This is a genomic window from Rhizobium sp. R635 (assembly GCF_002211285.1).
Classification (GTDB): domain Bacteria; phylum Pseudomonadota; class Alphaproteobacteria; order Rhizobiales; family Rhizobiaceae; genus Rhizobium.
Genome location: NZ_LOKX01000002.1, coordinates 57188 through 112669, shown reverse-complemented (window position 1 = coordinate 112669; position 55482 = coordinate 57188). Strand labels below are relative to the sequence as shown.

Sequence of the window (55482 nt, the reverse complement as noted above, 5' to 3'; positions counted from 1 at the left end):
GACAAGGCGCCGTCGGTTTCGCCGCGCAAGGTCCGCACGATGATCGTCAAGCCGGACGGTACGTTGGTTGCCCGCGAGGAACTGGCGCCCGCCGATCAGCCGACGCAGCCCGCCCAGGCGACACCGCAGGCTCAGCCGGCCTTGGCCGCCCAGTCGACCCCGGCTGCGCCGTCGGTTCCGGCCGTGCCTCCGGTCGGCGGATCGGCCGCAAGCTTCCCGGCAAGCGCCGAGGTTGCTTCCGCCGATGCTCGTTCCGCGGCACCTGCCGAAGCCGCGCCGGCACAGCCGACGCCCGTAGCAACGGTCGACACGGCGGCGGCAAATGCTGCCCCGGCCGATGCGCCTGTCCGTCCGGTCAAGACCACTGAGATCACCGATACCGCTCCGGTTCCGATCGCCCGCCCGGCCGAACAGCCTGTCAACATCGTCGGCACCGTGACCGAGAAGGGCAACGTCCGCCCGTCCGCACAGCAGCCGAAGACGACTGAGGTCGCGGCCGCTACACCGGCTGCCGCAAAGCCGCAGCAGGCGGCGTCCGCCGGCGGCTACGGCATCCAGATCGCCTCGCTGCCATCGGAAGACGAAGCGAACAAATCCTATGCCAGCCTGTCGAAGAAGTTCGCCGGCGTGCTTGGTGGCCGCGCTCATGAGATCCGCAAGGCCGATATCGCCGGCAAGGGCACTTTCTACCGTGTCCGCATCCCGGCCGGCTCCAAGGATGAGGCCGCGGCACTCTGCGAACAATATCGCGCGGCTGGCGGAAGCTGCCTGATCTCCAAGTAACAGTAGATCATTGAACAAAAAAAGCGGCGGACCGGATTGGTCCGCCGCTCTTTTTTGTGCATCGCGCGTGACCTTGCTCGCATTTGGCGGGACCGGGTCTATGATTCTCACATGACCGAATCAAAAGCGATGATCCTTGGCTGCAGCGGCCTTGCCCTCACATCCGAAGAGAAAGCCCTTTACCGGGGCGAGCGCCCCTGGGGCTTCATCCTCTTCGGGCGCAACATCTCCGAAGCGGGGCAGATTTCCGATCTTGTCGCCGAACTGCGCGACAGCGTCGGCTGGCATGCACCGGTGCTGATCGACCAGGAGGGCGGTCGCGTCCAGCGCATCCGCCCGCCCATTCTCTCCCGTTATCCTTCCGGCCAGGCGCTCGGCGATCTCTATCGCCGCGATCCGGCGCTCGGGCTTCGCGCCGCCTGGTTGATGTCGCGCCTGCACGCTTTCGACCTTTTGAACCTCGGCATCAATGTCGATTGCCTGCCGGTGCTCGATGTGCCGGTCGAGGGCAGCAGTAACGTCATCGGCGACCGCGCCTATGGCGGCGATCCCGGGATTGTTATCGCCATGGGCCGCGCGGCCGCCGAAGGGCTGAAGGCAGGCGGCCTGCTGCCTGTGATGAAGCATATGCCCGGCCACGGTCGCGGCTTTGCGGATTCGCATCTGGAACTGCCCGTCGTCACGGTCTCGCGCGATGAGCTGGAGGCCCACGATTTTCCGCCCTTCATCGCGATGAAGGACGAGCTGATGGCGATGACCTGCCATCTCGTCTTTACCGCTATCGATCCGGATAATCCGGCGACGACCTCACGCAAGGTCGTCGACGGCGTCATCCGCGAGCATATCGGTTTCGACGGTCTGCTGCTTTCCGACGACAGTTCGATGAACGCACTTTCGGGCACGATCGGTCAACGTGCGGCGAATATTATTGCAGGCGGATGCGATATCGTGCTGCATTGCAATGGCAAGATGGACGAGATGCTGGAAGTCGTGGCAAATGTTCCGCCACTCGCTGGCCAGTCGCTTGCCCGCGCAAAGGCGGTGGAGGCAGGCTTCACGGCGCCGGATGGGACGGATGAAGCGGAAACGAGGGCGGAGTTCGAGGCGATGTTTGCGACGGTCTGATCGTAAGGGAGCAGTTGAGTGAACACGGTCAAGGGCACGGAACGTCCGCAGGCGGCAACGCCGATGGACAAGCTGTGGCAGGATAACGGCACCGAGCGCGCCAGCCACGAGCCGGCGCTGGTGATCGACGTCGCCGGCTTCGAAGGCCCGCTCGATCTGTTGCTCTATCTTGCCCGCAACCAGAAGGTCGACCTGTCGCGCATTTCGGTGCTGGCGCTCGCCGAGCAATATCTGCAGTTCGTCGAAAGCGCCCGGCGCATCCGCATCGAGCTTGCCGCCGATTATCTCGTCATGGCGGCCTGGCTTGCCTATCTCAAGTCGCGCCTGCTGATACCCCAGCAGATCAAGGACGACGGCCCTTCCGGCGAGGAAATGGCGGCAACGCTCGCCTTTCGCCTGAAACGCCTCGAAGCCATGCGCCAGGCGGCGGAAGGTCTCGTCAACCGCAACCGCCTCGGCCGCGATATCTTTGCCCGCGGCGCACCGGAGCATATTCCCGACCGGCAGCAATCCGCCTACGCGGCGAGCCTCTACGATCTCCTGACCGCCTATGCGGCGCTGCGCCAGCGTCACGCTGTCACCCAGGTGACGATCGAGCGGCGCAACGTCTGGTCGTTGACCGATGCCCGCGAATTGCTGACCCAGATGATCGGTGAGATCGGCGACTGGACGGCAATGGAGCATTATCTGCTGCGTTATCTCGCAGGGCCGGAGGAACGCGTCACGGCGATCGCCAGCGCCTTTGCCGCCTCGCTGGAGCTGGTGCGGGAGGGCAAGCTGGAAATCCGCCAGGATGGGGCGTTTCAGCCTATTTTCATGCGTCGCGGCCCCAAGCACGCCACGCTGCAGGTGGTTGAACAGGAGCGGCCGGCTTGATCGATCCGAAAAGCGAAGAGGATTTCGAAGGGGAATACCGCGACTTGCAGGCCGAGATCGAGGCCGAGCGCACGGCCGAGGCGCTGGTCTTCGCCTCTTCGCAGCCGGTTTCCGAAGCCTTCCTCGCCGAGCGCCTGCCAAGGGGCGCGGACGTGCGCGCGATCATGCTGCGCCTGAAGGAGCAATATGCCCCGCGTGGCGTCAATCTCGTCCAGGTCGAGGGCGCCTGGGCCTTCCGCACCGCCGCCGATCTTTCCTTCGTTATCCGCCGTGACGACAATGAAGTGAAGAAGCTTTCGCGCGCGGCATTGGAAGTGCTGGCGATCATCGCCTATCACCAGCCGGTGACGCGTGCCGAAATCGAGGACATCCGCGGCGTCCAGACCTCGCGGGGTACGCTCGACGTGCTGATGGAAGCCGGCTGGGTGCGTTTTCGCGGCCGCAGGCGCACGCCGGGCCGGCCGGTGACATTGGGCACGACGCGCGACTTTCTCGACCATTTCGGCCTCGAGGAGCTGCGCGATCTGCCCGGTCTCGAAGAGTTGAAGGGCGCGGGGCTGCTGTCCGGCCGCATTCCGGCGAATTTCAATATTCCCTCGCCATTGATGAACGACGAGCTGACCGAGGACGAGGACCCGATCACCCAGATGGATCTCGAAGAACTCGGGTTGCTCGCCCCGCGCTCTACCTCCGAAGATTGAAGGACTTCGTCTTGCTTTTGCCATGCATGGCGAAAACAATGGTGCTCACCATTTTTCGGCGGGTCTGTGGCTTGTCACAAAGGGCGATACCGTGACATTAAGCTCAGTTCAAAGGGCTTGATGTTGGAAACGGTGTGGGAAATTCTTACATTAGGGAACATCACAACAGGGAGTTAGCGTAATGGGTTCTTTTAGCATGTGGCACTGGCTGATCGTTCTGGTCATCGTGCTGTTGTTGTTCGGTCGCGGCAAGATCCCGGAACTGATGGGCGACGTCGCCAAGGGCATCAAGAGCTTCAAGAAGGGCATGACGGACGAAGATGCGCCTGATACGGCGAAGACCGTCGATCACAAGGCCGACGAAACGAAGTAACCAAGTCCGGGAAAAGCGCAGCCCCCGCGCTTCCCGTCCAGGAGCCTTGCATGTTCGATATTGGCTGGACCGAGCTTTTGGTCATCGCGGTCGTACTGATCGTGGTTGTCGGTCCCAAGGATTTGCCGCCGATGCTGCGCGCTTTCGGCAAGATGACGCAGCGTGCCCGCAAGGTGGCGGGTGAATTCCGTGCGCAGTTCGACGAAGCGCTGCGCGAGGCCGAACTTGACGATGTCCGCCAGACGATCAGTGACGCCCAGAGGCTCAATCCGGTCAACAGTCTGCGCGAGGCGATGAATCCCCTTCGCCAGATGGGCAACGAGATCAAGGCGGACCTGCAGAAGGCGAGTACGCCTCCTGACAACAAGACCGAAGTGCCGCCGTCCGCCGTTTCCGCTCCGACGCCGTCGATGAGCCTGCCGGAAACGCCGCCGCTGGTGCAGGCGCCGGAACCCGTCGCCGCAGCGGCCGTCCAGGCCGATACGGTTGCCGCCAAGCCGAAGGCGCAGCGCAAGCCGCGCGCCAAGGCTGCCGATAAGGCCGATGCCGCTGCCGCGGTTGCCGTGCCCGTGGAAAAGCCGAAACGCACGACGGCGGCCAGGAAGCCCGCAACGCCGAAGACGCCGGCGCAGACTGAGAAGAAGGACGAGGCATGAGCGGTGATATCGAAGACAAGCCGCAGCCGTTGATCGAGCACCTGATGGAGCTGCGCACGCGGCTGATGTGGTCGATCGGGGCGTTCTTCATCGCCTTTATCGTGTGCTTCTTTTTCGCCAAGCACATCTTCAATTACCTGGTCTATCCCTACAAGCTGGCCGTCAGCTGGGCCAATCTCGATGTCGAGAAGGCGCAGCTCATCTACACCGCGCCGCAGGAATTCTTCTTCACGCAGGTGAAGGTTGCGATGTTCGGCGGCCTTGTCATCGCTTTCCCGATCATCGCCGCGCAAATCTACAAGTTCGTCGCCCCAGGCCTCTATAAGAATGAACGGGCGGCCTTCCTGCCGTTCCTGATCGCTTCCCCGATTTTGTTCCTCCTGGGCGCGGCGCTCGTCTATTTCTTCTTCACGCCGATGGTCATGTGGTTCTTCCTGTCGATGCAGCAGGCGCCGGGCCATGATGAGGTAGCAATCTCGCTCCTGCCGAAGGTTTCGGAATATCTGAGCCTGATCATGACGCTGGTCTTTTCCTTCGGCCTCGTCTTCCAGCTTCCCGTGATCACCACGCTTCTTGCCCGCGTCGGGTTGCTCACGTCGCAATGGCTCGCCGAAAAGCGCAAATTCGCCATCGTGCTCGCCTTCGTCGTGGCCGCGGTCCTGACACCGCCCGATCCGATGTCCCAGATCGGCCTTGCGATACCGACGATCCTTCTCTACGAGATTTCCATCTACGCGGCACGACTCGTGGAGCGTCAGCGTTCCCAACAGGCACTTGACGAGGCTTCGGCTTCCTCCGACGTCGCCAAGACGGACAGTGTCTGATCGGTTCCGGACTTTCCCTGAGGTCTGCCGTTTCCTGTCCGGCCGGTTTCTCCGGCCGGTCATTTCTATTGCAACGAGTTGGAACGACGATGCTCGATATTAAATGGATCCGTGAGAATCCCGAAGCGCTCGATGCCGCCCTTGCCAAGCGCGGTGCGGAGCCTCTGGCCAAGAGTCTCGTCACCCTCGATGAAAAGCGCCGCTCCGCCGTGCAGAAGGCGCAGGATCTGCTCTCCCGCCGCAACGCCGCCTCCAAGGAGATCGGCGCGGCCATGGCGCAGAAGAACACCGAGCTTGCCGAAAAGCTGAAGGCCGAGGTCGCCGATATCAAGGAGACGCTGCCGGCCGCCGAGGAGGAGGAGCGCGCGCTCTCTGCCGAGCTCAACGACGCACTCTCGCGCATCCCGAACGTGCCCTTGGACGACGTTCCGGTCGGCAAGGACGAGCACGGCAATGTCGTTACCCGCATCGTCGGCGAAAAGCCGCGCTGGAACCATACGCCGAAAGAGCACTTCGAAATCGGCGAGGCGCTCGGCTACATGGATTTCGAGCGCGCCGCCAAGCTTTCCGGCTCGCGCTTCACGGTTCTGACCGCACAGATCGCCAGACTTGAGCGTGCTCTCGGCCAGTTCATGATCGATCTCCACACCAGCGAACACGGCTATACCGAAGTCAGTTCGCCGCTGATGGTGCGCGCCGAGGCGCTGTTTGGAACCGGTAATCTGCCGAAGTTCGAAGAGGATCTCTTCAAGACCACGGATGGCCGTTATCTCATTCCGACGGCCGAGGTGACGCTCACCAATCTGGTGCGCGAGGAAATCCTCGATCAGGAGAAACTGCCGCTGCGTTTCACGGCTTTGACGCCGTCCTTCCGCTCGGAAGCAGGTTCCGCCGGCCGCGACACCCGCGGCATGCTCCGCCAGCACCAGTTCTGGAAGTGCGAGCTCGTCTCGATTACCGATGCGGAAAGCGCCATTGCCGAGCATGAGCGCATGACCGCCTGCGCCGAGGAGGTGCTGAAGCGCCTCGGCCTGCATTTCCGCACCATGACCCTTTGCACCGGCGACATGGGCTTCGGCTCGCGCAAGACCTACGATCTCGAAGTCTGGCTGCCGGGACAGAACGCCTTCCGTGAAATCTCTTCCTGCTCGGTCTGCGGTGATTTCCAGGCCCGGCGGATGAATGCGCGCTACCGCGGCAAGGACGACAAGAACAATAAATTCGTCCACACGCTGAACGGTTCCGGCACCGCCGTCGGCCGCTGCCTGATCGCCGTCCTCGAAAATTATCTGAATGAGGATGGTTCCGTCACGATTCCGGACGTTTTGCTGCCTTATATGGGCGGATTGACCAGAATCGAACGGGCGGCCTGAGGTTATGCGCATCCTGCTTACGAATGACGACGGCATTCATGCCGAAGGCCTCGCCGCGCTGGAGCGGATCGCGCGCACACTGTCCGACGACGTCTGGATCGTTGCGCCCGAGACCGACCAGAGCGGCCTTGCTCATTCGCTGAGCCTTTCCGAGCCCCTTCGGCTGCGCAAGGTTTCCGACAAGCATTTCGCCTTGCGCGGTACGCCGACCGATTGCGTCATCATGGGCATCAAGCAGGTGATGGACATCAAGCCTGATCTCGTTCTCTCCGGCGTCAATTCCGGCTCGAACGTTGCCGACGACGTGACCTATTCCGGAACGATCGCCGGCGCCATCGAGGGCACGATGCAGGGCGTGCGCTCCTTCGCGCTGAGCCAGGCCTATCTCTACGAGGATGGTGCGCGCATCGTGCCGTGGGAGGTCTGCGAGACGCATGCGCCGGCCCTTTTGGAAAAGCTGATGGTGCTCGACCTGCCGGAGGGCACCTTCCTCAATCTGAACTTCCCGAACTGCCGTCCCGAGGACGTCGATGGCGCCGAAGTGACCATGCAGGGCAAGCTTGCCTTCAATCTGCAGGTCGACGCCCGCTCCGATGGCCGGGGTTTCCCTTACTACTGGCTGAAGTTCGGCGAACGCGCCGGCGCCTTTATCGAGGGCACCGATATTCACGCCTTGAAGCATAACAAGATTTCGGTAACGCCTTTGAAACTGGATCTGACCGATTATTCCGTGACGGACCGCGTGGCGCGGGCATTGGGATACGGAGCACAGGTTTGACGGCAAGACTGGCGGAGAAGGAGGGCTTTGCGGCGCTCGTCCTCAGATTGCGTGCCGAAGGCATCTCCGACCTCGACCTGCTGACGGCGGTCGAGCAGACGCAGCGCTCGCTCTTCGTGCCGGCGCAATTTTCCGACGATGCCTATTCGAGCCGGACGATACCGATCGAATGCGGCTCCTTCCTCGAAGGCATCGATTTTGCCGTCCGCATTCTGCATCACCTGAAACTCAAGCCGGGCCAGCGTGTCCTGGAAGTCGGCACCGGAAGCGGCTTCACCGCCGCCGTCATGGGCCGGCTCGCCGAGCGCGTCCTGTCCATCGACCGTTACAAGACGCTGACATCAGCCGCGCAACGGCGCATGGAATCGCTCAGCCTGCGCAACGTCGTCATCCGCCATGCCGACGGGAGCGCCGGCATGCAGGGGGAGGGCACCTTCGACCGCATTCTGGTGACGGCGGCCTTCAATTCTATGCCGCGCTTTTATACCGATCAGCTCGTTTCCGGCGGTTCGATGATCGCGCCGCTGATGATTTCCGAAAACGAGTGCCGCATGGTGCGGCTGACGAAAACCGGCAGCCGGTTCGAACGCGAGGAATTGTTCGAAGCCCCTTATCTGCCGATCGTTCCGCGCCTTGCCTCGCTGCTTTAGAGCCTTTCCGGGTTAGATTGCACCATTCTGTTGGCTCAAACGGAGTCGGATGGTCGACCGGCCGGCGCGCGTCGTCGCCCAGATCTACGGCCAAGCCGGCCGGCCGATCAGCCGACCCGTTTCAGCCAACCCTCCCGCAGATTTGCCTGGCAAATCTGCAAGACTCTAAAATCGCCGGACGCACTTATCGCTTCGCCACGGCGAAGCGGTGCGGCCGGTGGGCCGGGCATGTTTCCGCCAGGATCAAAGGCGATCGGCTCGGACGTACCAGGAGGTATGCCCTTCGCCAATCGCCTTTGCCCTGACGAAAACCTGCTCCGGCAGAATGGTGCAATCTAACCCGGAAAGGCTCTAAGCACTGCGATTTTTTACCCGTAAGCTATGGTTAGCAACTTCTCAAAAATATCGCACTGATTCCAGCATCTTAACTGCGTGGTAACACTAACGCGCTTTAATAGACTCACAAATGGTTGCGTTCTCAGTGGGTCGAGTCATGCGTTTCAGTCTTTCGCCGAAGTTCGGGAAGTCGGCCAGTAATCTTCTGGTTGTTGGCTTGCTTGCAAGTGCCGCAACAGGCTGCAGTTCCGATGTGACACGGTTTGGCGGCTTGTTTTCCTCCTCAGGGCAGGATCAGATCACCACCAGTTCCATTCCGCGCAGCGGCGGCTCGCAGGGCGATCCGGTGCCGCGCGCCGATCTCGGCGGCTCCGCCGTTGCGAGCCAGCCGGGCTATGGTGGCGGCAATGATGCGATGAGCCAGTCTTATCCATCACGTCCGAGCTACGATCCGATCCGTACGTCGAACTCAAGCGCACGGATGGCTTCCGCGCCGGTCTCGGTGCAGCGGTCCGAGCTTGCTGCCCCGACGGCTGTTGCGCCGTCCCGCCAGCGGGAGAAGGAAGTGGCGCTCGCCCAGCCTTTCCCGGCTTCTCCGCAGCCCGAAAAGCATCGCCTCGTGGCTCCGGCCGCTCCGAAAGGAACGCCTGATACTCTGACGACGGGCACGACGCCGAAGGTTTCCGGCTGGTCGGGGACAAACGCCCCGTCCGTGACGCTGCGTCCGGGTGAAAGCACAGCTACTCTCGCCAGACGCTACGGTGTTCCGGAAAAGGAAATCCTGCGCGTCAACGGCTTGAAGACGGCATCTGCCGCCCAGCCTGGTCAGGCGATCCTGATACCGACCCTCAACGGCGGCAATGCCGCCAAGGCGGCGTCGCAGGCAGCCGATCTTTCCAAGCCCGGCCAGATGCCGGAGCCTGCCAAGGCGCCGGAGCAGAAGGTCGCCGTCGTTCCCGGCGCCAATTCCGCCCGCGACAAGACCATGGCGAGCGCCGATCCGACCGGCAAGATTCCAGCCGGCGCCGGCAAGGATCCGAAGGCGCCTGCCGGCAGCTATGTCGTCAAGCAGGGGGATTCGCTGGCAAGGATCGCCAAGGCGACCGGCACCAATATCGATGATCTCAAGGCTGCCAACAATCTGTCGGCCAATTCGCTTCGCGTCGGCCAGGCTCTGAAGATTCCGACGGCCACAGCCGACAATATGAAGACCGCTTCGATCCCGGCTGGGAAGGTTGATGCGAAGCCGGCTCAGCCAACGCCTGCCCAGCAGGAGACGGCTTCCGTTCAGCCCGCGCCTTACAAGGCTCCGGCTGCCACCCAGACCGTCGACGATGTCGAGAAGAAGTCTGACGTGAGCTCCGCGGCCCCGGAATCGACCGGCATCGGCAAATACCGCTGGCCGGTCCGCGGCCAGGTGATTGCCGCCTATGGCGCCAACGTCAACGGCAACCGCAATGACGGCATCGATATCTCGGTGCCGCAGGGCACGCCGATCAAGGCCGCCGAAAACGGCGTCGTCATCTATGCCGGCAACGGCTTGAAGGAACTGGGCAATACGGTTCTCGTCCGCCACGACGACGGCACCGTCACCGTCTACGGCAATGCCGATACGCTGAGCGTTGCCCGCGGCCAGAAGATCCAGCGCGGCCAGACCGTCGCCGTCTCCGGCATGAGCGGCGACGTCAAGCAGCCACAGGTCCATTTCGAGGTGCGCAAGGACGCGTCCCCGGTCAATCCGATGACTTTCCTGGAGTAGGTATAGCGTACCAGGAAGCGCAAAAGCCCGGCCATCCGCCGGGCTTTTGTCATTTGGGGAAGTGCAATTTCGGTCGCATCCGCCCATTGCGGGCATTGGGAAGAGGCCGATGACGCATTCTGCCTGACGTTCGGCGCATATGATGTCTACATTCCCAAAAGTTCAATTCACTATGCCTAGACCTTTTTAAAAACGGATAGGCAGCCCATGACGAATATCGCCCAGATGCAGGAACAGCGTCTCGAAGCACTCCGACTGACGAATTCGGGTGCGCCTGAGCTGCCGTCCAACCCGTTTTTCGGCGTCGGCCCGATCACGGATGCGACCACTGACGAAGTGGACAGCCGGCTGCGGCGCCTCGCCTTCGATGCCTGGATCGAAAAGACCTATCGCAAGTTCGACGACAAGGGCAACGATATCGGCGGATTCACCACCGCCGAGATTTCCCGCAGCATGCATCGCGGCTATCCGGCGGATAAAATCCTGACCGACATGATGCGGGCGATCCACACTTACTTCCATTTCCCGAAGACGAACCGCATGGCGGTGGGGCTCGGCGGCGGCCACAGCGGCTATACGGTCTGCGTCCAGCATCTGATGAATGCCAACGACGCCAACCAGCGCGTCTATGTCGATACGCCGCGCCCGGAAAGCGATCCGTCCCGGGCGGCCGGCTTCTTCCGTCAGTCCTGGGCCACGCAGCTGATCGAGATGCAGCGCTTCGCCGAAAAAGGCTGCGAAAGCCGTATCCATTTTGCTGCCTCCGAAGGTGTGATCCCGACGGCGGCCGAGCTCTCCGATCTCGGCGTGTCGATCTTCGTCGGCGTCGGCCACGAGACCACCGGCGCCAATGCGTATACGAGCCGCGAAATCCACGAGCTGCTGAACTGGATCGACCGCGATCCGGCAAACCACCATGCGGTATTCGACGCCACGTCGATGCTCGGCGCCATGCCCTGGGAGCCCGAGCTGGTCGATGCGGTAATGGCAAAATGCTGCCTGTTCATGCCGTTCCAGAAGGCGATCGGTGGGATCTCCGGATATTTCGTCGCCTCCTTCACGCCGCATGCCCTGGCGCTTGTCGAGAAGAACCAGCAGGACCCAGCCTGGGCGATCCCGCGCCAGCTGAAGATCGCGCCGCCGATCGATGCGCGCCAGCCGCTTTCAGCCAAACGCTCCGTGGATGCCGGGCCGTTCTACGATGCCGGGGAAGACCGTATGCTCGGCGGCGTCATCAACACCTACAGCGCGCTCGCCTTTGCCGAGACCACGTTTGGCCTGCTGCAGTCAGAAGCGCGGGTCGGCTCGGTTGTCGAGCTCAACCGGCGCTCCGCCGCCAATCGGGCGGTGATCGACGAGTGGGTGAAGTCGCATCCGCTGCTGTCGCTGACCGTTACCGATGCCGAGCGGCGCGGTGCTGCGGTGACGCTTCTGAAGATCGAGGATGCCGACATCACCGATCCCGCCATCCACGCCCGCATCATTGCGCGCTCGAAGCAGTTGCTCGGCTACGAGGGCATCACCCATCCGAACGGCGAATTCGAGCCCGGTCTCGACGCGGCGCGCTACGTCAATGCGTTCCCGGGAACGCCTGGCGACTACCGTGCCTGGGTCGGCGGCATCCGCGAGCCGGCAGATGTCGTGGCGCTGTTGGAAAACCTGCAATATGCCTATCTCAGAGCCAAGATCGTCGTTCTCGAAGAGGAACTTGCGAAAGAGGGCGTCACGTTTGACGCACCCGGCAACGCCGGAACAGCGGTCCGCAAGGACGATGCGCAACGCGCCTACAAGGTGCTGATCGCCGATCTGGTCGGCCTGCGCCTCGGCGCGGACGGCAAGCCCGACCACAGCGAAATCCGGGCCTACATCGAGGAAAAGGGTGGTGTCTTCCATGTCGGCCCGATCGGCGACGGTTCGGCGCTGGAGAAGGGCCTCATCCATTTCTTCTATCAGCCCGATCTCAGCACCGAGGCGGAAATCCTGCCGCAGACGGACAAGGGCCAGTATGACGCCTTGATCGCGGCGGCGACCTTCATCCCGAAGGCTTCCGTCTTCTCGCTCGGCGGCGTGCGTATCGGCGCGGGAACCGGCAACATGGGTTCGGCCTCCTGGGGCGGAGGCAACGGCGAAGGCGGTGAGGCACCGCTGATGAACACCCCCGGCATCAACAGCCGGGCAACCGCCCAGATGGCTGTGAAGGCGATCCTCAAGGTCGTTCCCGACCTGCCGGTCGACAGGCTGCATCAGATGGTTGCCGGTGGCGATTTCGATACCGGTCGCCAGCTCAAGGATTTCCCGACCGCCAAGCTTGAGGGCCGGAAAATCGCCGTCCTCGGCTACGGCAATATCGGCCGCGAAGTCGCCAAGCTCGCCAAGGCCTTCGGCATGAAGGTGGCAATCTACGCCCGCCAGCATCACCAGCGCTGGATCCAGGCGGAAGGTTTTGACTATGCCGCAAGCCCCGTCGAAGCAGCGACCGGTGCCGATGTGCTCTCCGTTCATATCGGTCTCGGCCGGCTGGACGCATCGACCGGCATCTACTCCAATGCCGGCACCGTCGATGCGAAGGTTCTCGGCGCCATGAAGGACGGCGCCGTGCTGGTCAATTACGACCGCGGCGAAGTCGTCGATGCCGGTGCGCTCGACGCAGCGCTTTCTTCCGGCAAGATCGCCCATGCAGCGATCGACGCCGACCTCTTCAAGGATGCCGCGACGGGCAAGCTCAGCGGACCGATGCTGCCCTATCTGCCGCTCGAAGAGCGCCACAAGGGCAAGCTGGAACTGCTGCCGCACGCCGCCGCCGATACCGATCATCCCTCGCGTGTGACCGGCGCCAAGCAGGCGGTCGACCAGATCTTCGATGTCATCCGCTTCAAGTCCGTCACCAATCTCAAGGGCGATCTGCCCGAGGGGTACGTCTCGGTAGGCGGGCGCACGCCAGCCGGAATCGGCAAGGTGACGAAGCGAGTGGTGGGCGAGATCGGCGACAAGTCTGCACTGCTCGACGAATTGCGGCAGACATCTGAAAAGGTCGCGGCCATTATCGGCGCGCTCTCCGCCGTCTCCGACCCGAACCACCGCGACCGGATCGTCGACCGCTACACCGGTCTGCTGGTCGAAAGCGCTGGCCGGCAGCGAGTCCTTCTCGAGCGGCTTGCGCTCTACGGACCGGCGGGAGAGTAAAACATGGCGGCGTTGAATAAACGCTGATCATTCCGGCCTTCGGGTGTTGCTTGCAATGCCCGAGGCCTTGAGTACGGCTGAAGCGCGTCGCAGCGAACCTTGTTCATGCGGCGCGCTTCGGCTTTCAGGCCCTGTCGATATGGACGCGCATGCGCCCGGCCAGGTCCTGGATATACTGCCAGGCGACGCGGCCGGAGCGCGCGCCGCGCGTCGTCGCCCATTCCAGCGCCTCGGCATGCATCTTGTCGCGTTCGAGCCCGAGCTTGAAGTGATCGGCATAGCCGTCGATCATGCCAAGATAATCCTCCTGGCTGCATTTGTGGAAGCCGAGCCAGAGGCCGAAGCGGTCGGACAGCGAAACCTTCTCCTCCACGGCCTCCGACGGATTGATCGCCGTCGACTGCTCGTTTTCCATCATGTGGCGCGGCAGGAGATGGCGCCGGTTTGAAGTGGCGTAAAAGAGCACATTGTCCGGCCGTCCTTCGACGCCGCCGTCGAGCGCTGCCTTCAGCGACTTGTAAGCGGTGTCGTCGTGATCGAAGGAGAGGTCGTCGCAGAAGACGATGACGCGGTAGGGCGTGTCCTTCAGGAGATCGAGCAGGGTGGGGAGGCTCGCTATATCCTCGCGATGAACTTCCACCAACTTCAGCGCAACACCGCTTTCGCCCCTGACATCCTCATGCACGGCTTTGACAAGTGAGGATTTTCCCATGCCGCGCGCGCCCCAGAGCAGCACGTTGTTGGCGGCATAGCCTTCGGCGAAACGCACCGTATTCTCATGCAGGATATCGCGCACGTGATCGACGCCGCGGATGAGCTTCAGCGCCACCCGGTTGGGCCGCTTGACCGGCTGCAGATGCTGGCGCAGCGGCGCCCAGACGAAACAGTCGGCGGCATCCCAGTCGTTGACGGCTGGCGCCGGTCCGGCAAGACGCTCGACCGCGTCGGCCAGCCGTTTGATTTCGGCAAGCAGGACGGTGTTGATTTCCTCGGTCATCGCAAGCCTCCTGTTTTTCGCTGCGGCAATCCACTTTGGTCTTTCCGTGCGGCCTAGCATGGCGTTTTAAAGCCGGAAAGGTTATGAGGCAGCGGAATCGGTACGGTTTCCGGCTGTTTCTGTTGCATTCATCGAAGCCGTAACTATAGTCCGGCAACCTGAAAAGAGAGGCGGAGTTCCGCCGCCCAAGCCTGAGGAGTTTAGCATGTTCATCACCCCGGCATTCGCGCAGAGCGCGACCGACACCACATCGGCATTCGGCGGCTCCGGTTTCGAAATGATCATCCTGTTCGTGCCGCTGATGGTCGTCTGGTACTTCCTGCTGATCCGCCCGCAGCGCGCCCAGGCCAAGAAGCGTGAAGAAACCCTGAAGGCGATCCGTCGTGGCGATCAGGTCGTGACCGGCGGCGGCCTCGTCGGCAAGGTCACCAAGGTCGTCGACGACAAGGAACTGGAAGTCGAGATCGCAGAAGGCGTTCGCGTGCGCATCGTCCGCAGCGGCATTTCCGATGTTCGCGTCAAGGGTGAACCTGTTAAGGCCGACGCGGCATAATAAGCGATAACGGCAGGACCGCCGGATCGGAAGATCGTCGAGAGAATGTTGCATTTTTCCCGTTGGAAAACACTTCTGATCTGGCTGGTCGCGTTTGCGGCGATCATCGTTGCTGCGCCCAATCTGCTGACTGAGGCGCAGCGCGCCTCTATGCCGGCCCTGCTGCGGCATGACCGTATGACGCTCGGCCTCGACCTTCAGGGCGGCTCGCATATCGTTCTGAAGGTCGAGCGGTCCGATATCGTCAAGGACCGGCTGGAAGAGGCCGTCGCAAATGTGCGCAACGCACTGCGCGGCGCGGGCATCCGCTATACCGGGCTGACCGGCAACGACCAGACCGTCACGGTGCGGATCACCGATCCGGCCGAGACGCAGAAGGCGGTCGACCTCCTGAAGCCTCTGACGGCACCCGATGGGCATTCGGGACCGGACATGGCGCTTCAGCAGGGCGCGGACGGGCAGCTTTCGCTACAGATTTCCGATGCAGGCATTGCCGCCGACATCGCCTCCGCCCAGACCCGTTCGCTCGATATCGTCAGCCGCCGCATCGCGGGCTTCGGCTATGACAATTTCATCGTCCGTCCCGATGGCGCCGACCGGATCGTCGTGCAGGTGCTGGGAGCGGTCGATCCGGAGCGATTGAAGAATCTTCTCAACCAGCCGGCCAAGCTTTCCTTTCATCTGATCGATGAAAGTATGTCCGGACAGGAGGCGCTGAACGGCCGCTGGCCGGTGACCTCTGAGGTCCTCTATTCGCTGGACGATCCGCCGGTTCCCTATCTCGTCGACCGCACCGCTTTCGCCACGGCCGGCAACATGGTGCATATCGAGCCGGTCATCGATCCGCAGACGCAGGACACGTCGATCGCGTATCGTCTCGACGCGGAAGGCACAGGGCGGCTGGCTGAGGTGACGGGGCGGAATGTCGGCAAACACCTGGCCATCGTCTTCGACGACCAGGTGATGTCGGCGCCAAGCATCGAAGCGCCGATTACCGGTGGCGAGGGCCGGATTTTGGCGAATTTCTCCGAGGATGGCGTTCGCGACCTTGCGGTGATGCTGCGCGCCGGGGCCTTGCCGGCGACGCTGACGAGCGTCGAGGAGCGCAGCGTCAGCCCGAGCTTTGGCGGAGAATCCATCTTCTCCGGTCTCGTTGCCGGTCTCGTCGCCGTCGTGCTGGTCGCAGCATTGATGATCACGCTCTATCGCATCCTCGGCGCCATCGCCGTGGTCTCGCTCTTCTTCAACCTGATCCTCATCGTGGCGGCGCTCAGCCTTGCCGGCGCGACGCTCACCTTGCCCGGCATTGCCGGCATCGTGCTGATCGTCGGCATGGCGGTGGATTCGAACGTGCTGATCTACGAGCGCATTCGGGAAGAGGAAAAGGCTACCCATTCCTTTGCCGAGGCCGTCAACCGTGGTTTTTCGCGCGCATTCGCAACCATCGTCGATGCGAATGTCACCATCTTCATCGCCGCGGTCATCCTCTTCTTCCTCGGCAGCGAATCCATCCGCGGTTTCGCGGTAACGCTGGCGGTCGGTATCCTGACGACCGTCTTCACGGCCTTCACGCTGACACGCTCGATCGTCGCCGTCTGGCTGCGGCGGCGCCATCCCCGGCATCTGCCGAAGAGCGTCCTGACGCATCTTTTCGAACACGCCAATATTCGCTTCATGGGGATACGCCGCTATGTCTTTACGACGTCGGCGGTCGTCTCGCTGATCGCCATGGCAGCTTTTGCCACCGTCGGCCTGCATCTCGGCATCGATTTCACCGGCGGCTCGCTCATCGAGGTCACGGCGAAGCAGGGCAATGCCGACATCGCCGATCTCAGTTCGCGCCTCAACGACCTCAATCTCGGCGATGTCAGGGTCGAGCCCACGGGCGGGCCGTCGAATGCGCGAATCCGCATCGCCTCCCAGGGCGGTGGTGAGAATGCCGAGCAGTCGGCGGCGACGCTGGTGCGCGGCGAGCTCGAGAGCGATTATGATTTCCGTCGCGTCGAGGTCGTCGGCCCCTCCATTTCGGGCGAGCTGACGCTGATGGCGACGCTCGGCGTGCTGGCAGCCCTTGCGGCGATTTTGGTCTACATCTGGATTCGCTTCGAATGGCAGTTCGCGGTCGGCGCCATCATTGCCACGCTGCATGACGTCATCATCATGCTCGGTCTCTTCGTGCTCACCGGCATCGAGTTCAACCTGACGAGCATCGCCGCCGTGCTCACCGTCGTCGGTTATTCCCTCAACGACACTGTCGTGGTCTATGACCGTATGCGCGAAAATCTCCAGCGATACAGGAAGATGCCGCTGCCGATCCTGATCGATGCCTCGATCAATCAGACGCTGTCGCGCACCATCCTGACTGCGGCGACCACGCTGCTCGCCTTGCTGGCGCTGTGTCTCTTCGGCGGCGAAGTCATCCGCTCCTTCTCCTTTGCGATGCTTTTCGGCGTTGCGCTCGGCACCTTCTCTTCGATCTATATCGCCGCTCCTGTATTGATCGTCTTCCGGCTGCGGCCGGAGGCTCCGGATGGAGAAGAGAGCAACAAGACGGATGCTGGTGTAAGATCCGGCACGGTGGTTTAAAAATATGGCAAAAGGCATAGAAATCCGCGCGGCGCATTTTCCCGGCCGCGCCCCGATCGATACCTACGGCAATGGCGGCTTCCGCTTTGCCGACATGTCGCATCGCGGCTCGATCCTCTGCCTGCCCTCCGGCATTCACGGCTGGGATATGGATATGTCGAAGCCGCTTTCGGCCGAAAATTTCCGCCGCGTGCTGGATGAGGCTGATGATATCGAGGTTCTGCTCGTCGGCACCGGAACGGAGCTCCGTCGTCTGCCGGAGGAGTTGAAGCAGGCGCTGAAGGCGCGCGGCATCGCCTCCGATCCGATGAGCACGGGTGCAGCGGTGCGCACCTTCAACATCATGCTCGCGGAGCAGCGCGCCGTTGCAGCGGCATTGATTGCGGTCTGACGATGACGGAAGCCGCTATTGCGACGAACCAGGACATCTGCCTGGCGATGCTGCGCGACAATGATCGCGACCGCTATCTCGCCTGCCTTCTCTCACCGGAGGAAAAGCGCGGCGCGCTTGCCGCCCTTTACGCCTTCAATGCTGAGCTTGCCCGTGTCCGCGATCTCGTGCATGAGCCGTTGCCCGGAGAGGTGCGCATGCAATATTGGCGCGATCTGCTGGAAGGCAGCGCGCATGGCTCGACGGCGGCAAATCCGGTCGCCGCCGGACTTCTGACGGCGATCGAAACCCATCGCCTGCCGCGCAAGACGCTGATCGACATGATCGAGGCTCGCACCTTCGATCTCTACGACGATCCGATGGAAACGCGCCTTTCGCTCGAAGGCTACGCCGGCGAGACGGCATCCGCCCTGATCCAGCTCGCAAGCCTCGTGCTCTCGCCGGAGGAGGCCGCCCGATCGGCCACTGCCGCCGGCCATGCCGGCGTCGCCCAGGCGGTTGCGGGCCTGTTGCTGCTGATGCCGCTGCATCGCCGCCGTGGCCAGGTTTATATTCCGCTGCAGATCCTCTCGGCGACCGGTCTCGACCGCGATGCCTTTCTCGCCGGGCAAGACAAGCCGCGTATCTCTGCCGCCATCGAAGCCTTTGCCGGCCTCGGCCGGGAGCATCTGGTAAAGGCGAGGGGAGCGGGGCCGATCGCGCCGGCCGTTTTTCCAGCCTTCCTGCCGGCAACGCTTGCCGAACCGGTGCTCCTGAAGGCCCAGAAGCGGGGGCACTTGCTGTTCGACCGGCCGCTGCAGCCGCCGCAATGGCGCCGCCAGCTCCGCATGGCGCTCTCTGCAGCCCGCAGAAAAATCTGACACCGGTCAAACTCGCGCAAGTCTCGCGCGTTACAAGGCTGGAACCGCTACCCTTATGAACGGAGACTCGGCGTGGGCATTATCGTCTGGTGTGTTCTTTTCGCCATCGTCATTTTCTTTGCCTTCGTGGTGACGCGCATGGCCGCGCAAAACAAGGAAGACGGCCTGCACGACACGGGCCTCGCCATCATCGAATTCGGCCGCGCCTTTCCGAACGAGGCGATCCGCCAGTTGCAGGCGACGGAAAACGGCCAGGCGATCTTCGTGCGCCTGCATGACAACAAGGCGGGCGTCATGCGCAATATGTCACGCCATTTCGCATGCCATCTGATCGAGCCCGGCCGCGTGCGCGTCGTCAGCTCGAAGACGGGCAGGGGGCTGGTGATCGATTTCCTCGATGCGGCCCATCATAACGGCGATTTCGAGTTCGCTTCCGCCAAGGAGGCCTCGGAAGTTGCGCTCTGGCTGCTCGGCAATTACATCGCCGAGCCGGATAAGGACCTGCCATCCGGCCATATTTCCGCGGCCAACAAACAGTAGAGCGGCTGCTCAGGCGCTTTCGGCAAGCGGCGAATTCTGGCCGAGCCAGGCAGCGCAGTCGGCAAGCGCGCGGCGCGCGATCAACTGCCGCTTCATGATCGTCTTATCCTTGCCGCGGAAGCGCTTGACGCCCTCGGGCTTGACGATCGAACCGGGCTGAAGCTCCGGAAACAGCCCGAAATTGATGTTCATCGGCTGGAACGAACGCTTGCCCGGCTCCTCGTCGGTGACGATGTGTCCGCCGGTGATATGGCCGAGCAGCGAGCCGAGCGCCGTCGTTGCCGGCGGCAGCGAGACCGCCTCACCCTTGCGTTCGGCGGCGGCGAAACGACCGGCCAGCAGCCCGACGCTGGCGCTTTCCACATAACCCTCGCAACCGGTGATCTGGCCGGCGAAACGTAGGCCTGGGCGCGATTTCAGCGTCAGCGACGGATCGAGCAGGGTGGGGGAATTGATGTAGGTATTGCGGTGCAGGCCGCCGAGACGGGCAAATTCGGCATTTTCCAAGCCAGGGATCAGCCGGAAGATCTCAGCCTGCGCGCCATATTTTAGCTTCGTCTGGAAACCGACCATATTGTAGAGCGTGCCGAGCGCATTGTCCTGCCGCAGCTGCACGACGGCATAGGCCTTGACCGTCGGGTTATGCGCATTCGTCAGCCCCATCGGCTTCATCGGGCCGTGGCGCAGCGTCTCGCGGCCGCGTTCGGCCATCACCTCGATCGGCAGGCAGCCGTCGAAATAGGGCGTGCCTTCCCATTCCTTGAAGCCGACAGTGTCGCCTGCGATCAACGCATCGACGAAGGCATTGTATTGCGCCTCATCCATCGGGCAGTTGATGTAATCCTTGCCGGTGCCGCCGGGGCCGACCTTGTCGTAGCGCGACTGATACCAGCAGATATCCATGTCGATGCTCTCGCGATAGACGATCGGCGCAATGGCGTCGAAGAAGGCGAGAGACTCTTTACCGGTCTCCGCCTGGATGGCGCTTGCGAGCGACGGCGCCGTCAGAGGTCCGGTGGCGACGATGGCAAGATCCCAGTCGCGCGGCGGCAAGCCGGTGATCTCTTCTCGTACGACGGTGATGAGAGGATGGTCGTGGATTGCCTTAGTGACGGCCTCGGAGAAGCCGTCGCGATCGACGGCGAGCGCGCCGCCCGCGGGCACCTGATGCCGATCGGCCGCGGCCATGATCAGCGAGCCCGCCATGCGCATCTCGGCGTGGATGACACCGACCGCATTGCTGGTCGCATCGTCGGAGCGGAAGGAATTGGAGCAGACCAGTTCGGCCAGGCCATCGGTCTTGTGCGCATCCGTGCCGCGCACACCGCGCATTTCATGCAGGATGACCGGGACGCCGGAACTGGCGATCTGCCAGGCGGCTTCCGAACCGGCAAGCCCGCCGCCGACGACATGAATGGGAGAATAGGAGGAGATCGTGTTCATCCCGGGCTGATATCATGTCGGCAGATGTGATCCAACACCTGGAATCAAAAACGGCGCCTCATGGCGCCGTCTTGGAAGCATCGCGCTCGTATTAACGCCCGCTATTAGCGGAACGAGCGGGATGCGATATTGCGGATGTCGTAGCGGCTGACGCCGATGTCGGACAGGGTCTGGTTGGACAGGCTGCCGAGTTCGGTAAGCGTACGGCGGTAGCTGAGCCAGCTTTTTGCAATGCGGATCGGGTTCATGGTCTTTTTCCTCAAACAAGTGTCCGCTGGATGGCGGGATCGCTATCTCTCTGCGGTTGATGTTTATATAGGCGATCTCAGCCCCATTGTGCAGTGCAAATAAAAGGCGTCTGCCATGCAATTGTGCACGATGATGCTCTCAAAATGAGCGGTGAATATTTTTTGAGCGGGCTAAGGAAGCCGGAAAACATGCAATTATTGGAGGTTGCACGCAGACAAAAAGAAAACGCCCGCTGGGATACAGCGGGCGTTTCGATCGAGGACGATACTGCCTGGGAGGAAGCAGCGATCGCCTTGAATTAGCGCGAAGAAGCTTCGCGAGCGACGCGATGGATGTCCGAACGGTCGATACCGAGGTCGTGCAATTCGCGGTTGCTCATGCGGCCGAGTTCGGTGACGGTCTGACGATACTTGCGCCAGTTGTTGAAAGAGCGAGTGATGTTCATGTTGAGCCCCTTTCCGAGGGTTTCATCTGCCAGCAGCCACCCATCGGCGCTGACCTCTATTTGATGACTGGAATATATGTTGCAGCGCGGAAGAGGAAAACAGCCAAGTTTTCAGATCACCTATGCGAAGTATGCAATGCTTTCGGTATATTTGACACGGTCTTACCTCTTTCTGGTCAACGAATGGGCAGAATGGTTTCCTGGGAAGTCGACTGGACGACGTGCTCATCGGAGCGTCTCTACGTGAAATCCCGCCTTTCGGGACGTTTCGGCTGCTCCATCACCTGGACAACGCGTTCCGTTCTGGCCTGGGCTCGTCCGGCCGATCGGCCGCTCGGGTTGTCGCTACCGTGGCGCGATTGTGTCAGGCGACGAAAGTCCTTGGACGGCCAATGCGTTAATCAAATAAAACGCCCGCCGGGGGAGGATCCGGCGGGCGCATTAAAGTGACTGGCAACTGGGAGGAGGAGTTGTTGCCAGTCTATCGCAGCGCGCTTGGGAGGAGGAGTGCACAGCTGCGAATCTCGTCACGGAAACCAAATCCGCGGGCATCCGGCGGAGCCGGGCCGGGGCGCCATCCCCGTGCTTTGGTGAGTCAATAAATAGTATGACTAATGAGTTTTTTGCAGTGCAATAAATTCATGAGGGGTATGCGTCACGCGCATGCCTCTCCGGACATGCAGCTATATTAGCAATACTGACGTTAGCGGCCGGTTAACACTCGCCCCAATTTAGACCAATGAGGATTTTGCATATTTGTCGCGAGGGCGTTTGCGAAGGCCTGTGCTGCGTCTATAACGACGGAAGCCGCAACGCCGTGCAAGTGTTGCGGAAATGAGGGGTGGAACATGTATCGCGGCAGATTGCAGCGGGATCTCTCGCTCTGGGTTGGCAAGGGCCTGCTCGGAGAGGAAACGGCGGCCAAGCTTCTCGCCGAATATGACAGCCGTCCGGCGAGCTTCAGCCTCGGCCGGGTGCTGATGGCGCTGGCGGCCGTGCTGCTTGCGGCCGCCGTCCTGCTGGTCGTCGCGTCCAACTGGGAGGCTATCCCTCGTCTGGTGCGCGTGGGCGCCATCCTTGCTTTGATCTGGGCCGTGCACATCGCCGCCGCCTTGATGCTCGCCCGCGGCGCGTCCGCGGCGGCGGGCGGCTTGCTGGTCATCGGCGCGCTGAGCTTCGGCGGCGCCATCTCGTTAGTCGGGCAGATGTATCACCTCTCCGGCGACCAGCAGACGGTGATGTATCTCTGGTTTGCGATCGCGACGGTCTCGGCGATCCTGTTCCGTTCGGGCGCCGTCGTCGTCGTCGCCGGCTTCCTCTCCTGGGCGTCCTTCGCCGTCTATCTTGAGGGTAACGACAATCATTGGATCGGGCTCGATCCCTGGATGGCGCCGGTCATGGCGGCGATCGTGATCGGGCTGGTGCGTTACACCGGCGCCGAGCGCGCCCGGCATCTCGCCTATCTGCTGCTGATCGGCTGGCTCGCCTGGCTCTATACTCTTCATGAGGAAATCACCGTTGCGCTCGCCTTCGCGATCGGCGGTATTGCGGGCGTCGTCCTGACGGCGGCGCCGATGACGCAGATTGCCTATCTCGTCCGAAGCGCCGGCGCGGCTCCGGCCTTCTACAGCTTCCTCATCGCCGCGATCGGCTTCCTGTTGCTGCATATCGAAATCGAGAGCGGCTGGCGGCTGGCAGTGCTCGGTGTGGTGACGCTTGCGGCTTCCGTCCTGGCGATCGTCCTGCATGGCAGAGACAACGGCGCTGTCCGTTATCTCGCCTATCTGACCTTCGCAGCTGAGATGCTCTATCTTGCCTCCGTCACCATTGACTCGATCCTCGGCACGTCGAGCCTCTTCCTCTTCTCCGGCCTCGTGGTGGCGCTGGTCGCCTGGATCGTCATCCGTCTCGAGCGGCGCTTTTCCGCTCATGCACGGGAGGAGCGCGCATGACCTCCTTCGTGGCAAGACTTCAGTCCGGCAAGGGTTATCTGATTTCGGCGATCATCGTCGCCGGCCTGCAGACCTTGATCCTCGGCACGATCATTCAGAGCCGGGCTTCGATCCTGCGTGACGGCGCCGAGGTGCTGCTGAAAACGGCTCCCGTCGACCCGCGCGATTTTCTGCGCGGTGATTATGTCATCCTGAACTACGACATATCTTCGGTGCCGGTGCAGACCATTGCCGGCGGCATTCCGGCCGAGCCTGGCGAGCTTACACTGTGGGTCCGGCTGAAGAGGCAGCCGGACGGTTTCTGGACGATCGTCGAATCATCCTTCCAGGCGCTGCCGCCGCAGCCGGAGACCGTGGTGCTGCGCAGCCTGCCGTTCTACAGCAGCGGACCTAGCGCCATCGACAGCATCCGTGTCGAATACGGCATCGAGCGCTACTACGTTCCGGAAGGCGAGGGAAAGCCGATCGAAGAGGCCCGCAATGACGGCAACGTCGCCATATCAGTGCGCGTCTCGCCATCGGGAGGCGCACAGATCCGCAGCCTGCTCGTCGACGGCAAGCCGGTTTACGAAGAGCCGCTTTACTGATCCTCGAACCCTTTGGGGAAGGGCGGCTTTCCCCTGTCATTGGACGTTCATTTTTCCTTTGCCTCGACCAAATCGGGTGATATAGAGACGCCGCGCTCCGGAAGGCCTCATGCGCAGGCATAGGCATGCGGTTCTGTGAACGCGGGTATGGTGAAATTGGTAGACACGCCAGATTTAGGTTCTGGTGCCGCAAGGCGTGGGAGTTCAAGTCTCTCTACCCGCACCAGGCTGTTTGCAGGGGGAGACTAAGAATTTAGTTGTCCCGGACGACCGCAAGGTTGGCCAGATACCCGGAAGCGAGTGCCGTTCCCCCTTGGGTGGAATGATGCAGGAATTGGGAAAAGCCACGCGCGGCACGCTGCCGGCGTCGTGCTCATAGAAACGAACGGCGTCTGGGCACGGCCGCCACGACATGAAGGTAGGAAGACATGCAGGTTATCGAAACGCTCGCTGAAGGGCTGAAGCGCGAAATCAAGGTCGTTATCCCGGCCAAGGACATGGAAGACAAGATGAATGAGCGTCTTGCCGACGTGAAGGACAAGGTCCGCATCAACGGCTTCCGTCCGGGCAAGGTCCCCGCTGCTCACCTGAAGAAGGTCTATGGCAAGTCGATCATGGCCGAGCTCGTCAACGAGATCGTCCGCGAGCAGCCGGCTGCCATCCTATCCAGCCGCGGCGAAAAGTCGGCCACCCAGCCGGAAATCGCCATGACCGAGGACAAGGACGAAGCCGACAAGATCCTCTCCGCCCAGCAGGATTTCGAATTCACGCTCTCCTACGAAGTTCTGCCGCCGATCGAGCTGAAGTCCGTCAAGGGCATCAAGGTCACGCGCGAAGTCATCGACATCTCGGATGACGAAGTCAACGAGCAGGTCCTGAAGGTCGCTGAAAGCGCCCGCTCCTACGAGAGCAAGACCGGCAAGGCCGCCAACGGCGACCGCATCACCATGGATTATGTCGGCAAGGTCGACGGCGAAGCCTTCGAAGGCGGCACCGATCAGGGCGCTGAGCTCGTGATCGGCTCCGGCCGCTTCATTCCGGGCTTCGAAGACCAGCTCGTCGGCGTCAAGGCCGGCGAAGAGAAGACCATCACCGTGACCTTCCCGGCCGACTATCCGGCCAAGAACCTTGCCGGCAAGGAAGCGACCTTCGACATCACTGTCAAGGATGTTGCAGCCCCCGGCGCCGTCGAGATCAACGACGAACTCGCTTCCAAGCTCGGCATCGAATCCGCCGACCGCCTGAAGGAGATCGTCCGTGGCCAGATCGAATCGCAGTACGGCTCGCTGACCCGCCAGAAGCTGAAGCGCCAGATCCTCGACCAGCTCGACGAGATGTACAAGTTCGACACCCCGGCTTCGCTCGTCGATGCCGAGTACAACGGCATCTGGAGCCAGGTGAACAACGATCTCGCCCAGTCCGGCAAGACCTTCGAAGACGAAGACACGACTGAGGAGAAGGCACGCGAGGAATACAAGACGCTCGCCGAGCGCCGCGTCCGCCTCGGCCTCGTTCTCTCCGAAATCGGCGAAAAGGCCGGCGTCGAAGTCACCGAAGACGAAATGCAGCGCGCTATCTACGATCAGCTGCGTCAGTATCCGGGCCAGGAAAAGCAGATCCTCGAATTCTTCCGCAGCCAGCCGGGCGCCGCCGCTTCGATCCGCGCGCCGATCTTCGAAGAGAAGGTCATCGACCATCTGCTGACCGAAATCGACGTCACCGACAAGAAGGTGACGAAGGAAGAACTGCTCGCCGAGGAAGAAGGCGAAGCCAAGGCTGAAACCAAGAAGGCTGCTCCGAAGAAGAAGGCTGCCGCCAAGGCTGAAGCTGCCGACGCCGGCGAAGGCGAGGAAGCTGCCCCGAAGAAGAAGGCCGCTCCGAAGAAGAAGGCTTCCGAGGACAGCGCCGAGTAATCGCTCGCTCGTTCTGAAAGTTTGGAAGGCCCCGCCATCGCGCGGGGTCTTTTCTTTTTCGGGTCATTTGGGCAGTTCATTCTCAGGCCCGCCTTCGTTGTGGTGTCATCTTTATCTCCGGCAACAAATAGTTGAATTAAAGTATAATTCGGCGCAGATTTTCTTCGGTGTGGGAGGAGCTGAATATGACTGAGAAACATGACATGAAGAAGCTGGTAGAGGAAATCTATGCTGTGCGTGACCGCGGCGATATAGAGGGCACGCTGGCGCTGATCGGTGACGATTGCACTTTCCGAATGGTCGGCAATACACGGCTGAAGCCTTTAACGACGGAAGCCGACGGACATGCCTTTCGCCAAGCGATAACGCAGCTTATTACGATGTGGGATCTATCCAACGTCAAGACAGCCGGCATCTATGTGGACGAGGACGAGCATATGGTCTTCGCCCATCGCGAAGGCGAGGTCAGGCACATCCCATCGGGTGTGAGCTTCTATACGGAGTTCGTCGACAAGATCCATTTCAAGGATGGGAAACCGGTCAAGATCGTCGAATTCGTCGACACGCTGCAAGTGGCCGAGACGACGAAGATGATCCAAATCGCCTGAATGACCGCCAAAGTCGGAGCCTCCAGGCTTCGACTTTGATGCCCCTGTCCTTTCGCCCAAGAGGCATCAGCCGCCGTCGCGGGAATTGCAGCTCAATGCGCGGTCCGTGTCAGTTCCGCGACCTTCCTGACATGGCTCACGGCTGCGGTTCCGCCTGCTGTTTTGGTGAAGAGGCTGAGCGTCTCTTCTTCGTCATCCGCGACCGGCGTCAGCGCCTGGTCCATATAAGTTTTCGTCTTCGCATCCCTTGAGATCAGGAACGCCGAGATCGTCAGCCCGATGATCGTGCCGGCGAGGGAAGCATGTTTGCGGACGGTTTCCCAGGCAAAGCGCGGCCAGAAGAGCAGCGGATGTTCGCGCGGCAGTTCCGGACGCCGCTCCGACGGCGTCTTCAGGCGCAGGAGGCCGCTCTGCAGCGGATGCACGTTTTCCAGCGGCACAGTGGTTGCGAAGGAGACGAGAACCTTGACGAGCCTTGCCAGCGGCACCCCGGTCGCCACGGCGCGGCGCAGCAGCGTCTTCATATGATCAGGCGAATAATAGAGCGACCAGGCCTCATGGTAGATGTCTTCCCATTCCTGCTTGCTCATCTTGGGATGGGCGGTGCAGACATGCTCGACATCATAGATATTGAGGTCGCCGTTCATTTCGACGCCCTTCTTCCAGAGAACCTGATGGTCCTCGGAGCCGGGAAGCGGCGTCAGGATGAAGAATTCGATGACGTCGAGCGGCAGCTCTTCCTGGATGATGGCAATGTCGCGGCGGATCGATTCCGGCGTATCGGCCGGAAAGCCCAGGATATAGCCGGCAAGCGTCATGATGCCCTGCGCCTTCCAGGCGAGCAGCATCTTGCGGTATTCGGTGATCTTGTTCTGGTTCTTCTTGGCGGCCGTCAGATTGTCGGGATTGACGTTTTCGAGACCGATGAAGACGCGGGTGACGCCGGCGCGCTTGGATTTCTCGATGAAATTCGGAATCTTGTGGCAGAGCGTATCGACCTGGATCATCAGGCCGAGCGGTATGCCGTCCCGTTCCTTGAGCTCGATCAGCCGGTCGAAGATCGCTTCCCAATCCTTGTTACGGGCGAAATTGTCGTCGGTGATGAAGAATTTGTGGATGCCCTGCGCCCAGTTCATCCGCACGAGCCTCTCGACGTCGTCGGCCGAGCGGAAGCGCGATTTGCGCCCCTGCACGTTGATGATGGTGCAGAAGGAGCACTGGTAGGGACAGCCGCGCCCGGCGTCGAAGCTGGTGCTGAGGCCGAGCGTGCGCTGGATATTGTCCTTCGGCAGGAAGGGAACCGGCGTGCCGCCGATGCCGGGAAGGTCGTTCATGAAATTATAGAGCGGCTTCAGCTCGCCGGCGGCGGCATCGCGCAGCACCATGTCGAGCCGCCCCTCGGCCTCGCCGGCGAACATCGAGATGCCCATATCGCGGCAGGCGTCGAGCCCGACCGCCTTGCCGTCGAGCATCGACAGGCAGCCGGAAACATGAAAGCCGCCCATCGAGACCGGCAGGCCGGCATCGCGGAAGGGCCGGGCGATGTCGAGCGCGCGCGGATACTGGTTGGACTGGACGCCGACCAGTGCGATCATGCCGAAATTGTCGTGACGCTTGAACTGGGCGAGCAGCCGGGCAAAATCGATCCGCGTATTGGTTTCGTCGATCACGGTGATGTCGATCGCCGTATCGGGACCGAGCACTTTACGCTCAGCGCATTCGGCGGCGATGCCGTAGAGAGCCGCGAGCGAATTGGAGGGGATCATCGCCCGCCACCAGCGGATGACGTAGCCGTCATCGTCATAATGCGACGGCTTGATCAGGATGAGCTGAAAACGTCTGCGCGCGGCTTCCGGGATATGGGACAAGAGTGTCAATCTTTCTTTAGAAGCTTTTGCCTGGAGACAAAATGGCGTTGAAGGCAAATATCAGGCACGTCGTAAGGATGCGAACTACCGGGCTTCAAACTCGGGCATAAAAATCAGCACCGGCGGGATACTCCACGCAGGCTCTCAACCATCAATATACTACATGATATCGAGCAGCAATGCGCGGTGGTCGGAGACCTCCGGCGCCGCGACCACCTCGAATTTGGCAATATTTAACCCCGGTGTCACAAGCATATAGTCGGCATATCGACCCTCTTTCAGATAGTAGGAGGTTCGCGTGTCTACAAGGCCGTTTCCAGTGACGAGATCGGCAAGCCCTAATCTGGCGAGAATCCTGAAGGTCGCGCTGTCAGGCAGCACGTTGAAATCGCCGCAGACGACAAGCCCTTCGTCGCCCGGCCAGACGCGCTCGATCAGCCTGACCAGCGCTTCGGCCTGTTCTTCGCGTGCCGCTGTGTCGCCCTTGCCCGCGGGATCCACGCAGGCCATGCATATGGGCGATGGTCACGCTGGAAGCCTGTTCATGGCTAAAGAGGTGGATGCAATGGGCATTTCGCGGCCGCGGATGGTCGCCCCAGCCCTCGGGCGAAAAGCGGCCGTGCACGAAGTCCAGCCCCTGGGCGATGATGGAATGTGATTTTCGCACAAAGGTCGCCAAGCCGAATTCGGCGGCAATGGCGGTGTCGCCGTCGAAGAGCTGCCCTCTCGATGTCGGGCAGAAGACGCCGTCATGGCCGGGCAGGGCGGCGCCGATCTCATCGAAGAGATTGGCGCGCTGCGGCAGTTCCAGCCCCGCATCTCGATAGATCGACCATCCCGGAGCCGCACCCGGCGCCCGCAGCACCTCCTGCAGGCACAGCACATCGGGATCGGCCTGGCTGACATAGCCGATCAGGGCTTCATGCAGCCTGCCGCCCCATGCGTTCAGCGAAATGATGCGCAATGTCGTTCGGCTCCGTTTTCGCGGGCGGATTTAAACCACAGCTCTCACGTGGCGGGTTTAGAGTTCCGACTTGATGTCGCCCATCCGGTTCCATGCGTCGAGGCCGGCGATCTTGTAGGCTTCGGCGAGCGTCGGGTAATTGAACGTATTTTCCACGAAATATTCGACCGTCCCTTTGAGATTGAGCACGGCCTGGCCGATATGCACGAGTTCGGTCGCACCTTCGCCGACGATATGCACGCCGAGCAGGCGCCGCGTCTTCAGCGAGAAGATCAGTTTCAGCAACCCGGTATCGAGCCCCATGATATGACCGCGCGACGTCTCGCGGAAGCGGGCGATGCCGCATTCATAGGGAATGCCGCGCTCCTTCATTTCCTCTTCGGTCAGGCCGCAGGTCGAAATCTCCGGCACGGCATAGATGCCGTAGGGGAAATATTTCTGCGGCTCCTTGGCGACCGCGCCGATTGCGACGCGCGCGGCGATGCGGCCCTGTTCCATCGAGGTCGAGGCAAGGCTCGGAAAGCCGACGACGTCGCCAGCGGCATAGACATTGGGTACGGAGGTCTGGAAGGTCTCGGGATTGACCTTGAGGCGGCCGCGGCTGTCCGGCTCGAGGCCGATGGCCGGCAGGTTGAGCGTATCGGTCGCGCCCATACGCCCGGCGGCAAAAAGCACCATGTCGGTCACGAGATGGCGGCCGTTGTCGAGCGTCAGCTGGACCTTGCCGGTATCCAGCCGCTCGACCTTATCGGCCTTCGTGCCCAGCAGCAGCTTCATGTTGCGGTCGCGCAGCTGATAGCTGAAATCCTCGACGATTTCCTTGTCGATGAAGTCAAGCATGGTCGACTTTGGATCGATGACGGTGACGGCCGTATCCAGCGCCGAAAAGATCGTTGCATATTCGATGCCGATAACGCCGGCGCCGATGACGACCATCGTGCGCGGCAGTTCCTCGATATCGAGCAATTCGTCGCTGTCGAGAACGCTCTTGCCGTCGAAGGGCATGTAATCCGGCCGGAAAGGCTTGGTGCCGACCGCAAGCAGAATGCTCGCGCCGCTCACCGTCATGGCTTCGCCGTCGTCCTTGATGACTTGCAAAGTCGTGGAATCGATGAAACTCGCCTTGCCGCGGACATGGTGGACGCGGTTGCGGGCAAACTGATGTTCAAGCACTTCCACTTCATGGTCGAGCGTGATCAGCAGGCGGCGACGCAGGTCTTCGGCGCTGATTTCCTGCTTCACACGGTAGCTGCGGCCATAAAAGCCGCGCTCGCGCCAGCCGGAAAGATTGAGCGCTGTCTCGCGCAGCGTCTTCGAGGGAATGGTGCCGGTATGGACGGACACGCCGCCGACGCGTTTGCCCTGTTCGATGACCAGCACTTTCTTGCCGAGTTTCGCAGCCTGGATCGCGCCGCGGCGCCCCGCGGGACCGCTGCCCACTACAACGAGATCGTACTGAAACATCATCAAGCCCCGAATTGGAAATGGAATCATTTGCGACAAAAATGTCGCTCCTCTATCGGTAGCCGGTCAATGTTACAGATTGTTTTACGAGCGCCGAATCCCGCCGAGGTGTGGTTTTCAGATCAGCTTCAGCCCTTTCAAGCTGACATGGCCGTCCTTGCTGCTGCTGATGTGGTCGTAGGCAGTGATATCAAGTGCCTTGGCCGCGTCGATGATCACCTTCGTCATATCGATGTCAGCGCGCGACGGTTGTTCATGCGCGAGTGATGTAGTCCGTGGAAATATCGGTCACTCTGGTAACGCCGAGTAACGCCATATTGCTATGCAGTTCCGTCTTCAGGATATCCGCCGCTCTGAGCACGCCCGGTAGTCCCGCGACGGCCGCAGCATAAAGGAACGGCCTGCCCACGAACACGAAACAGGCGCCAAGCGCGAGCGCCTTCATGATATCCGTTCCGCGCCGGATGCCGCCGTCGATCATGACGGCAATGCTGTCTCCAACACGTGCCGCAATTTCCGGAAGGACCTGAAGAGGAGAGGCGGTGCCGTCGAGCTGGCGGCCGCCATGATTGGAGACGATCACTCCATCCGCCCCGGTATCTGCAGCCCGCGCCGCGTCTTCGGGATGCATGATCCCCTTGACCACGAGCTTGCCGGACCACCGCTTGCGTATCCGCTCCAAATGGCTCCAGTTGAGATGGTCACGCTTGCCGAAATCGCGTGTGACGTTGGACGAGATGATCGGCGCGCCTCTTGTGGCGTAGGAATTTTCAAAATGCGGAATGCCGTGCCGGGCGATCGTGCGCAGGAATGTACCGGTTGTCCAGCGGGGATGCGAGATGCCCTGCCATGCCAAGCGGAGCCCGGGACGCAAAGGCGTCGAAAATCCCGCCCTTACATTATTTTCGCGATTGGGCAGCGTGGCCGTATCCACGGTCAGCAAAAGTGTACCGATGCCGGCCGCAGCGACCCGATCGATGAGAGCGTCGATACGGTCGGGTTCGCCGGGGAGATAGGCCTGAAACCATGCTTGTGGTGAAACCGCAGCTATCTCTTCCAGGGGGATGAGTGACGAACCGCTTATAATCATCGGGATTCCCGATTGATCGGCTCCTTGCGCGAGCACGATGTCCCCCCGATAGGCCATCAGCGCGCTGATCCCCATCGGCGCGATGCCGAACGGTGCGGCATGGCTCTTGCCGAAGAGGCTCGTCTCGGTACTGCGCCTCGAGACGTCCCGAAGCACACGAGGCCGAAAGGCAAAGGCCTGGAAGGCCTCTGCGTTATGCCGCAGCGACGCATTGGTCTCGGTCGCGCCGGCGATATAACCGAACAGAGGCTTCGGCAAATGTCGCCGTGCCCTCACTTCAAAATCATCGAGGCAGAGCACATCGCGGCAGAGCCGGCTCGATCGATCAGTCTTACCGCTGGAGATCGTCATGAAGCTTTATCTTCTCGGTATTTCGGGCGGGCATTATTCAGCGAGTGGCGGCGCAGGATTACATAGAATCCCGCGCCAGCGACTGCTGTCAACTCCAGCTTTCCCCAGTCTTCGCTTGCCTCTGATGCTTCGTCGGCAATCAGCCCATTGTCTGTTCAGATCAGCTTCAGCCCCTTCAGGCTGACATGGCCGTCCTTGCCGATGATGACGTGGTCGTGGACGGTGATGTCGAGCGCCTTGGCCGCGTCGATGATCACCTTCGTCATCTCGATATCGGCGCGCGATGGCGTCGGGTCGCCGGAGGGGTGGTTGTGCACGAGGATCATCGCCGTTGCCGAAAGCTCGAGCGCCCGTTTCACCACCTCGCGCGGATAGACCGGCGTGTGGTCCACCGTCCCGCGGCCCTGCACCTCATCGGCGATCAGCACGTTGCGCTTGTCGAGGAAGAGGATACGGAACTGTTCGCGTGTCTCATGCGCCATCGCCGCATGGCAATATTGGATGACCGATGACCAGGAGGAGAGCACCTGCTTGCTTCTGAGCTCGCTCTTCAGGGTCCGGTGGGCCACGGTGGAGATCAGCTTCAGGTCGAGCGCCACAGCCTCGCCGACACCCTTCACCTCCGTCAGCAGCGCCGCCGGCGCGCCGAAGACGCCGGCGAGCGAGCCGAACCGTTCGATGAGCGCCTTGGCTATCGGCTTGGTGTCGCGCCGCGGAATCAGGCGGAAAAGCAGGAGTTCGAGGATTTCGTAATCGGCAAGGGCGGTGTCGCCGTGCTCGCGAAAACGGCCCCGCAAGCGCTCTCGATGGCCGTGGTAATGCTCCTGCACCCCAAGCGAGGCGGGCAGGGCAGTCCTGGGCGCGGATGATTTACCAGGCTGGCCGAAGAACGAGCGTTCGTCCGCGGCGACAGGTTCCTCGAAAGGCAGTTCGTTGTCGGACGATCTCGAAACAGGCCCTTTCGCCATCGGATCGTCACCCGTTGAACGGCGGCAGGCCGGGGCGGTCGAGGCCATCAGGCGAGAGCGTGAAGATCTCGCAGCCATTGGCGGTGACGCCGACAGTATGTTCGTACTGGGCCGAAAGCGAGCGGTCGCGGGTGACCGCCGTCCAGCCGTCGGCGAGCACCTTCACATGCGGCCGGCCGAGATTGATCATCGGCTCGATGGTGAAGATCATGCCTTCACGCAGCTCCGGCCCTTCATTGGCACGGCCGTAGTGCAGGATATTAGGCGAATCGTGGAACAGCCGGCCGACGCCATGGCCGCAGAAATCGCGAACCACCGAGCAGCGCTCGGCCTCCGCATAGGCCTGGATCGCCTCGCCGATCGCGCCGGTGCGCGCACCCGGCCGGACGGCGGCGATGCCGCGCATCAGCGACTCATAGGTGACTTCGAGCAGCCGCTCGGCGGCGCGCTTGACCGTGCCGACAGGGTACATCCGGCTGGAATCGCCGTGCCAGCCGTCGAGCACGAAGGTGACGTCGATATTGACGATATCGCCTTCGCGCAGCGGCTTGTCGTTCGGAATGCCGTGGCAGACGACGTGGTTGATCGAGGTGCAGGTCGATTTGGTGTAGCCGCGATAATTCAGCGTCGCCGGTTGGGCGCCGTGATCCATCCCGAAATCGAAGACGAACCGGTCGATGTCATCGGTCACCAGCCCCGGCTTGACGATGGCGGCGAGCGCATCGAGACAGCGCGCGGTCAACTGGCAGGCCCTGCGCATGCCCTCGAATGCTTCCGAGTCGTAAAGCCGGATGGCGCCTGTATTCTTCGGGGGCGCGGAAGAGGCTTCGATATAGTTCACCATTGCAGGGCCTTAGCGGAGATTGTTAGATTTGTTCATAATGCAGCTATGCCGGGTTCGTCCATCGTGATCAACCGCAACAACGACATTTCTGGACGGGTCCGACCCGTCGAATGTGTAGTTTTCACGTGCCAGCGTATGGCCAATCAGCGGTCCGGGCCGAATATCCACAATCTTCCCAAGGAGATAGGATTGATCGGATGAAATCCCCCAGATACTCACCGATTGGTGACAGCGGGGAAGGGTCGGTCATGCTGAATGAAGCCGTAGAAACTGAAATTTTGCCCGAGGCCGGCGCGGAACCGGAACGGCGCGTGCGTGATCGCGGCGCCACCGAACGCGCCATCCTGGCCGCCGCCAAGAACCTGCTGGCCGAGGAGGGTTTCCAGAACTTCGGCATCAATGCCGTCGCCCGCCGCGCCGGCTGCGACAAGCAGTTGATCTATCGTTATTATGGCGGGCTCGACGGACTGGTCGAGGCGATCGGCGCCGATCTCGGGAACTGGGTGAGGGACCGTATCCCGGAAGATACCGGCGGCATGTTCCTGCTCACTTATGGCGACTTGATGGAGCGGCTGGCGCTTCTTCTCCTCGACGCCTTGAGAAACGATTCGCTGATGCGCCGCATCCTCGCCTGGGAGGTATCGGAGAACACCGAGCAGGTGAGGCGGCTTTCCGAAGCGCGCTCGAAAGCCCTTGCTCTCTGGCTGGAGCGCATGCGCGGCTCGCTGGCGCCGCCGAAGGGCGTGGAGGCAGCCGCCGTCAACGCCGTCATCATTGCTGCGATCCAGCATCTCGTGCTGTCAGGCGCGGCAGGCGGGCAGTGTGCCGGCCTGTCGCTGAAGACGGCGAAGGACTGGGAGAAGGCGGCAACCGCGCTGAAGCGCATCGTGCGCGGCGTCTACGGCTGACATCTGCTTCATCCACAGGAGGCGGCTCCGGCGTTAACCTTAACGAATGGTTTACGTTGCATGGATCTGGTTAACCCGACAGTGTCGATGTCAGCAGAGATGATACGAGTAGAGTCCCGAGTTGACGTCCATGGGAGCCAAAATCGCTAAAGCCTTGTTGCTCGTGACGGCCATGATGTTTTTCGCGGCCTTGGCGCTGGATATAGCGGTTCCCACGCTGGTGCTTTGCATCATGGCGTTGTCGACCCGGTTGGTCTCTTTCGATCTGCCCGTTGTGCGCAAGCATGGAGGAGAGGCCGCATGAAGTGGTTTCTGATCTTCTGGGCCGGCCCCATCGTCTTCCTGGGCGGATGGTACTGGCTTTCCTATTACGACATGAACTTCGGCATCTTCATGCTGACGCGACAGGTCCATGATCTGACGTTCCAGCTATATGGCGAGGCGTTGGGCGTTCCGCCGGAGACGATTCCGCCGCTCGTTGCCCGCGCCATCGCAGTCGACAGCCTCGTCGTCTTCGCCATTCTCGGCTTCAGGAAGCGCAAGTCGATCATCGCCTGGTGGAAGGCGCGTCAGGCGCTGAACTCGTCTCCAGCAGACCTTGCCAGCAAGGAAAGCCTGTCGAGGGCGCCCTGAAGGATGAAGCTTGCCGCGGCCGAATCGATCCGTTCGGCCCGCTTGGCGCGTGAGACGTCCATTTCCAGCAGCGCCCGTTCCGCCGCAACCGTCGAAAGCCGCTCGTCCCAGTAAACGAAGGGCAGCGCCGTCTTCTGTTCCATGTTGCGCACGAAGGCGCGCGTCGCCTGCACACGCGGACCCGCCGATCCGTCCATATTCATCGGCAGGCCGATGACGAAGCCCGCAATCTTTTCGGCTGAGGCGAAATCCAGCAGTGCCTGCGCATCGATGGTGAACTTGACCCGGCGGATCACCGGGCGCGGCGTGGCGAAACGCCGCCCGAGATCGGACATGGAAAGCCCGATCGTCTTGGTGCCGAGATCGAGGCCGGCGATAGCCTGTCCCGGGGGGAGCATCCCAGCCATTTCCTCGATCGTCAGCACCGTCATCGCCGTTTCGTCCCGTCAAAAGAAATTGAAGTCGCCGCCGCTTTCCTTTGCGGGCGCATGAGATATGTCCTTAGCATCGATATCGGCTTTTGCATCACGTAATAAAGGAGAGATTTCATGAAGATCACCTGGCTCGGCCATTCCGCCTTCCGCATCGAGACCGGAAAGGCGAAGATCCTGCTCGATCCCTTCCTCAGCTATAACGCCTCCTTTTCCGGCCAGGATATCAAGGACGTTTCGGCAGGCATCACCCACATCCTGCTGACGCATGGCCATGGCGACCATGTCGGCGATACCGTGGCGCTTGCCAAGGAAACCGGCGCTGTCGTTCTCGCCAATGCCGATCTCGCCGCCTGGCTCGGCTCCAAGGGCATCGACAAGATCGAGATGGGCAATACCGGCGGCACGGTTGCGCTCGGCAGCTTCTCGGCGACCTTCACCAATGCACTGCATTCGTCTGCCCAGATCACCGAGGACGGCGTCTCGCATGCGCTCGGCAACGCCAACGGTCTGATGCTGCATTTCGAAGACGAGGCCTCGATTCTGGCCATGGGCGATACCGACATCTTCTCCGACATGGCGCTGATCAACGAATTGCACCAGCCCGACATCGGCCTCGTGCCGGTCGGCGACCGCTTCACCATGGGCGGCGCGGTGGCGGCCCTGGCGTGCCGGCGCTATTTCAACTTCAAGACCGCGATCCCCTGCCACTTCGGCACCTTCCCGATCATCGATCAGACGGCCGATAAATTCGTGGTCGGCATGGAGGGATCGAAGACGGAAGCGAAGCCGCTCAAGCCATCCGAGAGCCTGTCGATCTGACGAAACCCCGTTGCGTCAGGCGGACATGGCCTTTATAGCGGGTAGGAAAAATCCCACCCGGAGAATGCCATGTCCGTCGATCTCGCCACCGTGAAGCGCGTCGCCAAACTTGCCCGTATTGCCGTCTCCGAGGACGAGGCAAATCGCATGGTCGGCGAGCTGAACGGCATTCTCGGCTTCGTCGAGCAGCTCTCCGAGGTCAATGTCGATGGCATCGAAGCGATGACATCGGTTACGCCGATGGCGATGAAGAAGCGCACCGACGAGGTGAACGACGGCAACAAGGCGGCTGACGTCGTCGCCAATGCGCCCGTCACCGACCATAATTTCTTCCTGGTGCCGAAAGTCGTCGAATAGGGCTTCGAAAGCCTCTTTCCGACCCTGTTGCCATTTTAAAGACCTGAAGCGAAAACACGATGAGCGAACTCACCAGCCTGACCATTGCCGAAGCCCGCCGGAAGCTGCGCGCCAAGGAAATCACCGCAATCGAACTGACCGATGCCTATATTTCGGCGATCGATGCGGCCAATGACCGGCTGAACGCCTATATCAAGACGACGCCGGATCTTGCTCGCGTCATGGCCCGGAAGTCTGACGAGCGCATCGCTAGCGGCAAGGCGGGCGAACTCGAAGGCATTCCGCTCGGCATCAAGGATCTCTTCGCCACCGTCGGCGTCCACACCCAGGCCTGCAGCCACATTCTCGATGGTTTCGAGCCGCGTTACGAATCGACCGTGACGCAGAACCTGTGGGATGACGGCGCCGTCATGCTCGGCAAGCTCAACATGGACGAGTTCGCCATGGGCTCCTCCAACGAGACTTCCTATTATGGCCCGGTGATCAATCCCTGGCGGGCAGGGGGCTCCAACCAGCAGCTCGTTCCGGGCGGCTCTTCCGGCGGCTCGGCCGCAGCCGTTGCCGCGCATCTCTGCGCCGGCGCCACGGCGACCGATACCGGTGGCTCGATCCGTCAGCCGGCCGCCTTCACCGGCACGGTCGGCATCAAGCCGACCTATGGCCGCTGCTCGCGCTGGGGTACCGTTGCCTTCGCCTCCTCGCTCGACCAGGCAGGCCCGATCGCCCGCGACGTGCGCGATGCCGCGATCCTTCTGAAGTCGATGGCGAGCGTCGATGCGAAGGACACGACGTCTGTCGATCTGCCCGTGCCGGATTACGAGGCCGTCCTCGGCCAGTCGCTGAAGGGCATGAAGATCGGCATTCCGAACGAATATCGCGTCGACGGCATGCCGGAGGAGATCGAAACCCTCTGGCGCCAGGGCATTGCCTGGCTGAAGGATGCCGGCGCCGAAATCGTCGACATCTCGCTGCCGCACACGAAATACGCTCTTCCGGCGTATTATATCGTCGCTCCGGCCGAGGCATCCTCGAACCTCGCTCGTTACGACGGCGTGCGCTACGGCCTGCGCGTCGACGGCAAGGATATCGTCGACATGTACGAGAAGACGCGCGCCGCCGGCTTCGGCAAGGAAGTCAAGCGCCGCATCATGATCGGCACCTATGTGCTGTCGGCCGGCTATTACGACGCCTATTACATCCGCGCCCAGAAGGTCCGCACGCTGATCAAGCGCGATTTCGAACTCGCCTTCGACGCCGGCGTCGATGCCATCCTGACGCCCGCCACGCCGTCCTCGGCCTTCGGCATCGCCGATGAGAACCTCGCGGCCGATCCGGTGAAGATGTATCTGAACGACATCTTCACGGTGACGGTCAACATGGCGGGCCTGCCCGGCATCGCCGTGCCCGCCGGCCTCGACCAGAAGGGCTTGCCGCTCGGCCTGCAGCTCATCGGCAAGGCCTTCGACGAGGAAACCCTCTTCAAGACCGCTTACGTCATCGAGCAGGCCGCCGGCAAGTTCACGCCGGCCAAGTGGTGGTAACCGACCTCGCGATCCGAAAGACAACGTCCGCCGACCACCAAACGGTCGGCGCCGTCGGCTTCGCCGCATGGGCCGCGGGCGCTGCGTTCGAGGACAGCTATCGCGATCCCGATGTGATTGCCAAAGTGCAGCATGAGTTCGCCATCTTTCCCGGAGAAACGAAAGGCGAGATCTTCGTTGCTGAACTGGGCAGCGAGATCGTGGGATGGGGTGCGCGTGAAGGCGAGGCAAATTATATCTCTGACCTCTGGGTGCATCCCGATCATCAGGGCAGGGGTGTCGGCCGGGCTCTATTGCTGCATTTCTGCGAGTTGATGACGGCCGAAGGGCTGGCGACTGTGCGGCTCGACACGCATGCGCGAAATGCGGGTGCGATCCGGCTTTACGAACGCTGCGGCTTCACCATCATCTGGCACGGCATCGAATCCTCCAAGAGCATGGGCGTCGCGCTCGAAAAGGTGCATATGGAGAAGCGGCTCGGCTGAGTGGCCGCCGAAACCGAGGAGGGGCTTATGGCGAGCAATGATCTTATGCGGCTGATCGAGGCAATCGATCGTCTTGCTGCCGGCGGTTTTGCCATGGGGGCGGATTGGCAGGCGGTTCACGACATCTGTCAACGCCACGAAGGCGAGCAACTGTTCGACTGGGGCCACGCTCTCTGCCACCGCATCGAGGGCGACGAGTGGAATGCCGACTACTGGTATCGCCGCGCCGGAAAGATGCGCGGCACGGGCGCGATGGCCGACGAGTGGGCGGCGATGCGGCCGGAACTTTCTGCAAAGGCTTGAGACTGAGCCCCGACCGCGCCGGTTGAACGCGCGATCAGGGTTGGTTGCCCGAACTACCTGTTGTCCAGCTGTGATCTGACCAGCCTCAGCCCCCGTTCGGTGATCCGGTAGGGCTGGCCGCTGGAAGACTTGATTGCCTTGAGGCGCTTCAGCCTGCGGAAGAGATCGAGGCCGACGCCGGGATAGAGCCAGCCGTCGCGGGTGAAGCAACTGACGTTCTCGATCTTTCTGTTGTCGTCGCGGGTAATTTCGATGCGGCCGCCTTGGGCCATGAGATGCAGGATGCGCTGCTCCGTGCGGGAAATATCCATGTTGTGAGATCCGGTATCGCGCCCGGCAGGGCGCACAAAAACGATCTGGCGCTCATTCGAACGTCAGGGCTTCGTTTTTTTCGGGCCCGTGCGCGCAAGAAAACTTGCGGGCAGGGCCTTTACCGGGTCTCAGGCAGGCTCAACATAAAACACCTCGATAAGACTTATTATTCAGCCCGGAAAAAGCGGTCAAGAGCGTGGCTATCGCTCAAAACCAGTCGAAAACCGCGCTTTCGTGCCCATCATCCCTTTGGAGGCACTGGTAAATTCCGCGACTCAATGGTCTAGTTGAGGGGTAACGCGGAGGTGTCGTTGATCCACATTCGCAATGCCCGCGACGGGGAAGCGGAACTGTTGAGCGAGATCGGGCTGAGGGCCTGGCAAATTGCGATGGCGTCGATCGGCGAATCGGACGCGATGATCGACGCGGCGCGCAGCGCTTTTCGCAACTTCGTGGAAAATGACTGGCTGACCATCACCGTCATCGAGCAGAACGGCCAGGTCGCAGGCTGGGCGGCGCGCGAGGGATTGGATGAAACCATCTCTGACTTCTGGATCGATCCCATCTTTACGCGCCAGGGGCTTGGTTCGGCTCTTCTCGAACGCATCGAAAAGGATATCGCCGAACAGGGCTTCGAGAAGGCGGCAATGCAGACCCATTCCGGCAATAACGAGGCGATCGGCTTCTTCCGCAGGCACGGCTATGGCATCCACTGGCTCTCGGTCGCCTATAATCCGAAGCTCGATCGCGACGTGCCCTCGGTCGGGCTGACGAAACAGCTCATTTCGGACGGCCAAGGCGGATATGGGCAGGAGTTCTGACTTTTCAGAATTCCTGAAGGAGGTGCAGGCTCCATTGCGGCGCGAATGCCAGCACTGCGGCCAATGCGCCGTGCAGAACCAGTATCCCCGCCAGGATTGACCGGAAAGGCTCCTTTCTCGTCTTGTGCCGCAGGATCTGCTGTGCCGCCACCGCGCCGAGGCTGCCGCCCACCAGCGCAAGTGTCAGAAGCGTGCGCTCGCTGATGCGCCGCCGGCCGTCGCGCGCCGCCTGCTTGTCGAGGAAGTAGATGGAAAAAACGAAAAGATTCAGCGCCAGAAACAGCGCGGCCAATGTGATTATACCAAGCGTCGTCATTCGCGAACCCTATCGGGCCTGCGTTAACGGGTGGCAAATGCTGCCGAAGGCCTCAAACGGCGATGCACCCCATGGCGAAAGTCTTGCACCGGCACGTCATTTCCTTTACCTCACGGGTGGAAAAGAACAGCCTGCAAAGAGCATCAGATGACCCTTGTCGACGTCCGCACGCCCGATCCGAAACGCTTCATCCCCGGCGCCACCGGCGACTGGGAAGTCATCGTCGGCATGGAAGTCCATGCCCAGGTCCTGTCCAATTCGAAGCTCTTCTCCGGCGCCTCGACGGAATTCGGCAAGCCGCAGAATTCGAACGTGTCGCTCGTCGATGCCGCCATGCCCGGCATGCTGCCCGTCATCAACGAGGAATGCGTCAGGCAGGCCGTGCGCACCGGTCTCGGCCTCAAAGCCCAGATCAACAAGCGCTCGCTCTTCGACCGCAAGAACTATTTCTATCCCGACCTGCCGCAGGGCTATCAGATCTCGCAGTTCAAGGATCCGATCGTCGGCGAAGGCAAGATCGTCATTTCGCTCGGCCCGGACCGCCAGGGTCAGTTCGAGGATATCGAGATCGGCATCGAGCGCCTGCACCTGGAGCAGGATGCCGGCAAGTCGATGCACGACCAGCACCCGACCATGTCCTATGTCGACCTCAACCGTTCCGGCGTCGCGCTGATGGAGATCGTCTCCAAGCCCGACATGCGTTCGTCCGACGAAGCCAAGGCCTATATGACCAAGCTGCGTTCGATCGTGCGCTATCTCGGCACCTGCGACGGCAACATGGACGAAGGCTCGATGCGCGCAGACGTCAACGTCTCCGTTCGCCGTCCGGGCGAAGGTTTCGGCACGCGCTGCGAGATCAAGAACGTCAACTCGATCCGCTTCATCGGCCAGGCGATCGAATACGAAGCCCGCCGCCAGATCGGCATTCTGGAAGATGGCGGCGAGATCGAGCAGGAGACGCGCCTCTTCGATCCGAACAAGGGCGAGACGCGCTCCATGCGCTCCAAGGAAGACGCGCACGACTATCGCTACTTCCCCGATCCGGATCTGCTGCCGCTCGAATTCGACGATGCCTTCATCAAGGCGCTCGAAGCCGATCTGCCGGAATTGCCTGATGACAAGAAGGAACGCTTCGTGCGCGAACTCGGCCTGTCGGTCTACGATGCCTCCGTGCTCGTCTCCGAAAAGGCGATCGCCGACTATTTCGAGGCCGTGGCTGCGGGCCGCGACGGGAAGACGGCGGCAAACTGGGTGATCAACGACCTGCTCGGCGCGCTGAACCGCACCGGAAAGGATATCGAGCAGACGCCGGTCTCGCCGGCACAGCTCGGCGCCATCATCGACCTCATCAAGGCCGGGACCATCTCCGGCAAGATCGCCAAGGATCTTTTCGAGATCGTGCTGACCGAGGGCGGTGATCCCACAGAGATCGTCGAATCGCGCGGCATGAAGCAGGTGACGGATACCGGCGCCATCGAAAAGGCCGTGGACGAGATCATCGCCGCCAATCCCGAACAGGTCGAAAAGGTCAAGGCGAAGCCGACCATGGCGGCATGGTTCGTCGGCCAGGTGATGAAGGCGACCGGCGGCAAGGCCAATCCGCAGGCTGTCCAGGCGCTCGTCAAGGCGAAGCTCGGCATCGAGGAGTAAGCGGTGTATTTCGTCCGCACCGCCGGAGAGCGCGACCTGGAGAAGGTGCGCGCCCTTCTGGTGGAGAGCTTTCACGCCACCTATGACGGTCTCCATGGCAAAGCCAGGGTGGATGAACTGATCGCCCATCTTCTGTCGCCGGCGGCGTTGAAGGCGCGGCTGGCGCGCAAGGATGCGGAATTTCTCGTCGCTGACGACGGCCTCAACATCGGCGGCATGGGCTACGCGGTGAGGTCGCAGGAATTGACGAAAACCGTCATGCTGCATCTGCTCTATGTCAGCCCGGCGCTGCAGCGCCAGGGCATCGGCCGGGATATTTTCGCCGAACTCGAAACCTGCTTTCCCGATGCTGAGATCATGCGTCTCGAGGTCGAGCCGCGGAATTCGACGGCGATAGCCTTCTATCAGGCGCATGGTTTCACCGAGGTCGGCCGCAATGAAAACAGCGCGCCCGGGCAATCCGGCATTCCGGCGCTGATTTTCGAGAAACCGCTCGAAGGCCATTGAGGTCGTGACGGTCGAATTGCCTGATATTCTCATTCGCGAGGCGCGCAGAGACGATCTGCAGGCCCTCGTGGCGTTGTTTGCCGCCGACGCGCTCGGCGGCCACGGCGATACGACGGATGCCGGGGCTTTTTCCGATTATGCCAGAGCCTTCGCCGTCATCGAGGCTTCGCCAGAGCAGACGCTCTATGTCGCAGAGCGCGGCGGCGAAGTCGTCGGCACGTTCCAGACGATGCTGACGACCTCTCTGACCGGCCGCGGTTCCTCGGCGATGATCATCGAGGCCGTGCAGACCCGGGCCGACATGCGCGGGCAGGGGATCGGCGCACTGATGATCGAATTTGCCATTGCCGAGGCAAAAGGCCGCGGTGCGCGGCTGTTGCAGCTGACCTCGAATGCGGTACGCAAGGATGCCCACCGTTTCTATGAAAGGCTCGGCTTCAAGCCCTCGCATCTGGGCTTCAAGATGGTTTTGAAATGACCTGCTCTTCTCGTGGAATCGCTGGACAATTCGGCTTGGCGACGGCATAAGCAGGGAAAGAATTGTGGTTTGGCTCGCGTCCCGGCGAGCGCAAGGAAAAGACATGTGGAATCTTCTGGTTCAAACCTTCACCTGGTGGAACAGTCAGACGATGGGCACGCGTTTTGCGACCTGGCGTTTTGGCAAGCGCGTCGGCGAGGATGAATTCGGCAACGTCTATTATGAAGGCGGCATGTCTTCCTACGGCCTGCCGAAGCGCTGGGTGATCTACAAGGGTTATGCCGAGGCCTCCGCGATCCCGCCGGGCTGGCATGGCTGGATGCATCACCGCACCGATGTTCCGCCGTCCAAGGAAAACTACACCGCCAAGGAATGGCAGAGGCCGCATCGTCCCAACCTCACGGGTTCGCCGCAGGCTTACCGCCCGCCGGGCTCCCTTGCCGCTTCGGGTGAGCGGCCGCGTGTTACCGGCGATTACGACGCCTGGACGCCGGGCAACTGAGACGGCTCGACCGGGTGATCCCAAGCCCGGCTTTTGGCCACAATTGACCTTTACCCGCAGGTTGGCCGCGCTTGACCGCGGCCGTAGTTGAAAATTCTGGAGACGGGTACATGAAGCTCTTCACGCGGAACATGGTCCTGCGTGCCGCCGGATCGCTGCTGGCGCTCTCGGCCCTGCTTCCGATGGTTTCGGCAAATGCCGCCCGCATCGACAATCCGGTTGCCGTCTTCTCCGGCCTCGACAAGATCACCGGCCGCATCACCACTTTCGACGTCTATGTCAACGAGACGGTCCAGTTCGGTGCGCTGCAGGTGACGCCGAAGGCCTGTTATTCCCGCGATCAGGCCGAAGCGCAGAAGATCGACGGTTTCGTCGAGGTCGACGAAATTACCCTCGACCGCAAGATCCGCCGCATCTTCACCGGCTGGATGTTCGCAGACAGCCCCGGCCTCAACGCCGTCGAGCACCCGATCTATGACGTCTGGTTGAAGGATTGCAAGACGACCTCGGACGTCCCGGCTCCAGGTAGCGCCAAAGCGCCAGCCCGCTGAGCACATCACCCAAAGGTGACGCGGAATCGACACGACGATAGGCATGCAGCCAATATTGGCAGCGCGGCGCACTAAGCTTGACCGGTGCGACGCGCCTCGGCTTGGCCGCGAGCCTATGCCGCGGGTGTTTTATTCCTGTTGAAAAGGCCTTTGGCGAAACGGAGCACAGCGGCGAACGCGACGAAGACGAGGATGCCGGCCTTTTTGAAGAAGGCGAGGGCAAGGGCCAGTAGCCCGACTTTCGCGGCAACCTTGGCGCCCGCGCCGGCCGCAATCATTCCCGCCATGCCATAAGCGGCGATCTTGTCGCCTTCGACATAGTCGGTATAGGCCACTCCCTTGTCGAACTGCACGAGCTTCGTGACGGTGGGAATGACGTCCTTGATCTCGTTCAGCTGCTCGAGCCCGGCAACGAAATTGAATTGAAAAACGCCCTCGCGGCCGAGCACGCGCACGGAATAGTTCAGCGTGTGCGGCACCTTCGGATCGTCACCGAACATCAGGTCGCGGGCCCAATGCAATGCATGCGCAGATGTGTCGTAATGCGGGGGCGAAGCCCAGCCGACAAGCGTGATCTTCTCGAAACCCTGCTTCTCGCGTTCGACGTTATTTTCCCGGATCGCATCCTTGATGCTCTGCAGCAGTTCGTCGTAATCCGTCGTGGCGGCGTCGGCGTCCGAGACGTAGCCGTCGGCGCTGTATCCCACGATGGAACCCCAGGACTCCGCATCGGTCGGCGCATATTTCGCCGGGAAAATCATCCCGAGTGTGCCTTCCGCCGTTTCCGCCGGATTTCCCCAGATGTCGACGAGCACCTTCTTCGTGTCGGCGGGATTGAGATAATAGAAGTCGGCGGGCACATTCAACGTCGCCCTCGCTTCGGGCAGCTTGATCGCACCCTGCTGAAAATCGAGTTTTTCCAGCAATGGCTTTTCCGCCTCGGAAAAATCGGTCCGGTTTGCAAACATCTCCTCGTAAGGGCGTGCGTCGGCCTGAGCCGTAAACAAGGCGAGAAGGATCGCCGCGGCAAAATATCGTTTCAAAATTCTATCCCCCGTTGCATTTTCGACCCCTATTGAAATCGGTTGGAAAAATCAACGCACGGGCGAAACGATCGTGTTTAAAACTTAAGATGTGGTGATTCGGCCGCCGCCGCCAGCATCACGGCATAATCGGCCTTCGGAACGTCGATCGCCCCGAATGTCTTCAGGTGCTCGGTGGTGAACTGCGTGTCGAGCAGGGTGAAGCCCCTTTCCCGCAGCCGGCCGACGAGATGCACGAGGCAGATCTTCGAAGCGTCCGTCCGCCGCGAAAACATGCTCTCGCCGAAGAAGGCCGAGCCGAGCGAGACGCCGTAGAGGCCGCCGACCAATTCGTCGCCGTCCCAGGCCTCGACGGTATGGGCGTGGCCCATGTCGAAGAGCGTCGAATAGAGCGACCGGATCGTACTATTGATCCAGGTGCTCGGGCGACCCGATGTCTCTTCCGCGCAGGCCGCGATGACCGCATCGAAGTCGTGGTCGAAACGGATCTCGAAGGGCTGCCTGCGCACGGTCTTGGCCAGGCTTTTCGACACATGGAAATGATCGAGCGGCAGCACGCCGCGCAGTTCCGGTTCGACCCAGAAGATCTCCGGGTCGTCTGCGGATTCGGCCATCGGGAAGAGGCCGATGGAATAGGCGCGCAGGAGGATTTCAGGGGTAATGCCTGGTGACTTCCTGCGCGGTCCTGCCATTCCTGTCCTATGCCGCCGGTGTGTTGGCGAGATGATGTTCCAGCCAGTGGATATCGTAATCGCCATTGGCGATATCCTGGTTGGAGACGAGTTCCTGGAACAACGGCAGCGTCGTCTTGATGCCGTCGACCACGAATTCGTCGAGCGCGCGGCGCAGGCGCATCATGCATTCGACGCGGGTGCGGCCGTGCACGATCAGCTTGCCGATGAGGCTGTCGTAATAGGGCGGGATCTTGTAGCCCTGATAGGCGCCGGAATCGATGCGCACGCCGAGGCCGCCCGGCGCATGGAAATGCGTGATCGTGCCGGGCGAGGGCACGAAGGTGCGCGGATCCTCGGCATTGATGCGGCATTCGATGGCATGGCCGGAGAAATGCACCTCGTCCTGCGTCACCGAGAGACCGCCGCCGGAGGCGACGCGGATCTGCTCGTGCACGAGGTCGATGCCGGTGATCGCTTCCGTGATCGGATGCTCCACCTGCAGGCGAGTGTTCATTTCGATGAAATAGAACTCGCCGTTCTCGTAGAGGAATTCGATCGTGCCGGCGCCGCGATATTTCAGCTTCTTCATGGCGTCGGCGCAGACCTGGCCGATCTTCATGCGCTGCTCGACGTTGAGCGCCGGCGAGTTTGCCTCTTCCCAGACCTTCTGGTGGCGGCGCTGCAGCGAGCAGTCGCGCTCGCCGAGATGGATGGCATTGCCTTCGCCGTCGCCGAACACCTGGATTTCGATATGGCGCGGCTTGCCGAGGTATTTTTCCATGTAGACGGCGTCATTGCCGAAGGCGGCTGCCGCTTCCGTGCGCGCCGTCGACCAGGCTTCGATCAGGTCGGCTTCGCTCTTGGCGACCTTCATGCCGCGCCCGCCGCCGCCGGCCGTCGCCTTGATCAGCACGGGATAGCCGATTTCGGCGGCTGTCCTGAGCGCATCCTCTTCGGTCTTCACTTCGCCGTCCGAGCCCGGAACGACGGGAATGCCGAGTTCCAGGGCTGTCGTCTTGGCGGTGATCTTGTCACCCATGATGCGGATGTGATCCGCCGTCGGCCCGATGAAGGTGATGCCATGGGCTTCGAGGATATCGGCGAACTTGGCATTCTCGGACAGGAAGCCGTAGCCCGGATGCACGGCGTCGGCGCCGGTGATCTCGCAGGCGGCGACGATCTGGTGAATGTTGAGATAGCTCTCGCGCGAAGAGGGCGGGCCGATGCAGACACTTTCGTCGGCAAGGCGCACATGCATGGCATCGGCGTCGGCGGTGGAGTGAACCACGACGCAGGCGATGCCGAGTTCCTTGCAGGCCCGGAGCACGCGAAGGGCGATTTCCCCGCGATTGGCGATGAGGATTTTCGAAATCATGGGCATCGGCCTATTCGATGACGACGAGGGCTTGGCCGTATTCGACGGGATGCCCGTCATCGACGAGGATCTCGGTCACCTTGCCCGACTTGGGCGAGGGGATCTGGTTCATCGTCTTCATCGCTTCGATGATGATGAGCGTCTGGCCTTCCTTGACGGTCGCGCCGACCTCGATGAAGGGACGTGCGCCGGGAGCCGGCGCCATGTAGACGGTGCCGACCATCGGCGCGTTGACGACATTGGCCGGATTGCGGCCGGGAGCCGCGGCCGGGGCGGCTGCTGCCGCCGGAGCGGCGGCTGCGGGCGCGGCATAGGCCGGTGCTGCGATCGGCGCCTGGACATATTGCGGCGTGCCGGCGCGGGATACGCGGATGCGCAGGTCGTCCTGCTCGACCTCGATCTCGGTCAGATCCGTGTCGTTGAGGATATTGGCGAGATCGCGGATCAGTGCCTGATCGATACCCGATTTCTTTTCAGCCATGGTGTTGCCCTGTCTTCTTCTTATGCCGTGATGTTCTTCAGCGCGTGGAGCGCCAGGATGTAGCTGTGAGGCCCGAAGCCGCAGATCACGCCCTTGCATGCCGGCGCGATCATCGACTTGTGGCGGAATTCTTCCCGTGCATGCACGTTGGATATGTGGAGCTCGACGACGGGAATTGATATAGCGCGGATCGCATCATGCAGCGCGACCGATGTATGCGTATAGGCGCCCGCATTGATGGCAACGCCGGCAGCCTTCTCGTCCGCCTCATGGAACCAGTCCACGAGCGTGCCTTCGTGGTTGCTCTGGCGGAAGTCGATATCGAAGCCGAGTTCGCGGCCGGCGGCCTTGCAGTCCGTCTCGATGTCCTTGAGAGTCTTGCCGCCATAAATGCCGGGCTCTCGTTTACCCAGCATGTTCAGGTTGGGGCCGTTCAGGACAAAAATCGTTTGCGTCATCGAATGTTCCGTAAAATGCACGACGGCAACCTATAGACTCCGCGACGGCCGAATGAAAGCCCTTACGACTGGCCAGCAGGAATCGCGCCACATTTGTCCACATGGCTGAAACGCTTTGATTTTGTCGATTTGATGAGCGGCCGTCCGGCGCCCGCTTGCTCAGCAGGCGGTCTTGCCGCAACTGCGCATGTTCTTGACCTTGGCTTCGAGGTCATCGATCCCAACGGCGCCCGGCACCAGTTCGTTGCCGATCACATAGGACGGCGTGCCGCTGATGCCGAGGCTGGAGGCGAGCTGGTAGGTCGTCTGAACGATCCCATCGTTCGGGCTCTTTGCCATCTCGGCGCGGATCTTGTCTTCGCTGACGCCGAGAGAGCCTGCAACCGTGATCGCGCTTTCTTCCGAGGCGCGGCCTTCACTGCTGAGAAGGGCGACGTGGAAATCGGCATATTTCTCGGGGGCAAGCTTGCGGAAGGCATCGGCGACCTTGTGGGCGGCGACCGAATCCGGCCCTAGGATCGGGAATTCCTTGAGAACGAAGCGGACGTTCTTGTCCTTCTTCAGCATCGCCTGCATGTCGGGAAGCGCATGACGGCAATAGCTGCAATTATAATCGAAGAACTCGACGACGGTGACATCGCCCTTGGGATTGCCGAGCGTGACGTCGTCCTTCGATTCGAAGATGCCGGCGCTGTTTTCTTCGATTGCCATATTGGCCTTCACCAGGCGCTGGGCTTCCTGCTTCTTCTGCAGGGCATCCTGGACATCGAGCATGATCTCGGGATTTTCGATCAGATACTGCTTGATGAACTCGCCGAACTCCTTCTTCTGCTGGTCGTCGAGCGCTGCCGCCGGAAAGGGAAGGGCGATCGAAGCGGCAAGCGCCACTGCGGTGAAGGTTTTCGAGAAGTAGGCCATGATATCCTCGTCATCGGCGGTGCGGTCCTGGTCGCAAAGACCGTCGCCGGGTTATGGACTTGAACGCGTTGCGTCAAGGTACGGCGCGTCGGGTTCTGCTCAAACAGGAATTTTCATCCCCGCGCGACCCTCGCGGGATTGTGATGAGCCGATTAATGCGGCAATTGTCTGGCCGTCATCGAAGAAGCCGAGCGAGAAGCAAACTTGTTTTCCATATCGAAACGCAGCGAGGTTGAGCCTTTTCACGCCATGGATGTCCTGGCGGAGGCGACGAAGCGGCGGGCAGGCGGCCATCCCGTGATCTCCATGGCCGTCGGCCAACCCTCCCATCCCGCCCCCGAGACTGCCCTGAAGGCGGCCCGCGAAGCGCTTGCCGAAGGCAGGATCGGCTATACCGATGCGCTGGGGACGGCGCGGCTGAAATCGGCGCTTGCCGGGCATTACAGGGATCGGCACGGCCTGGAGATTGATCCCACGCGTATCGCCGTCACCACAGGTTCCTCGGCCGGTTTCAACCTCGCCTTCCTCACGCTGTTCGATGCCGGCGATGCCGTGGCGATCGCAAGACCCGGCTATCCCGCCTACCGCAATATCCTCGGCGCGCTGGGCTTGAAGGTTGTCGAAGTGCCTGTGACGGCCGACACCCATTTCACGCTGACGCCTGAAAGCCTTGAGGCGGCACAGAAGGAAAGCGGTGTCAGGCTGAAAGGCGTGCTGCTCGCAAGCCCCGCCAACCCTACCGGCACTGTGACCGGCCGTGATGGGCTGAAGGCGCTTGCAGACTACTGCGCTGCCCACTCCATCGCCTTCATCTCGGATGAAATCTACCATGGACTGACCTTCGCGGGAGAAGAGGCAAGCGCCCTGGAGCTGACCGACGAGGCGATCGTCATCAACTCCTTCTCCAAATATTATTGCATGACCGGCTGGCGGATAGGCTGGATGGTGCTGCCGGACCGCCTGGTGCGGCCAATCGAGCGTGTGGCGCAGAGCCTCTATATCTCGCCGCCCGAGCTTTCCCAGATCGCCGCCACGGCCGCTCTCGGCGCAAGCGAAGAGCTCGATCGCGTCAAGGCAAGTTATGCCGCAAACCGCGATCTGCTGCTCGACCGGCTGCCCAAGATCGGCCTTGCGCCCGCTTCGCCGATGGACGGCGCGTTCTACGCTTATGTCGATGTTTCGCGCTTCACCAATGACAGCATGGGTTTTGCCAAACGCATGCTTGCGGAAATCAATGTCGCGGCAACGCCGGGCCTGGATTTCGATCCGCTGGAAGGGCACCGAACCCTGCGTCTGTCCTATGCGGGATCGCAAGGAGAGATCGCCGAAGCGGTGGAGCGAATCGCAGCCTGGTTGAAGTAGGGCTTCGCGGGCAGGCTGCTGCTGCCCGCCTGCTAGTTAAAGTCAGCTTCGCGATGAAAATAGCGAGGCGAGCGTCGAAGCCGGCTTGTTGTTCAGCCGCGGCACCACCACGAGCTGCTTGATCTCGCCGCGCTTGAAGGCGGCCAGGAAGCGCTTGTAGTCCTTGAAGGAGACGCAGCCGTTGGAATCGCCGTTCTTGCCGAGCATGTAGGTGTGGGCGAGCAGGCCGACGCGATCAAAGATGGCGTCCGAACCCTCGATGGGCGTCAGCCGGATCGCCGCGACGCCATGGAAAAGGCTTTCGCGCATGGTGAGGGCGTAGGTGTGTGGCGGCGTCGGTCCGCGCATCTTTTTATCCGCGAAACGCGGCTTGTCGCGCATCTTGCCGAGGCCGGAATGGGCTTCCAGCCGTTCGCCGTTCGGCAGGTAGACGGTGCTGTTCTCGATGTCGTAGATCGCCACACCTGCACGCAGCTTCGGCGAGAAGACCGGCTTGTCGTAGCGAGGCACTGCATCGTCCTCGTCATCCTCGATCGGCGAATTCGGCTGGGCATAGGCAAGCGCCGGCTCGGCCGAGCGCTGCGCGCTCTTGGCGACCGGCGCGGGTTTGCCGACCAGTCCATCGGGACGCGCCATCGGCAGCGGAACCGATCCGGCGTCCGGCGCCAGCACGAGATCGAAGGGCTGCTGCTCTTCGGCCTCGGCCACTTCTACAGGCGCGGTTTGCGGCAGCGACGCCGTCTTGGGGGCGGGTGCTGCCGGCTCGACCGGGGTCGGCGCAATCTGCTGCGGCCCGGCATCGGCAAGTGCGAGCAGGGCAGGGAGTTCGACGGCCGCGACGGTCTCCTTGGAGGGAATGATGATGCGGTCGTCGCTCTCTGCTTCCGTCTCCGCCTGGGCAAGCTCGACCGGCGGCGCGACAGTATCGTCCTTGGCGAATTTGGCGGTGTCGGAAGGTGCGGCGGCGGCAACGGCGACCGGCGTTTCGTCAGGCGCGACGAGACGATTGTTTTTTGCAAGCGCCAGCGATGCCGCTGCGGCAGCATTGGTCTTTCTCGCATGCGAATGGATGAGGTCGGCCGTCAGGATGACGACCGGCTTGGCATCGAAAGCCGTCAGGCGATCGGCCTTGCCGACATGGATCAGCCGTTCAGGCTTCGCCGCCGGTTTGGGCTTCATCGACACGACCTGCGTGAAACTGTCGGATGGGGAAGCGGACCCGCCCATGGAATGCATCGTCGCAAAGGTCGCGACAAGCCATGTGGAGGTCAGAAGTCCGGCGCCGACGACACCGTAAAGAAAACCGCGAGATCTGCGCGAACGCAGAGCAGATCCGCTAAGAGGGGCGACGTTATCCAACGTCCCGACCGCAAACGCCATACTACACTCGTCTTTCAAACTCGCTACGCAGGCCGGCGGCACTGACTGACTAAACTTCGCCGGGGCCGGTAAAGGTGCAAATGGGCCGAATTTGGACCAAGTGCGACTTGCCGACTGTTTCGCAAGGATGACGAATTATGGTTTCTAATTTGTTTACGCGCGGACGCTGTTTTTCCCGGCGTCTCAAAAAGAGACGCGGACGCGTTTGTCAGGCGCGTTCCATCACATAACTTCCCGGTGCTTCCTCGATCGCGTTCAGCGCATCGCCGCCGGGTTTGCGCGCCGGCACGCGCCTGCCGTCATGCGTCTCGATCCAGGCCTGCCAGTGTGGCCACCACGATCCCGGCGTCTCGTTCGCCTGCTCGATCCAGGTCTCGTAATCCCCTTTGGCCGGGCCGCCCGTCCAGTATTGATACTTCTTCTTATCGGGTGGATTGACCACGCCGGCGATATGTCCCGAGCCGGTGACGACGAATTCCACCTTGCCGCCGAAGAACTGGCTGCCGACGAAGACGGACTTGGCGGGGGCGATGTGATCCTCGCGAGTGGCGAGGTTGTAGATCGGGATCTTCACATCCTTCAGCGACACGGATTTGCCGTCGAGGATCATCTCGTTCTGCGTCAGCGCATTCCGGAGATAGCAGTTTCGCAGGTAGAAGGCGTGGTTGGCAGCCGCCATGCGGGTCGAATCAGCGTTCCAGAACAGAAGGTCGAAGGGCAGGGGCTCCTGGCCCTTGAGATAGTTGTTGACGAAATAGGGCCAGATCAGTTCGGAGGCACGCAGCATGTTGAAAGCCATCGACATCTTCGAGCCGTCGAGATAGCCGGCTGCCTTCATATGCTCTTCGAGCGCTGCGAGCTGCTCCTCGTCGACGAACACCTTGAGATCGCCGGCATGGGTAAAATCGACCTGGGTGGTGAAGAGCGTGGCCGTCTTGATGCGCTTGTTTTTCTCCTTGGCATGCAACGCCAGCGTTGCCGCGAGCAGCGTGCCGCCGACGCAATATCCGACGGCATTGACTTCCTTCTCGCCGGTTGCCTTCTCGATCGTTGCAAGCGCGAAGTCGATGCCCTCGCGGGCATAGGCGGCCCAGTCCTTCTCGGCGTGGCGCGCATCCGGATTGACCCAGGAAATGACGAAGACGGTCTGGCCCTGGTCCACGCACCATTTGATGAAGGATTTCTGCGGGTTGAGGTCGAGAATGTAGAACTTGTTGATCCAGGGGGGGCAGATCAGCAGCGGCCGCTTTAGCACCGTTTCGGTCGATGCCTCGTATTGGATGATCTGGCAGATGTCGTTCTGGGCGATCACCTTGCCCGGCGTCAGCGCCATGTCCCGGCCGACGGCGAATTTCGTCATGTCGGTCTGGCGCAGGCGAAGATCGCCGTTTCCGGCGGCGATGTCCTCGGCAAGCATCTTCATGCCCCGCACCAGGTTTTCGCCGCTGGTTGCGATCGTCTCACGGTAAAGCTGCGGATTGGTGGCGACGAAATTGGTCGGTGAAAGTGCTGCGGTGATCTGCTTCACATAGAAGCCGGCCTTGTGTTTGGTATGCTCGTCGAGGCCATCGGTCTCCGACACCAGCTTTTCGGCCCAGTCTGAGGTGACGAAGTAGGCCTGGCGCAGAAAATCGAAGAACGGGTTCTTCTGCCAGTCGTCGTCCGCGAAACGCTTGTCCTTGCGGGTGTCCGGCTCGGCAGGCGTCGGCTCGCCTTGCATGCGCTGCATCGAGCGCATCCAGATGCCGAAGAACGATGACATCAGCTGCGTCTGCGCCTCGAAGGTCCGGCGAGGGTCGGAAATCCAGTATTCGGTGACCTTGGAGAGCGTCTTGACCATATCGGTCATTGGATCGACGACCGTGTCGGTGATCTCGCCGCGTTCGCGCGGCTCGAGCCATGCCGAGGCGGCCTTCCCGAGATTTTCGAGCGCTCGGGCAAAGTTCACCGTCATGGCCTCGGGATCCTTCAACAGATAAGGATCGAGATCGGTTGCGTCGAAACCGGTCTTGCCGCCATTTTTCTGGCTGCCACTCTCCTGCTTGCTGTCGGTCACCATTTCCTCCGGCGGCAGCACTGTTTTTATCCATTCGTTGTACATCGTGATCGAACGAGAAAACAAGTTCCACCCGCATCGGCTCGTGCTATTGCTTTGTGGCTGCGACAAATTTAACAGTCGACGCAGTCAGAATTGGATTTTGAGGCATGACGAATAACGGCATCCGGCGCATCGCAACTTTCAACCGCACCGCACTGATCTGCGCCGCGGCGGCGATGGCGCTTGCCGGATGCAACCTGACGGCGGAAGAGAAGGCCGCAGCCGCCGCCAAGCGAGCGGCGCCGACCGCCGTCGTCATGCCCGCCACCAAGGGCGAGGCTGTCGAAGGCGGCCTGGCGAAGTCGCCGGACGGCTATCCGAATTTCGGCGCGCCGCTGACGGCCGCCAATGTCCAGATGAGCGACGAGCAGGCGGCAGAACTGCAGCATCAGCTGACGGCCCTTGCTGCCCGGCGCAAGGCTGGTACGATCTCGGATGCCGAATATCAGGCGAAGGTCGCCGAGATGCGCCGCCTGGCTGCCGAGCACGGCGCGCAGACGCTCTCCGAAATCTCCAAATAAGCCTTGCCTTTCAGGCAATTTGGACGCAAAGCCTTCCGGATGGATCGGAAGATGCGATTTTCCCGATAATGCGTGGTTGCACGGCCTTTCCGTCAAAGATTTGCCGTGTCGCTTGGGTCTGATGAATACGGCGCTGCGATTCTGAAGTTCGTGTCGCAGCCGCCGGGAGACGGAACGAACTTCGACTGCGGCCCGAAATGCCGCCTTTCCATGGGGAATGAAATGGAAGAGTTTCACAAAGTCCGGCGTTTGCCGCCTTATGTTTTCGAACAGGTCAACCGTTTGAAAGCAAGCGCGCGAGCGGGCGGCGCCGATATCATCGATCTCGGCATGGGAAACCCTGACCTTCCCACTCCCCAGGCGATCGTCGACAAGCTCTGCGAGGTCGTGCAGGACCCGCGCACGCACCGTTATTCCTCCTCCAAGGGCATTCCCGGTCTGCGCCGCGCCCAGGCCGCCTATTAT

59 protein-coding genes, 1 tRNA gene and 2 pseudogenes (2 of these 62 only partly in view) are annotated in these 55482 nt (G+C 61.5%); 40 read left to right on the top strand and 22 right to left on the bottom strand.

All coding sequences use genetic code 11. The annotated features are described in order from the left end of the window. From ATY78_RS03405 to ATY78_RS03345, 12 genes are all read left to right on the top strand, one after another. On the top strand, window positions 1-783 hold the end of the coding sequence (locus tag ATY78_RS03405; protein ID WP_088680942.1) for an SPOR domain-containing protein. The gene continues 2403 nt to the left of window position 1, outside the view; only the last 783 of its 3186 coding nucleotides appear in the window; its start codon lies beyond the left edge, outside the window; its stop codon occupies window positions 781-783. Window positions 784-894: 111 nt separating this feature from the next. Continuing rightward, the gene (gene nagZ / locus ATY78_RS03400) at window positions 895-1908 is read left to right on the top strand and encodes a beta-N-acetylhexosaminidase (protein WP_088680941.1); all 1014 of its coding nucleotides are present in this window, start codon (window positions 895-897) and stop codon (window positions 1906-1908) included. 18 nt (window positions 1909-1926) lie between these two features. Beyond that, the gene (locus ATY78_RS03395) at window positions 1927-2784 is read left to right on the top strand and encodes a ScpA family protein (RefSeq protein WP_088680940.1); all 858 of its coding nucleotides are present in this window, start codon (window positions 1927-1929) and stop codon (window positions 2782-2784) included. Beyond that, complete coding sequence (gene scpB, locus ATY78_RS03390; RefSeq protein ID WP_088680939.1) at window positions 2781-3485, top strand: SMC-Scp complex subunit ScpB; 705 nt, start codon at window positions 2781-2783, stop codon at window positions 3483-3485. Before ATY78_RS03395 ends, scpB begins: the two co-directional genes overlap by 4 nt. 181 nt (window positions 3486-3666) lie before the next feature. Next, window positions 3667-3858: a twin-arginine translocase TatA/TatE family subunit gene (locus ATY78_RS03385; RefSeq protein WP_003538990.1), complete on the top strand. Its 192-nt coding sequence runs from the start codon at window positions 3667-3669 to the stop codon at window positions 3856-3858. 50 nt (window positions 3859-3908) lie between these two features. After that, on the top strand, window positions 3909-4514 hold the full coding sequence (tatB, locus tag ATY78_RS03380) for a Sec-independent protein translocase protein TatB (protein ID WP_088680938.1): 606 nt from the start codon (window positions 3909-3911) through the stop codon (window positions 4512-4514). After that, complete coding sequence (gene tatC / locus ATY78_RS03375) at window positions 4511-5338, top strand: twin-arginine translocase subunit TatC (protein WP_088680937.1); 828 nt, start codon at window positions 4511-4513, stop codon at window positions 5336-5338. The genes tatB and tatC overlap by 4 nt, the downstream gene beginning before the upstream one ends. An 89-nt stretch (window positions 5339-5427) precedes the next feature. Beyond that, a complete protein-coding gene (gene serS / locus ATY78_RS03370; RefSeq protein ID WP_088680936.1) occupies window positions 5428-6711 on the top strand; it encodes a serine--tRNA ligase in 1284 nt (427 codons plus the stop codon). Between the two features lie 4 nt (window positions 6712-6715). Then, window positions 6716-7489: a 5'/3'-nucleotidase SurE gene (surE, locus tag ATY78_RS03365; protein WP_088680935.1), complete on the top strand. Its 774-nt coding sequence runs from the start codon at window positions 6716-6718 to the stop codon at window positions 7487-7489. After that, complete coding sequence (locus ATY78_RS03360; RefSeq protein WP_088680934.1) at window positions 7486-8139, top strand: protein-L-isoaspartate(D-aspartate) O-methyltransferase; 654 nt, start codon at window positions 7486-7488, stop codon at window positions 8137-8139. Before surE ends, ATY78_RS03360 begins: the two co-directional genes overlap by 4 nt. Before the next feature lie 493 nt (window positions 8140-8632). Next, window positions 8633-10234: a M23 family metallopeptidase gene (locus ATY78_RS03350; protein WP_088680933.1), complete on the top strand. Its 1602-nt coding sequence runs from the start codon at window positions 8633-8635 to the stop codon at window positions 10232-10234. Window positions 10235-10441: 207 nt separating this feature from the next. Next, window positions 10442-13417, top strand: coding sequence for an NAD(P)-dependent oxidoreductase (locus tag ATY78_RS03345; protein WP_088680932.1), 2976 nt, complete (start codon window positions 10442-10444; stop codon window positions 13415-13417). Window positions 13418-13541: 124 nt separating this feature from the next. Here ATY78_RS03345 and ATY78_RS03340 read toward each other — a convergent pair whose 3' ends face one another. Continuing rightward, window positions 13542-14414, bottom strand: coding sequence for an ATP-binding protein (locus tag ATY78_RS03340; RefSeq protein WP_088680931.1), 873 nt, complete (start codon window positions 14412-14414; stop codon window positions 13542-13544). 205 nt (window positions 14415-14619) lie between these two features. On the opposite strand from ATY78_RS03340, the gene yajC reads away from it, so the two are divergent. The 5 genes from yajC (at window position 14620) to ATY78_RS03315 (ending at window position 19344) form a co-directional block, all read left to right on the top strand. Next, window positions 14620-14967, top strand: coding sequence for a preprotein translocase subunit YajC (yajC, locus tag ATY78_RS03335; protein WP_088680930.1), 348 nt, complete (start codon window positions 14620-14622; stop codon window positions 14965-14967). 45 nt (window positions 14968-15012) lie between these two features. After that, window positions 15013-17553 carry a protein translocase subunit SecDF gene (gene secDF, locus ATY78_RS03330; protein ID WP_088680929.1) on the top strand — a complete coding sequence of 847 codons (2541 nt, stop codon included), beginning with the start codon at window positions 15013-15015 and terminating at the stop codon, window positions 17551-17553. Window positions 17554-17557: 4 nt separating this feature from the next. Next, on the top strand, window positions 17558-17944 hold the full coding sequence (locus tag ATY78_RS03325; protein WP_088680928.1) for an Mth938-like domain-containing protein: 387 nt from the start codon (window positions 17558-17560) through the stop codon (window positions 17942-17944). Window positions 17945-17946: 2 nt separating this feature from the next. Next, window positions 17947-18804: a phytoene/squalene synthase family protein gene (locus ATY78_RS03320; RefSeq protein ID WP_088680927.1), complete on the top strand. Its 858-nt coding sequence runs from the start codon at window positions 17947-17949 to the stop codon at window positions 18802-18804. 72 nt (window positions 18805-18876) lie between these two features. Continuing rightward, window positions 18877-19344, top strand: coding sequence for a hypothetical protein (locus ATY78_RS03315; RefSeq protein WP_088680926.1), 468 nt, complete (start codon window positions 18877-18879; stop codon window positions 19342-19344). A 9-nt stretch (window positions 19345-19353) separates the two neighbouring features. Here ATY78_RS03315 and trmFO read toward each other — a convergent pair whose 3' ends face one another. Further along, window positions 19354-20787: a methylenetetrahydrofolate--tRNA-(uracil(54)-C(5))-methyltransferase (FADH(2)-oxidizing) TrmFO gene (gene trmFO / locus ATY78_RS03310; protein WP_088680925.1), complete on the bottom strand. Its 1434-nt coding sequence runs from the start codon at window positions 20785-20787 to the stop codon at window positions 19354-19356. Between the two features lie 104 nt (window positions 20788-20891). Next, entirely contained in the window at window positions 20892-21035 is a 144-nt protein-coding gene (locus tag ATY78_RS03305) for a DUF1127 domain-containing protein (protein WP_088680924.1), read from the bottom strand. A 144-nt stretch (window positions 21036-21179) separates the two neighbouring features. On the opposite strand from ATY78_RS03305, the gene ATY78_RS28415 reads away from it, so the two are divergent. Continuing rightward, window positions 21180-21338: a hypothetical protein gene (locus tag ATY78_RS28415; protein ID WP_190237376.1), complete on the top strand. Its 159-nt coding sequence runs from the start codon at window positions 21180-21182 to the stop codon at window positions 21336-21338. Here the strand turns inward: ATY78_RS28415 and ATY78_RS03300 are convergent. Continuing rightward, complete coding sequence (locus tag ATY78_RS03300; RefSeq protein WP_008527135.1) at window positions 21335-21481, bottom strand: DUF1127 domain-containing protein; 147 nt, start codon at window positions 21479-21481, stop codon at window positions 21335-21337. The genes ATY78_RS28415 and ATY78_RS03300 overlap by 4 nt on opposite strands. 848 nt (window positions 21482-22329) lie before the next feature. On the opposite strand from ATY78_RS03300, the gene ATY78_RS03295 reads away from it, so the two are divergent. The 5 genes from ATY78_RS03295 (at window position 22330) to ATY78_RS03275 (ending at window position 26541) form a co-directional block, all read left to right on the top strand. Further along, window positions 22330-23433, top strand: coding sequence for a DUF2157 domain-containing protein (locus ATY78_RS03295; RefSeq protein ID WP_088680923.1), 1104 nt, complete (start codon window positions 22330-22332; stop codon window positions 23431-23433). Further along, window positions 23430-24020: a GDYXXLXY domain-containing protein gene (locus tag ATY78_RS03290; protein ID WP_088680922.1), complete on the top strand. Its 591-nt coding sequence runs from the start codon at window positions 23430-23432 to the stop codon at window positions 24018-24020. Before ATY78_RS03295 ends, ATY78_RS03290 begins: the two co-directional genes overlap by 4 nt. 141 nt (window positions 24021-24161) lie before the next feature. Next, window positions 24162-24246, top strand: a tRNA-Leu gene (locus ATY78_RS03285). A gap of 202 nt (window positions 24247-24448) precedes the next feature. Then, window positions 24449-25933, top strand: coding sequence for a trigger factor (tig, locus tag ATY78_RS03280; protein ID WP_088680921.1), 1485 nt, complete (start codon window positions 24449-24451; stop codon window positions 25931-25933). Between the two features lie 185 nt (window positions 25934-26118). Beyond that, window positions 26119-26541 carry a nuclear transport factor 2 family protein gene (locus tag ATY78_RS03275; protein WP_088680920.1) on the top strand — a complete coding sequence of 141 codons (423 nt, stop codon included), beginning with the start codon at window positions 26119-26121 and terminating at the stop codon, window positions 26539-26541. A gap of 92 nt (window positions 26542-26633) precedes the next feature. Here the strand turns inward: ATY78_RS03275 and ATY78_RS03270 are convergent, their stop codons facing one another. The 7 genes and pseudogenes from ATY78_RS03270 to map all read right to left on the bottom strand — a co-directional run bounded on the left by ATY78_RS03270 (window position 26634) and on the right by map (window position 34090). Further along, window positions 26634-28409, bottom strand: a complete 1776-nt coding sequence (locus ATY78_RS03270; RefSeq protein ID WP_088680919.1) for a radical SAM protein — start codon at window positions 28407-28409, stop codon at window positions 26634-26636. Between the two features lie 159 nt (window positions 28410-28568). Beyond that, a pseudogene (locus tag ATY78_RS03265) lies at window positions 28569-29373 on the bottom strand (endonuclease/exonuclease/phosphatase family protein). Between the two features lie 57 nt (window positions 29374-29430). Further along, window positions 29431-30837: a Si-specific NAD(P)(+) transhydrogenase gene (gene sthA, locus ATY78_RS03260; protein ID WP_088681038.1), complete on the bottom strand. Its 1407-nt coding sequence runs from the start codon at window positions 30835-30837 to the stop codon at window positions 29431-29433. 117 nt (window positions 30838-30954) lie between these two features. Continuing rightward, window positions 30955-31086 (bottom strand): annotated as a pseudogene (locus ATY78_RS03255) (JAB domain-containing protein); the annotation flags it as partial. A 4-nt stretch (window positions 31087-31090) separates the two neighbouring features. Next, window positions 31091-32278, bottom strand: a complete 1188-nt coding sequence (locus tag ATY78_RS03250) for an alpha-hydroxy acid oxidase (protein ID WP_088680917.1) — start codon at window positions 32276-32278, stop codon at window positions 31091-31093. A gap of 155 nt (window positions 32279-32433) precedes the next feature. Next, entirely contained in the window at window positions 32434-33246 is an 813-nt protein-coding gene (gene radC / locus ATY78_RS03245) for a DNA repair protein RadC (RefSeq protein WP_088681037.1), read from the bottom strand. 7 nt (window positions 33247-33253) lie between these two features. Beyond that, window positions 33254-34090 (bottom strand): type I methionyl aminopeptidase, encoded by an 837-nt coding sequence (map, locus tag ATY78_RS03240; RefSeq protein WP_088680916.1) that lies wholly within the window; start codon window positions 34088-34090, stop codon window positions 33254-33256. Window positions 34091-34338: 248 nt separating this feature from the next. Between map and ATY78_RS03235 the strand changes: the two genes are divergently transcribed. From ATY78_RS03235 to ATY78_RS03230, 3 genes are all read left to right on the top strand, one after another. Further along, window positions 34339-34998: a TetR/AcrR family transcriptional regulator gene (locus ATY78_RS03235; RefSeq protein WP_088680915.1), complete on the top strand. Its 660-nt coding sequence runs from the start codon at window positions 34339-34341 to the stop codon at window positions 34996-34998. 130 nt (window positions 34999-35128) lie between these two features. Next, on the top strand, window positions 35129-35302 hold the full coding sequence (locus tag ATY78_RS28410) for a hypothetical protein (protein WP_190237375.1): 174 nt from the start codon (window positions 35129-35131) through the stop codon (window positions 35300-35302). Next, complete coding sequence (locus ATY78_RS03230; RefSeq protein WP_088680914.1) at window positions 35299-35631, top strand: DUF6105 family protein; 333 nt, start codon at window positions 35299-35301, stop codon at window positions 35629-35631. The genes ATY78_RS28410 and ATY78_RS03230 overlap by 4 nt, the downstream gene beginning before the upstream one ends. On the opposite strand, the gene ruvX is transcribed toward ATY78_RS03230, so the two are convergent. After that, window positions 35568-36062: a Holliday junction resolvase RuvX gene (gene ruvX / locus ATY78_RS03225; RefSeq protein WP_088680913.1), complete on the bottom strand. Its 495-nt coding sequence runs from the start codon at window positions 36060-36062 to the stop codon at window positions 35568-35570. The genes ATY78_RS03230 and ruvX overlap by 64 nt on opposite strands. Before the next feature lie 117 nt (window positions 36063-36179). Between ruvX and ATY78_RS03220 the strand changes: the two genes are divergently transcribed. From ATY78_RS03220 to ATY78_RS03200, 5 genes are all read left to right on the top strand, one after another. Further along, window positions 36180-36884 (top strand): metal-dependent hydrolase, encoded by a 705-nt coding sequence (locus tag ATY78_RS03220; protein WP_088680912.1) that lies wholly within the window; start codon window positions 36180-36182, stop codon window positions 36882-36884. A gap of 69 nt (window positions 36885-36953) precedes the next feature. Then, on the top strand, window positions 36954-37241 hold the full coding sequence (gene gatC, locus ATY78_RS03215; protein ID WP_088680911.1) for an Asp-tRNA(Asn)/Glu-tRNA(Gln) amidotransferase subunit GatC: 288 nt from the start codon (window positions 36954-36956) through the stop codon (window positions 37239-37241). A 59-nt stretch (window positions 37242-37300) separates the two neighbouring features. After that, window positions 37301-38782 (top strand): Asp-tRNA(Asn)/Glu-tRNA(Gln) amidotransferase subunit GatA, encoded by a 1482-nt coding sequence (gene gatA, locus ATY78_RS03210; RefSeq protein ID WP_088680910.1) that lies wholly within the window; start codon window positions 37301-37303, stop codon window positions 38780-38782. Then, a complete protein-coding gene (locus tag ATY78_RS03205) occupies window positions 38773-39267 on the top strand; it encodes a GNAT family N-acetyltransferase (RefSeq protein WP_088680909.1) in 495 nt (164 codons plus the stop codon). Before gatA ends, ATY78_RS03205 begins: the two co-directional genes overlap by 10 nt. A 27-nt stretch (window positions 39268-39294) precedes the next feature. Beyond that, window positions 39295-39570: a hypothetical protein gene (locus tag ATY78_RS03200; protein ID WP_088681036.1), complete on the top strand. Its 276-nt coding sequence runs from the start codon at window positions 39295-39297 to the stop codon at window positions 39568-39570. Between the two features lie 53 nt (window positions 39571-39623). Here ATY78_RS03200 and ATY78_RS03195 read toward each other — a convergent pair whose 3' ends face one another. Then, complete coding sequence (locus tag ATY78_RS03195) at window positions 39624-39881, bottom strand: YjhX family toxin (RefSeq protein WP_088680908.1); 258 nt, start codon at window positions 39879-39881, stop codon at window positions 39624-39626. Window positions 39882-40193: 312 nt separating this feature from the next. Here ATY78_RS03195 and ATY78_RS03190 point away from each other — a divergent pair, with 312 nt between their 5' ends. After that, on the top strand, window positions 40194-40703 hold the full coding sequence (locus tag ATY78_RS03190; protein ID WP_088680907.1) for a GNAT family N-acetyltransferase: 510 nt from the start codon (window positions 40194-40196) through the stop codon (window positions 40701-40703). Window positions 40704-40707: 4 nt separating this feature from the next. Here ATY78_RS03190 and ATY78_RS03185 read toward each other — a convergent pair whose 3' ends face one another. After that, window positions 40708-41019 carry a DUF1294 domain-containing protein gene (locus tag ATY78_RS03185; protein ID WP_088680906.1) on the bottom strand — a complete coding sequence of 104 codons (312 nt, stop codon included), beginning with the start codon at window positions 41017-41019 and terminating at the stop codon, window positions 40708-40710. 147 nt (window positions 41020-41166) lie between these two features. Between ATY78_RS03185 and gatB the strand changes: the two genes are divergently transcribed. The 5 genes from gatB to ATY78_RS03160 all read left to right on the top strand — a co-directional run bounded on the left by gatB (window position 41167) and on the right by ATY78_RS03160 (window position 44707). Next, complete coding sequence (gene gatB / locus ATY78_RS03180; protein ID WP_088680905.1) at window positions 41167-42669, top strand: Asp-tRNA(Asn)/Glu-tRNA(Gln) amidotransferase subunit GatB; 1503 nt, start codon at window positions 41167-41169, stop codon at window positions 42667-42669. Between the two features lie 3 nt (window positions 42670-42672). Then, window positions 42673-43176, top strand: coding sequence for a GNAT family N-acetyltransferase (locus ATY78_RS03175; protein ID WP_088680904.1), 504 nt, complete (start codon window positions 42673-42675; stop codon window positions 43174-43176). A 4-nt stretch (window positions 43177-43180) separates the two neighbouring features. Next, on the top strand, window positions 43181-43654 hold the full coding sequence (locus ATY78_RS03170) for a GNAT family N-acetyltransferase (protein ID WP_088680903.1): 474 nt from the start codon (window positions 43181-43183) through the stop codon (window positions 43652-43654). Window positions 43655-43757: 103 nt separating this feature from the next. Beyond that, window positions 43758-44156, top strand: a complete 399-nt coding sequence (locus ATY78_RS03165; protein ID WP_088680902.1) for an NADH:ubiquinone oxidoreductase subunit NDUFA12 — start codon at window positions 43758-43760, stop codon at window positions 44154-44156. Window positions 44157-44266: 110 nt separating this feature from the next. Beyond that, window positions 44267-44707 (top strand): DUF2155 domain-containing protein, encoded by a 441-nt coding sequence (locus ATY78_RS03160; RefSeq protein ID WP_088680901.1) that lies wholly within the window; start codon window positions 44267-44269, stop codon window positions 44705-44707. Window positions 44708-44820: 113 nt separating this feature from the next. Here the strand turns inward: ATY78_RS03160 and ATY78_RS03155 are convergent, their stop codons facing one another. From ATY78_RS03155 to ATY78_RS03130, 6 genes are all read right to left on the bottom strand, one after another. Continuing rightward, entirely contained in the window at window positions 44821-45750 is a 930-nt protein-coding gene (locus tag ATY78_RS03155; RefSeq protein ID WP_088680900.1) for a DUF2167 domain-containing protein, read from the bottom strand. 77 nt (window positions 45751-45827) lie between these two features. Then, a complete protein-coding gene (aat, locus tag ATY78_RS03150) occupies window positions 45828-46442 on the bottom strand; it encodes a leucyl/phenylalanyl-tRNA--protein transferase (RefSeq protein WP_088680899.1) in 615 nt (204 codons plus the stop codon). A 7-nt stretch (window positions 46443-46449) separates the two neighbouring features. Then, window positions 46450-47805 (bottom strand): acetyl-CoA carboxylase biotin carboxylase subunit, encoded by a 1356-nt coding sequence (gene accC, locus ATY78_RS03145; RefSeq protein ID WP_190237374.1) that lies wholly within the window; start codon window positions 47803-47805, stop codon window positions 46450-46452. A 4-nt stretch (window positions 47806-47809) separates the two neighbouring features. After that, a complete protein-coding gene (gene accB, locus ATY78_RS03140; protein WP_088680898.1) occupies window positions 47810-48280 on the bottom strand; it encodes an acetyl-CoA carboxylase biotin carboxyl carrier protein in 471 nt (156 codons plus the stop codon). 20 nt (window positions 48281-48300) lie between these two features. Beyond that, complete coding sequence (gene aroQ / locus ATY78_RS03135) at window positions 48301-48738, bottom strand: type II 3-dehydroquinate dehydratase (protein ID WP_088680897.1); 438 nt, start codon at window positions 48736-48738, stop codon at window positions 48301-48303. A 159-nt stretch (window positions 48739-48897) separates the two neighbouring features. Beyond that, complete coding sequence (locus ATY78_RS03130) at window positions 48898-49656, bottom strand: DsbA family protein (RefSeq protein ID WP_088680896.1); 759 nt, start codon at window positions 49654-49656, stop codon at window positions 48898-48900. A 204-nt stretch (window positions 49657-49860) separates the two neighbouring features. On the opposite strand from ATY78_RS03130, the gene ATY78_RS03125 reads away from it, so the two are divergent. Further along, a complete protein-coding gene (locus ATY78_RS03125; protein WP_088680895.1) occupies window positions 49861-51018 on the top strand; it encodes a pyridoxal phosphate-dependent aminotransferase in 1158 nt (385 codons plus the stop codon). 42 nt (window positions 51019-51060) lie between these two features. On the opposite strand, the gene ATY78_RS03120 is transcribed toward ATY78_RS03125, so the two are convergent. Together ATY78_RS03120 and phaC are read right to left on the bottom strand one after the other, a co-directional pair. Beyond that, window positions 51061-52398: a DUF2778 domain-containing protein gene (locus ATY78_RS03120; RefSeq protein ID WP_088680894.1), complete on the bottom strand. Its 1338-nt coding sequence runs from the start codon at window positions 52396-52398 to the stop codon at window positions 51061-51063. 208 nt (window positions 52399-52606) lie between these two features. After that, a complete protein-coding gene (gene phaC, locus ATY78_RS03115; protein ID WP_245313481.1) occupies window positions 52607-54457 on the bottom strand; it encodes a class I poly(R)-hydroxyalkanoic acid synthase in 1851 nt (616 codons plus the stop codon). 146 nt (window positions 54458-54603) lie between these two features. Here phaC and ATY78_RS03110 point away from each other — a divergent pair, with 146 nt between their 5' ends. Beyond that, complete coding sequence (locus ATY78_RS03110; protein WP_088680892.1) at window positions 54604-55017, top strand: hypothetical protein; 414 nt, start codon at window positions 54604-54606, stop codon at window positions 55015-55017. Between the two features lie 222 nt (window positions 55018-55239). After that, window positions 55240-55482 carry the 5' portion of an LL-diaminopimelate aminotransferase gene (locus ATY78_RS03105; protein WP_088680891.1) on the top strand. 975 nt of this gene lie beyond the right edge of the window, so only the first 243 of its 1218 coding nucleotides appear in the window; its start codon is at window positions 55240-55242; the stop codon falls past the right edge of the window.

Excerpts from the sequence above, each read along its gene's own strand:
- nagZ (WP_088680941.1), top strand. The coding sequence starts at position 895 with ATGACCGAATCAAAAGCGATGATCCTTGGCTGCAGCGGCCTTGCCCTC.
- ATY78_RS03385 (WP_003538990.1), top strand. The coding sequence starts at position 3,667 with ATGGGTTCTTTTAGCATGTGGCACTGGCTGATCGTTCTGGTCATCGTG.
- tatB (WP_088680938.1), top strand. The coding sequence starts at position 3,909 with ATGTTCGATATTGGCTGGACCGAGCTTTTGGTCATCGCGGTCGTACTG.
- tatC (WP_088680937.1), top strand. The coding sequence starts at position 4,511 with ATGAGCGGTGATATCGAAGACAAGCCGCAGCCGTTGATCGAGCACCTG.
- serS (WP_088680936.1), top strand. The coding sequence starts at position 5,428 with ATGCTCGATATTAAATGGATCCGTGAGAATCCCGAAGCGCTCGATGCC.
- surE (WP_088680935.1), top strand. The coding sequence starts at position 6,716 with ATGCGCATCCTGCTTACGAATGACGACGGCATTCATGCCGAAGGCCTC.
- ATY78_RS03350 (WP_088680933.1), top strand. The coding sequence starts at position 8,633 with ATGCGTTTCAGTCTTTCGCCGAAGTTCGGGAAGTCGGCCAGTAATCTT.
- ATY78_RS03345 (WP_088680932.1), top strand. The coding sequence starts at position 10,442 with ATGACGAATATCGCCCAGATGCAGGAACAGCGTCTCGAAGCACTCCGA.
- ATY78_RS03340 (WP_088680931.1), bottom strand. The coding sequence starts at position 14,414 with ATGACCGAGGAAATCAACACCGTCCTGCTTGCCGAAATCAAACGGCTG.
- yajC (WP_088680930.1), top strand. The coding sequence starts at position 14,620 with ATGTTCATCACCCCGGCATTCGCGCAGAGCGCGACCGACACCACATCG.
- secDF (WP_088680929.1), top strand. The coding sequence starts at position 15,013 with ATGTTGCATTTTTCCCGTTGGAAAACACTTCTGATCTGGCTGGTCGCG.
- ATY78_RS03325 (WP_088680928.1), top strand. The coding sequence starts at position 17,558 with ATGGCAAAAGGCATAGAAATCCGCGCGGCGCATTTTCCCGGCCGCGCC.
- ATY78_RS03320 (WP_088680927.1), top strand. The coding sequence starts at position 17,947 with ATGACGGAAGCCGCTATTGCGACGAACCAGGACATCTGCCTGGCGATG.
- trmFO (WP_088680925.1), bottom strand. The coding sequence starts at position 20,787 with ATGAACACGATCTCCTCCTATTCTCCCATTCATGTCGTCGGCGGCGGG.
- ATY78_RS03305 (WP_088680924.1), bottom strand. The coding sequence starts at position 21,035 with ATGAACCCGATCCGCATTGCAAAAAGCTGGCTCAGCTACCGCCGTACG.
- ATY78_RS28415 (WP_190237376.1), top strand. The coding sequence starts at position 21,180 with ATGAGCGGTGAATATTTTTTGAGCGGGCTAAGGAAGCCGGAAAACATG.
- ATY78_RS03300 (WP_008527135.1), bottom strand. The coding sequence starts at position 21,481 with ATGAACATCACTCGCTCTTTCAACAACTGGCGCAAGTATCGTCAGACC.
- ATY78_RS03295 (WP_088680923.1), top strand. The coding sequence starts at position 22,330 with ATGTATCGCGGCAGATTGCAGCGGGATCTCTCGCTCTGGGTTGGCAAG.
- ATY78_RS03290 (WP_088680922.1), top strand. The coding sequence starts at position 23,430 with ATGACCTCCTTCGTGGCAAGACTTCAGTCCGGCAAGGGTTATCTGATT.
- tig (WP_088680921.1), top strand. The coding sequence starts at position 24,449 with ATGCAGGTTATCGAAACGCTCGCTGAAGGGCTGAAGCGCGAAATCAAG.
- ATY78_RS03275 (WP_088680920.1), top strand. The coding sequence starts at position 26,119 with ATGACTGAGAAACATGACATGAAGAAGCTGGTAGAGGAAATCTATGCT.
- sthA (WP_088681038.1), bottom strand. The coding sequence starts at position 30,837 with ATGTTTCAGTACGATCTCGTTGTAGTGGGCAGCGGTCCCGCGGGGCGC.
- ATY78_RS03250 (WP_088680917.1), bottom strand. The coding sequence starts at position 32,278 with ATGACGATCTCCAGCGGTAAGACTGATCGATCGAGCCGGCTCTGCCGC.
- radC (WP_088681037.1), bottom strand. The coding sequence starts at position 33,246 with ATGGCGAAAGGGCCTGTTTCGAGATCGTCCGACAACGAACTGCCTTTC.
- map (WP_088680916.1), bottom strand. The coding sequence starts at position 34,090 with ATGGTGAACTATATCGAAGCCTCTTCCGCGCCCCCGAAGAATACAGGC.
- ATY78_RS03235 (WP_088680915.1), top strand. The coding sequence starts at position 34,339 with ATGCTGAATGAAGCCGTAGAAACTGAAATTTTGCCCGAGGCCGGCGCG.
- ATY78_RS28410 (WP_190237375.1), top strand. The coding sequence starts at position 35,129 with ATGGGAGCCAAAATCGCTAAAGCCTTGTTGCTCGTGACGGCCATGATG.
- ATY78_RS03230 (WP_088680914.1), top strand. The coding sequence starts at position 35,299 with ATGAAGTGGTTTCTGATCTTCTGGGCCGGCCCCATCGTCTTCCTGGGC.
- ruvX (WP_088680913.1), bottom strand. The coding sequence starts at position 36,062 with ATGACGGTGCTGACGATCGAGGAAATGGCTGGGATGCTCCCCCCGGGA.
- ATY78_RS03220 (WP_088680912.1), top strand. The coding sequence starts at position 36,180 with ATGAAGATCACCTGGCTCGGCCATTCCGCCTTCCGCATCGAGACCGGA.
- gatC (WP_088680911.1), top strand. The coding sequence starts at position 36,954 with ATGTCCGTCGATCTCGCCACCGTGAAGCGCGTCGCCAAACTTGCCCGT.
- gatA (WP_088680910.1), top strand. The coding sequence starts at position 37,301 with ATGAGCGAACTCACCAGCCTGACCATTGCCGAAGCCCGCCGGAAGCTG.
- ATY78_RS03200 (WP_088681036.1), top strand. The coding sequence starts at position 39,295 with ATGGCGAGCAATGATCTTATGCGGCTGATCGAGGCAATCGATCGTCTT.
- ATY78_RS03195 (WP_088680908.1), bottom strand. The coding sequence starts at position 39,881 with ATGGATATTTCCCGCACGGAGCAGCGCATCCTGCATCTCATGGCCCAA.
- ATY78_RS03185 (WP_088680906.1), bottom strand. The coding sequence starts at position 41,019 with ATGACGACGCTTGGTATAATCACATTGGCCGCGCTGTTTCTGGCGCTG.
- gatB (WP_088680905.1), top strand. The coding sequence starts at position 41,167 with ATGACCCTTGTCGACGTCCGCACGCCCGATCCGAAACGCTTCATCCCC.
- ATY78_RS03165 (WP_088680902.1), top strand. The coding sequence starts at position 43,758 with ATGTGGAATCTTCTGGTTCAAACCTTCACCTGGTGGAACAGTCAGACG.
- ATY78_RS03160 (WP_088680901.1), top strand. The coding sequence starts at position 44,267 with ATGAAGCTCTTCACGCGGAACATGGTCCTGCGTGCCGCCGGATCGCTG.
- aat (WP_088680899.1), bottom strand. The coding sequence starts at position 46,442 with ATGGCAGGACCGCGCAGGAAGTCACCAGGCATTACCCCTGAAATCCTC.
- accC (WP_190237374.1), bottom strand. The coding sequence starts at position 47,805 with ATGCCCATGATTTCGAAAATCCTCATCGCCAATCGCGGGGAAATCGCC.
- accB (WP_088680898.1), bottom strand. The coding sequence starts at position 48,280 with ATGGCTGAAAAGAAATCGGGTATCGATCAGGCACTGATCCGCGATCTC.
- aroQ (WP_088680897.1), bottom strand. The coding sequence starts at position 48,738 with ATGACGCAAACGATTTTTGTCCTGAACGGCCCCAACCTGAACATGCTG.
- ATY78_RS03130 (WP_088680896.1), bottom strand. The coding sequence starts at position 49,656 with ATGGCCTACTTCTCGAAAACCTTCACCGCAGTGGCGCTTGCCGCTTCG.
- ATY78_RS03120 (WP_088680894.1), bottom strand. The coding sequence starts at position 52,398 with ATGGCGTTTGCGGTCGGGACGTTGGATAACGTCGCCCCTCTTAGCGGA.
- phaC (WP_245313481.1), bottom strand. The coding sequence starts at position 54,457 with ATGGTGACCGACAGCAAGCAGGAGAGTGGCAGCCAGAAAAATGGCGGC.
- ATY78_RS03110 (WP_088680892.1), top strand. The coding sequence starts at position 54,604 with ATGACGAATAACGGCATCCGGCGCATCGCAACTTTCAACCGCACCGCA.